59 protein-coding genes and 1 other RNA gene (2 of these 60 running past the window's edge) are annotated in these 56,637 nt (G+C 67.5%); 40 read left to right on the top strand and 20 right to left on the bottom strand.

The features are described 5' to 3' along the window. Positions 1-89: the 5' portion of a hypothetical protein gene (locus U0R18_RS19455; protein WP_526371485.1), read on the bottom strand. 352 nt of this gene lie to the left of the window's left edge; 89 of the gene's 441 nt are visible here — the first part of the coding sequence; the start codon lies at positions 87-89; the stop codon falls past the left edge of the window. 89 nt (positions 90-178) lie between these two features. Here U0R18_RS19455 and U0R18_RS19450 point away from each other — a divergent pair, with 89 nt between their 5' ends. Beyond that, on the top strand, positions 179-370 hold the full coding sequence (locus U0R18_RS19450; RefSeq protein WP_526371483.1) for a hypothetical protein: 192 nt from the start codon (positions 179-181) through the stop codon (positions 368-370). Positions 371-456: 86 nt separating this feature from the next. On the opposite strand, the gene U0R18_RS19445 is transcribed toward U0R18_RS19450, so the two are convergent. Further along, complete coding sequence (locus tag U0R18_RS19445; protein ID WP_526371482.1) at positions 457-1,056, bottom strand: acetyltransferase; 600 nt, start codon at positions 1,054-1,056, stop codon at positions 457-459. Between the two features lie 144 nt (positions 1,057-1,200). Here U0R18_RS19445 and U0R18_RS19440 point away from each other — a divergent pair, with 144 nt between their 5' ends. Then, entirely contained in the window at positions 1,201-3,231 is a 2,031-nt protein-coding gene (locus tag U0R18_RS19440; protein ID WP_526371481.1) for a glucose PTS transporter subunit IIA, read from the top strand. Between the two features lie 6 nt (positions 3,232-3,237). Here the strand turns inward: U0R18_RS19440 and U0R18_RS19435 are convergent, their stop codons facing one another. From U0R18_RS19435 to U0R18_RS19415, 5 genes are all read right to left on the bottom strand, one after another. After that, complete coding sequence (locus tag U0R18_RS19435) at positions 3,238-3,474, bottom strand: hypothetical protein (protein ID WP_526371479.1); 237 nt, start codon at positions 3,472-3,474, stop codon at positions 3,238-3,240. A 26-nt stretch (positions 3,475-3,500) separates the two neighbouring features. After that, a complete protein-coding gene (locus U0R18_RS19430) occupies positions 3,501-6,365 on the bottom strand; it encodes an MMPL/RND family transporter (RefSeq protein WP_526371477.1) in 2,865 nt (954 codons plus the stop codon). Between the two features lie 106 nt (positions 6,366-6,471). Beyond that, positions 6,472-7,233 (bottom strand): L,D-transpeptidase, encoded by a 762-nt coding sequence (locus U0R18_RS19425; protein WP_526371577.1) that lies wholly within the window; start codon positions 7,231-7,233, stop codon positions 6,472-6,474. Between the two features lie 235 nt (positions 7,234-7,468). Beyond that, positions 7,469-8,089 (bottom strand): hypothetical protein, encoded by a 621-nt coding sequence (locus U0R18_RS19420; RefSeq protein ID WP_526371475.1) that lies wholly within the window; start codon positions 8,087-8,089, stop codon positions 7,469-7,471. A gap of 176 nt (positions 8,090-8,265) precedes the next feature. Further along, on the bottom strand, positions 8,266-9,156 hold the full coding sequence (locus U0R18_RS19415; RefSeq protein WP_526371473.1) for an alpha/beta fold hydrolase: 891 nt from the start codon (positions 9,154-9,156) through the stop codon (positions 8,266-8,268). 119 nt (positions 9,157-9,275) lie between these two features. Here U0R18_RS19415 and U0R18_RS19410 point away from each other — a divergent pair, with 119 nt between their 5' ends. Together U0R18_RS19410 and U0R18_RS19405 are read left to right on the top strand one after the other, a co-directional pair. Then, entirely contained in the window at positions 9,276-9,518 is a 243-nt protein-coding gene (locus U0R18_RS19410; RefSeq protein WP_526371471.1) for a type II toxin-antitoxin system Phd/YefM family antitoxin, read from the top strand. Next, entirely contained in the window at positions 9,502-9,885 is a 384-nt protein-coding gene (locus U0R18_RS19405; protein WP_526371469.1) for a type II toxin-antitoxin system VapC family toxin, read from the top strand. The genes U0R18_RS19410 and U0R18_RS19405 overlap by 17 nt, the downstream gene beginning before the upstream one ends. A 25-nt stretch (positions 9,886-9,910) precedes the next feature. On the opposite strand, the gene ssrA is transcribed toward U0R18_RS19405, so the two are convergent. The 9 genes from ssrA to prfB form a co-directional block, all read right to left on the bottom strand. After that, positions 9,911-10,277, bottom strand: a transfer-messenger RNA (tmRNA) gene (gene ssrA, locus U0R18_RS19400). Positions 10,278-10,510: 233 nt separating this feature from the next. Beyond that, the gene (locus U0R18_RS19395; RefSeq protein WP_526371467.1) at positions 10,511-11,359 is read right to left on the bottom strand and encodes a maleylpyruvate isomerase family mycothiol-dependent enzyme; all 849 of its coding nucleotides are present in this window, start codon (positions 11,357-11,359) and stop codon (positions 10,511-10,513) included. A 59-nt stretch (positions 11,360-11,418) separates the two neighbouring features. Further along, the gene (locus U0R18_RS19390; protein WP_526371575.1) at positions 11,419-12,264 is read right to left on the bottom strand and encodes an EamA family transporter; all 846 of its coding nucleotides are present in this window, start codon (positions 12,262-12,264) and stop codon (positions 11,419-11,421) included. Beyond that, positions 12,261-12,773: an SsrA-binding protein SmpB gene (gene smpB, locus U0R18_RS19385; RefSeq protein WP_526371465.1), complete on the bottom strand. Its 513-nt coding sequence runs from the start codon at positions 12,771-12,773 to the stop codon at positions 12,261-12,263. Before smpB ends, U0R18_RS19390 begins: the two co-directional genes overlap by 4 nt. A 13-nt stretch (positions 12,774-12,786) precedes the next feature. After that, positions 12,787-13,680, bottom strand: coding sequence for a permease-like cell division protein FtsX (ftsX, locus tag U0R18_RS19380; RefSeq protein ID WP_526371463.1), 894 nt, complete (start codon positions 13,678-13,680; stop codon positions 12,787-12,789). After that, positions 13,681-14,370, bottom strand: coding sequence for a cell division ATP-binding protein FtsE (ftsE, locus tag U0R18_RS19375; protein ID WP_526371573.1), 690 nt, complete (start codon positions 14,368-14,370; stop codon positions 13,681-13,683). It lies immediately after the preceding gene. A gap of 39 nt (positions 14,371-14,409) precedes the next feature. Next, positions 14,410-14,934: an Rv3103c family proline-rich protein gene (locus tag U0R18_RS19370; protein ID WP_526371461.1), complete on the bottom strand. Its 525-nt coding sequence runs from the start codon at positions 14,932-14,934 to the stop codon at positions 14,410-14,412. Next, a complete protein-coding gene (locus U0R18_RS19365) occupies positions 14,931-15,902 on the bottom strand; it encodes a mechanosensitive ion channel family protein (protein WP_526371459.1) in 972 nt (323 codons plus the stop codon). Before U0R18_RS19365 ends, U0R18_RS19370 begins: the two co-directional genes overlap by 4 nt. Continuing rightward, positions 15,889-16,998: a peptide chain release factor 2 gene (gene prfB, locus U0R18_RS19360; protein WP_526371457.1), complete on the bottom strand. Its 1,110-nt coding sequence runs from the start codon at positions 16,996-16,998 to the stop codon at positions 15,889-15,891. The genes U0R18_RS19365 and prfB overlap by 14 nt, the downstream gene beginning before the upstream one ends. Positions 16,999-17,187: 189 nt before the next feature. Here prfB and U0R18_RS19355 point away from each other — a divergent pair, with 189 nt between their 5' ends. Both U0R18_RS19355 and U0R18_RS19350 read left to right on the top strand, forming a co-directional pair. Then, positions 17,188-18,567, top strand: a complete 1,380-nt coding sequence (locus tag U0R18_RS19355) for an FAD-dependent oxidoreductase (protein WP_526371455.1) — start codon at positions 17,188-17,190, stop codon at positions 18,565-18,567. Between the two features lie 15 nt (positions 18,568-18,582). Continuing rightward, a complete protein-coding gene (locus tag U0R18_RS19350; protein ID WP_526371453.1) occupies positions 18,583-19,101 on the top strand; it encodes a nuclear transport factor 2-like protein in 519 nt (172 codons plus the stop codon). Here U0R18_RS19350 and U0R18_RS19345 read toward each other — a convergent pair. Both U0R18_RS19345 and U0R18_RS19340 read right to left on the bottom strand, forming a co-directional pair. Next, on the bottom strand, positions 19,082-19,483 hold the full coding sequence (locus U0R18_RS19345) for a PPOX class F420-dependent oxidoreductase (protein WP_526371451.1): 402 nt from the start codon (positions 19,481-19,483) through the stop codon (positions 19,082-19,084). The genes U0R18_RS19350 and U0R18_RS19345 overlap by 20 nt on opposite strands. 28 nt (positions 19,484-19,511) lie before the next feature. After that, entirely contained in the window at positions 19,512-19,829 is a 318-nt protein-coding gene (locus U0R18_RS19340; RefSeq protein WP_526371571.1) for a hypothetical protein, read from the bottom strand. 26 nt (positions 19,830-19,855) lie between these two features. Between U0R18_RS19340 and hisN the strand changes: the two genes are divergently transcribed. From hisN to U0R18_RS19325, 3 genes are read left to right on the top strand one after another with little or no spacing between them, the layout of a single operon-like run. After that, positions 19,856-20,617, top strand: a complete 762-nt coding sequence (gene hisN, locus U0R18_RS19335; RefSeq protein ID WP_526371449.1) for a histidinol-phosphatase — start codon at positions 19,856-19,858, stop codon at positions 20,615-20,617. A 53-nt stretch (positions 20,618-20,670) separates the two neighbouring features. Beyond that, positions 20,671-22,023 (top strand): acyl-CoA dehydrogenase family protein, encoded by a 1,353-nt coding sequence (locus U0R18_RS19330; RefSeq protein WP_526371447.1) that lies wholly within the window; start codon positions 20,671-20,673, stop codon positions 22,021-22,023. A gap of 14 nt (positions 22,024-22,037) precedes the next feature. Further along, on the top strand, positions 22,038-23,255 hold the full coding sequence (locus tag U0R18_RS19325; RefSeq protein ID WP_526371445.1) for an acyl-CoA dehydrogenase family protein: 1,218 nt from the start codon (positions 22,038-22,040) through the stop codon (positions 23,253-23,255). Here the strand turns inward: U0R18_RS19325 and U0R18_RS19320 are convergent. Then, on the bottom strand, positions 23,248-24,099 hold the full coding sequence (locus U0R18_RS19320) for an aldo/keto reductase (protein ID WP_526371569.1): 852 nt from the start codon (positions 24,097-24,099) through the stop codon (positions 23,248-23,250). The genes U0R18_RS19325 and U0R18_RS19320 overlap by 8 nt on opposite strands. 66 nt (positions 24,100-24,165) lie before the next feature. On the opposite strand from U0R18_RS19320, the gene U0R18_RS19315 reads away from it, so the two are divergent. The 11 genes from U0R18_RS19315 (at position 24,166) to U0R18_RS19265 (ending at position 36,352) form a co-directional block, all read left to right on the top strand. Then, positions 24,166-25,311, top strand: a complete 1,146-nt coding sequence (locus U0R18_RS19315) for an acyl-CoA dehydrogenase family protein (RefSeq protein ID WP_526371443.1) — start codon at positions 24,166-24,168, stop codon at positions 25,309-25,311. Then, the gene (locus tag U0R18_RS19310; protein WP_526371441.1) at positions 25,311-25,859 is read left to right on the top strand and encodes a TetR/AcrR family transcriptional regulator; all 549 of its coding nucleotides are present in this window, start codon (positions 25,311-25,313) and stop codon (positions 25,857-25,859) included. The genes U0R18_RS19315 and U0R18_RS19310 overlap by 1 nt, the downstream gene beginning before the upstream one ends. Positions 25,860-25,902: 43 nt before the next feature. Next, the gene (locus U0R18_RS19305; RefSeq protein ID WP_526371439.1) at positions 25,903-28,284 is read left to right on the top strand and encodes an arylsulfatase; all 2,382 of its coding nucleotides are present in this window, start codon (positions 25,903-25,905) and stop codon (positions 28,282-28,284) included. A 73-nt stretch (positions 28,285-28,357) separates the two neighbouring features. Beyond that, complete coding sequence (locus U0R18_RS19300; protein ID WP_526371437.1) at positions 28,358-29,473, top strand: homogentisate 1,2-dioxygenase; 1,116 nt, start codon at positions 28,358-28,360, stop codon at positions 29,471-29,473. Further along, positions 29,454-30,644, top strand: a complete 1,191-nt coding sequence (locus U0R18_RS19295) for an alpha/beta hydrolase family protein (RefSeq protein WP_526371435.1) — start codon at positions 29,454-29,456, stop codon at positions 30,642-30,644. The genes U0R18_RS19300 and U0R18_RS19295 overlap by 20 nt, the downstream gene beginning before the upstream one ends. 79 nt (positions 30,645-30,723) lie before the next feature. Then, positions 30,724-31,926 carry a CaiB/BaiF CoA transferase family protein gene (locus U0R18_RS19290; protein ID WP_526371433.1) on the top strand — a complete coding sequence of 401 codons (1,203 nt, stop codon included), beginning with the start codon at positions 30,724-30,726 and terminating at the stop codon, positions 31,924-31,926. Further along, positions 31,927-32,817, top strand: coding sequence for a hydroxymethylglutaryl-CoA lyase (locus U0R18_RS19285; RefSeq protein ID WP_526371431.1), 891 nt, complete (start codon positions 31,927-31,929; stop codon positions 32,815-32,817). Continuing rightward, complete coding sequence (locus U0R18_RS19280) at positions 32,817-33,425, top strand: TetR/AcrR family transcriptional regulator (protein ID WP_526371429.1); 609 nt, start codon at positions 32,817-32,819, stop codon at positions 33,423-33,425. The genes U0R18_RS19285 and U0R18_RS19280 overlap by 1 nt, the downstream gene beginning before the upstream one ends. A 7-nt stretch (positions 33,426-33,432) precedes the next feature. Beyond that, entirely contained in the window at positions 33,433-34,671 is a 1,239-nt protein-coding gene (locus U0R18_RS19275; protein ID WP_526371427.1) for an acyl-CoA dehydrogenase family protein, read from the top strand. Then, a complete protein-coding gene (locus U0R18_RS19270) occupies positions 34,668-35,990 on the top strand; it encodes a phosphotransferase family protein (RefSeq protein ID WP_526371425.1) in 1,323 nt (440 codons plus the stop codon). The genes U0R18_RS19275 and U0R18_RS19270 overlap by 4 nt, the downstream gene beginning before the upstream one ends. A 2-nt stretch (positions 35,991-35,992) precedes the next feature. Continuing rightward, entirely contained in the window at positions 35,993-36,352 is a 360-nt protein-coding gene (locus tag U0R18_RS19265; RefSeq protein WP_526371423.1) for a nuclear transport factor 2 family protein, read from the top strand. Here U0R18_RS19265 and U0R18_RS19260 read toward each other — a convergent pair. Beyond that, positions 36,349-36,990 carry a TetR/AcrR family transcriptional regulator gene (locus U0R18_RS19260; RefSeq protein WP_526371421.1) on the bottom strand — a complete coding sequence of 214 codons (642 nt, stop codon included), beginning with the start codon at positions 36,988-36,990 and terminating at the stop codon, positions 36,349-36,351. The genes U0R18_RS19265 and U0R18_RS19260 overlap by 4 nt on opposite strands. A gap of 70 nt (positions 36,991-37,060) precedes the next feature. Here U0R18_RS19260 and U0R18_RS19255 point away from each other — a divergent pair, with 70 nt between their 5' ends. From U0R18_RS19255 to nuoN, 20 genes are all read left to right on the top strand, one after another. Further along, positions 37,061-37,351, top strand: a complete 291-nt coding sequence (locus U0R18_RS19255; protein WP_526371419.1) for a glycosyltransferase — start codon at positions 37,061-37,063, stop codon at positions 37,349-37,351. 45 nt (positions 37,352-37,396) lie between these two features. Further along, positions 37,397-38,383: a glycosyltransferase gene (locus U0R18_RS19250; RefSeq protein WP_526371417.1), complete on the top strand. Its 987-nt coding sequence runs from the start codon at positions 37,397-37,399 to the stop codon at positions 38,381-38,383. A 17-nt stretch (positions 38,384-38,400) separates the two neighbouring features. Further along, on the top strand, positions 38,401-38,784 hold the full coding sequence (locus U0R18_RS19245; protein WP_526371415.1) for an Rv3143 family two-component system response regulator: 384 nt from the start codon (positions 38,401-38,403) through the stop codon (positions 38,782-38,784). Positions 38,785-38,946: 162 nt separating this feature from the next. Then, positions 38,947-39,306 (top strand): NADH-quinone oxidoreductase subunit A, encoded by a 360-nt coding sequence (locus U0R18_RS19240; RefSeq protein WP_526371413.1) that lies wholly within the window; start codon positions 38,947-38,949, stop codon positions 39,304-39,306. Continuing rightward, entirely contained in the window at positions 39,297-39,851 is a 555-nt protein-coding gene (locus U0R18_RS19235) for an NADH-quinone oxidoreductase subunit B (RefSeq protein WP_526371411.1), read from the top strand. Before U0R18_RS19240 ends, U0R18_RS19235 begins: the two co-directional genes overlap by 10 nt. After that, entirely contained in the window at positions 39,848-40,489 is a 642-nt protein-coding gene (locus tag U0R18_RS19230) for an NADH-quinone oxidoreductase subunit C (RefSeq protein WP_526371409.1), read from the top strand. The genes U0R18_RS19235 and U0R18_RS19230 overlap by 4 nt, the downstream gene beginning before the upstream one ends. Continuing rightward, on the top strand, positions 40,489-41,790 hold the full coding sequence (gene nuoD, locus U0R18_RS19225; protein WP_526371407.1) for an NADH dehydrogenase (quinone) subunit D: 1,302 nt from the start codon (positions 40,489-40,491) through the stop codon (positions 41,788-41,790). The genes U0R18_RS19230 and nuoD overlap by 1 nt, the downstream gene beginning before the upstream one ends. Beyond that, a complete protein-coding gene (gene nuoE / locus U0R18_RS19220) occupies positions 41,787-42,509 on the top strand; it encodes an NADH-quinone oxidoreductase subunit NuoE (RefSeq protein WP_526371405.1) in 723 nt (240 codons plus the stop codon). The genes nuoD and nuoE overlap by 4 nt, the downstream gene beginning before the upstream one ends. Continuing rightward, the gene (gene nuoF / locus U0R18_RS19215) at positions 42,506-43,810 is read left to right on the top strand and encodes an NADH-quinone oxidoreductase subunit NuoF (protein ID WP_526371403.1); all 1,305 of its coding nucleotides are present in this window, start codon (positions 42,506-42,508) and stop codon (positions 43,808-43,810) included. Before nuoE ends, nuoF begins: the two co-directional genes overlap by 4 nt. Before the next feature lie 88 nt (positions 43,811-43,898). Beyond that, positions 43,899-46,250: an NADH-quinone oxidoreductase subunit G gene (locus U0R18_RS19210; protein ID WP_526371401.1), complete on the top strand. Its 2,352-nt coding sequence runs from the start codon at positions 43,899-43,901 to the stop codon at positions 46,248-46,250. Beyond that, complete coding sequence (nuoH, locus tag U0R18_RS19205; RefSeq protein WP_526371399.1) at positions 46,154-47,482, top strand: NADH-quinone oxidoreductase subunit NuoH; 1,329 nt, start codon at positions 46,154-46,156, stop codon at positions 47,480-47,482. The genes U0R18_RS19210 and nuoH overlap by 97 nt, the downstream gene beginning before the upstream one ends. Further along, on the top strand, positions 47,466-47,990 hold the full coding sequence (gene nuoI, locus U0R18_RS19200; protein WP_526371397.1) for an NADH-quinone oxidoreductase subunit NuoI: 525 nt from the start codon (positions 47,466-47,468) through the stop codon (positions 47,988-47,990). The genes nuoH and nuoI overlap by 17 nt, the downstream gene beginning before the upstream one ends. Further along, positions 47,987-48,706, top strand: coding sequence for an NADH-quinone oxidoreductase subunit J (locus tag U0R18_RS19195; protein ID WP_526371395.1), 720 nt, complete (start codon positions 47,987-47,989; stop codon positions 48,704-48,706). The genes nuoI and U0R18_RS19195 overlap by 4 nt, the downstream gene beginning before the upstream one ends. Next, the gene (gene nuoK, locus U0R18_RS19190) at positions 48,703-49,002 is read left to right on the top strand and encodes an NADH-quinone oxidoreductase subunit NuoK (RefSeq protein ID WP_526371393.1); all 300 of its coding nucleotides are present in this window, start codon (positions 48,703-48,705) and stop codon (positions 49,000-49,002) included. Before U0R18_RS19195 ends, nuoK begins: the two co-directional genes overlap by 4 nt. Positions 49,003-49,042: 40 nt before the next feature. Further along, positions 49,043-51,367 carry a nitric-oxide reductase large subunit gene (locus U0R18_RS19185; RefSeq protein ID WP_526371391.1) on the top strand — a complete coding sequence of 775 codons (2,325 nt, stop codon included), beginning with the start codon at positions 49,043-49,045 and terminating at the stop codon, positions 51,365-51,367. After that, entirely contained in the window at positions 51,364-51,993 is a 630-nt protein-coding gene (locus tag U0R18_RS19180; protein WP_526371389.1) for a hypothetical protein, read from the top strand. Before U0R18_RS19185 ends, U0R18_RS19180 begins: the two co-directional genes overlap by 4 nt. After that, positions 51,990-52,751 (top strand): slipin family protein, encoded by a 762-nt coding sequence (locus U0R18_RS19175; RefSeq protein WP_526371387.1) that lies wholly within the window; start codon positions 51,990-51,992, stop codon positions 52,749-52,751. Before U0R18_RS19180 ends, U0R18_RS19175 begins: the two co-directional genes overlap by 4 nt. Next, a complete protein-coding gene (nuoL, locus tag U0R18_RS19170) occupies positions 52,748-54,631 on the top strand; it encodes an NADH-quinone oxidoreductase subunit L (RefSeq protein WP_526371384.1) in 1,884 nt (627 codons plus the stop codon). Before U0R18_RS19175 ends, nuoL begins: the two co-directional genes overlap by 4 nt. Then, on the top strand, positions 54,625-56,190 hold the full coding sequence (locus tag U0R18_RS19165; protein WP_526371382.1) for an NADH-quinone oxidoreductase subunit M: 1,566 nt from the start codon (positions 54,625-54,627) through the stop codon (positions 56,188-56,190). Before nuoL ends, U0R18_RS19165 begins: the two co-directional genes overlap by 7 nt. After that, positions 56,187-56,637, top strand: partial view of an NADH-quinone oxidoreductase subunit NuoN gene (nuoN, locus tag U0R18_RS19160; protein WP_526371380.1) — the start only. It continues 1,175 nt past the right edge of the window; only the first 451 of its 1,626 coding nucleotides appear in the window; its start codon is at positions 56,187-56,189; its stop codon lies beyond the right edge, outside the window. Before U0R18_RS19165 ends, nuoN begins: the two co-directional genes overlap by 4 nt.

The following is a 56,637-nucleotide window of genomic DNA, read 5'->3' as shown; positions in this document are numbered from 1 at the left end:
TTCAGCGGCGCCTCCAGGAACGAGATCGCCAGCACCATGCCCAACCACAGGAACACTGCGGCCACCGCGACCGACCACGACACGTTCATGCGGTCAGTCCAGCATCGGGCCGCGCAGCCGGACAAGGGACTTGGGTCACTTCTCCCAGTGGGATGCATCACGGGCGCAGAATGGTTCGATGACCGATCCCGTGGCGATACTCGAGCGCTGGGCGGACTCCGGCGGACTGTGGCGCGTCCTGACCCGCCGGGCCGACAGTGTGACGGTGGGGTTGTTCCGGTGCGACGGCGGCGAGCAGCTCGACGAGATCCGGTCTGCCGAACCGGGTTTCCTCGAGTTCCTGGCGGGCCGCGACAGCAGCCTGGACTAACCCCCAATTCCCATCTGTTCAGCGCTGGCTGCGACGAAGTGCGAGTGGGTCTCGCACAGGACGCTGAACAGATCCGGGCGTGGAGGTCAGGCGGGCCGGTGCAGCGCGTAGAGCGCCATCCGCCGGTTGGCCATCTCATGCTCGCCGAGGAACTCGCAGCCGGCGAACTCGCACAGCCGCCGCGCCGCATCGTTGCGGTGATCGGGATCGAACATGATCCGCCGGCACTGCGGCTCGAGTTCGAACAGGCTGGCCGTCAGCCGCGGCAGCAGCAACGGGCCGAAACCCCGGTTGACCAATCGCAGATCGGCGATGGCCGCGTGCAGGCCGAGGTCGTACGGGTGGGCGTCGTAGCGCGGGGCGATGGAATCCTTTGCCGCCCGGTACACCTCGACGTAACCGTGGGCTTGCCCGCGCAGGCTGCCCATCAGCGGCCGCGAGTACGCACCCGCCAGCTGGGCGTTCAGATAGCCGTCCCACCATGGCGCCGGGTTGGCGTACTCCCACGCCTCGGCCAGGTGCGGCCGGTTCATCCATTCCGAGATGGTCGCGGCGTCGGTTCGCGGGTCGACCACGCGGATGTCGTACGGGTCGGCCAGGACCGGGATCGGGGGCGCGGGTACGGCCCGGATCTCGTCGGAGATCGTGGTCAGCTGGCGAGGCAGAACCGGCAGTACGTCAGTCATCGTGAGCGCAGAGCCTACCCGAGCGAATGAGGCTAGGTTTACCTTCCCATTGGCGCTCGGGGACTCCCACGAAACCCCCTCAACACCATCCGTCACGCGGATAGCATCAGCAGGTCGGCGACGATCTACTCGAGGGAGAACCCGGTGTCATCGAACACAGCAGCCGAGATCGTCAAGAGCGTCGGCGGCGCAGCGAACATCGAAAGCCTCACCTACTGCGCAACGCGGCTGCGGTTCCAGCTGCATGACGCCTCCGGGGTCCAGCAGTCCACGGTCGAGGCCATCCCGGGCGTGATGGGCGCGGTGCCCCAGGCCGGCGACCGGTACCAGGTGGTGATCGGCGGCGGCGTGCAGAACGTCTACAACGACATCATGAAGCTGCCCGGCCTCGGCGCCGGGGGCAATCCCGACGACGCGGCCGCGATCAAGGCCGCCGCGCGCGCCCGGGGACCGCGCGGCCGATTCGCTTGGCTGGACACCTTCTTCGAGTTCCTGTCCGACTCGTTCCGGCCGATCCTGCCTGCACTGCTGGGTGCCTCGCTGTTCATCACGTTCATGGCGCTGATGAGCACCCTGCACGTCATCCCGAACTGGGCCGACCCCCGCACCGAGCTCTCGCCGTCGTGGCAGTTCGTGAACCTGATGTGGCAGTGCGTGTTCGTCTTCCTGCCGTTGATGGTCGCCTACAACGCGTCGAGGAAGCTCGACGCGGACCCCTGGGTGGGTTTCGCGATCATGGCCGTGGTGATGCTGCCCGGCTTCGCCGGCTTCAAGGAGGTCGCCGAGAAGCTCACGGTGTTCGGCTCCGAGGTCGACGTCGTGCACATCTTCGGGGCGCCGCTGACGGTGTTCAACTACAGCTCCCAGGTGTTCCCGCCGCTGCTGATGGCCGCCGTCCTCGGTCCGCTGTACAAGTACCTCAAGCGGCTCATCCCCGAGAACGTCCAGATGATCTTCGTGCCGTTCCTCGCGATGCTGATCATGATCCCGCTGACCGCGTTCCTCATCGGGCCGATCGGGGTGTACGCCGGCGCCGGTCTGGGACATGTCCTCAAGTCCATCAACGACTTCTCACCGCTGATCTTCGCCATCATCATCCCGTTGGCCTACCCGTTCATGGTGCCGCTGGGTCTGCACTGGCCGATCAACGCGATCATGTTGATCAACATCCAGACGCTGGGCTACGACTTCATCCAGGGCCCGATGGGCGCCTGGAACTTCGCCTGCTTCGGCGCCACCGCCGGCGTGCTGTTCCTGGCCTGGCGGGAGCGGGACGTCCAGATGCGGCAGACCGCGACGGGCGCGCTGGCGGCGGGTCTGCTGGGCGGCATCTCCGAACCGTCGCTCTACGGTATTCACTTGCGGTTCAAGCGAATCTATCCACGAATGCTCGTCGGCTGTCTGGTCGGCGGTCTGATCATCGGCCTCGGCGGCGGTGTGAAGACCAGTGCGTTCGTGTTCACGTCGTTGCTGACCATCCCCGCGTTCAACAGCATCGTGCTGTACGGCATCGCGGTGCTCGCAGCGTTCTTCACCGCGATGATCCTGGTGATCATCTCCGGCTACAAGACACCCGAGCAGAAGGCCGAACTGGAAGCCGCCGAGGTGCCGGTGGCCGACCTGGAGCGGGCCCCCGCGGGTGCCAGCGCCGGCACCATCGCCGCCGCAGCCGCCACCCAGGCCGCCGCCGACGCGGGCGTCATCACCGAGCTCGCCTCGCCGCTGGCCGGCACGCTGGTGCCGCTCGCCGACGTCCCCGATCCGGTGTTCAGCAAGGGCACCATGGGACCCGGTGTGGCAGTGGAACCTTCGGGCGACACGGCGTACTCCCCCGGCAACGGCACGGTCATCGCGGCGCAGCCCACCGGCCACGCGTTCGGTCTGGTGCTCGACGGCGGCATCGAGGTGCTGATCCACGTCGGCATCGACACCGTGCAACTCAAGGGTGAAGGGTTCACCGTCCACGTCAACAAGGGCGACAAGGTGACGACGGGTTCGCCGTTGGTGACCTTCGACCGCAAGATCATCGAGGACGCCGGCTACTCGCTGGTGACTCCGGTAATCGTGTTGAACGGCAAGAAGTTCGCGTCCGTAGACCCCGGCGCCCCGGGCCCGGTGGCGGTGGGCGACCCGATCCTCACGATCCAGACGAAGGCCGCGCCGGCCAACGTCTGATCCCGCTCAGAGGGACTCGATGAACGTGCTCGCAGTGGGCAGGTCGACGCCCGCCTCGTCGCGGTAGGCCTTGACGGCGCCCATCTTGTCCCCGGCCGCCAGGAGTTGACGGACCCGGTCGGACACCTGCGCGCCGGCCAGTGTCCGCAGATCGGGAACCGCGATGCCGGTCTTCTCGTAGAGATGGCGCACCAGTTGTTCGAGCACGCCCAGACGTTCGTAGATGTCGTTGGTGGTGGTCATCGGCACACCCTACGGCGAAATCAGCGCTACGAAGCAGGAGCCGGCGTAGATTGCTCGATCCCCATGGACTCGAGCCGATGCTGGGATCCCTGCGAGCGGATCACCTGGGGCCACCAGAACCACCGGCCCATCAGTGCCGCGATGGCCGGCGTCATGAAGGACCGGATCACCAGGGTGTCGAACAACAGGCCGATCGCGATGGTGCTGCCGACCTGAGCCATGACCTTCAGATCGCTGAACGCGAACGAGGCCATGGTCGCCGCGAACACCAACCCGGCCGACGTGACCACCGAACCGGTGGCCGCCATGGCGCGGATGATTCCGGTCTTCAGGCCACCGGGCAGTTCGTCCTTGAATCGCGAGACCAGCAACAAGTTGTAATCCGAGCCGACCGCGAGCAGGAGGATGACCGCCATCGGTATCACCATCCAGTGCAGCTCGAGCCCGATGATGTGCTGCCACAACAGGACCGACAGACCCAACGACGTTCCCAGCGACAGCAGGACGGTGCCCACGATCACCGCGGCGGCCACCAGGGCGCGGGTGATGAGCAACATGATGACGAAGATCAGCGCCACCGCCGCGATGGCCGCGATCAGCAGGTCGTACTGCGCGCCGTCGTGCATGTCCTTGTAGGTGGCCGCCGTGCCGGCGAGGTAGATCTTGGCGCCCTCGAGCGGCGTGCCCTTCAGGGCCTCCCGAGCCGCGATCTTGATGGGGTCGACCACCGAAATGCCTTCCGGCGTAGCGGGATCGCCCTCATGACTGATGATCAGGCGGACCGACTTGCCGTCCGGCGAGATGAAGCTCTTCATGCCGCGTTTGAAGTCCTCGTTGTGGAAGGCTTCGGGCGGCAGATAGAACGTGTCGTCGTTCTTGGCGGTGTCGAACGCCTCACCCATCGCGGAGGAGTTCTTCGACATCGCCGCCATCTGGTCCTGCTGACCCTTCTGGGTCTGGTACATCGTCAGCATGTAGGTCTTCATGCTGCGCATCTGATCGATCATCGACGGCATCAGGACGACCATCTGCGGCATCAGCGTGTCCAGGCGCTCGAGGTCGGGCATCAGGAGCTGGATGTCGTCGGTCATGGTGTCCATGCCGTCGAGGGTGTCGAACACCGACCGGATCGCCCAGCAGCCCGGGATGTCGAAACAGTGCGGTTCCCAGTAGAAGTAGTTGCGGATCGGCCGCAGGAAATCGTCGAAATTGGCGATGTTGTCCCGCAATTCGACGACGTCGAGCGTCATGTCCTTCATCTTGGTCACCATGTCGTGCGTGGTGGCCGCCATCTGTTCGGTGATGCTCTGCATCTGCGACATGTTGTCGATGGTGGACTGCATCTCGTCGGCCTGGACGAGCATGTCGGCCATCCGGTCCTGCTGATACCCCTCGTTCATGATGTTGGTGGTGCTCTGCTGGCTCACCATGAACGGGATGGTCGTGTGCCGGATCGGGGTGCCGTCGGGTCGGGTGATCGTCTGGACCCGCGAGACGCCGGATACGTTCTTGATCCCCTTCGCCAGCTTGTCGATCACCAGGAAGTCGGCCGGGTTCCGCAGATCGTGGTCGGCCTCGATCATGAGCAGGTCGGGGTTCATCCGGGAGGCGCTGAAGTGGCGTTCGGCGGCGGCGTATCCGATATTGGCGGTGAGGTCGGGCGGCAGGTAGCGCCGCGCGTCGTAATTGGTCTTGTAACCGGGCAGGGTGAGCAGGCCGACGAGGGCCAGCGCGATGCTCGCCACCAGGATCGGCGCCGGCCAGCGCACCACCGCGACGCCGACGCGCCGCCAGCCGCGCGATCGGATGGCCCGCTTGGGTTCGAACCGGCCGAACCGGCTGCCGATGGTGATGACGGCCGGACCCAGCGTGAGCGCGGCGATGACGGCGACGAACGTACCTATGGCACAGGGCACGCCCAGGGTCTGGAAATAGGGCAGCCGGGTGAAGCTCAGGCAGAGCATGGCCCCGGCGATCGTCAGGCCGGACCCCAGCACCACGTGCGAGGTGCCGGCGAACATGGTGTAGTACGCGTCCTCGCGGTCCTCACCGTCGCCGCGCGCCTCCTGATAGCGGCCGATGGCGAAGATCGCATAGTCGGTCCCGGCCGCGATCACCATCAGGGTGAGCAGGTTGACCGCGAACGTGGACAGCCCGATGATTTCGGCGTTGGCCAGGAACGCGACGGCCCCGCGGGCGGCGCCGAGCTCCATGAAGACCATCACCATGACCAGGATCATGGTGACCACGGACCGGTAGACGATCAGGAGCATCAGCGCGATGACGCCGAGGGTGATCGCGGTGACCCGGGCGATGCTCTTGTCGCCGGCGTGGTGCTGATCGGACACCAGCGGCGCGCCGCCGGTGACGTACACGTGCAGGCCCGGCGGCGGGGACGACTGCGCCACGGCGTCGCGGACGGCGGCCACCGAATCGTTGGCCAGTGTCTCGCCCTGGTTTCCGCGCAGGTAGATCTGGACGTAGGCGGCCTTGCCGTCGTTGCTCTGCGAGCCGGCGGCGGTCAGCTTGTCGCCCCAGAAGTCGGCCACATGCTCGACGTGTTCCGTGTCGGCGGTCAGCTTCTTGACCAGGCCGTCGTAGTAGTGGTGCGCGGCGTCGCCGAGCGGCTGATCGCCTTCGAGTACCACCATGGCGGTGCTGTCGGAGTTGAACTCATTGAAGTTCTTGCCGATGCGCTGCATCGCGATCATGGCCGGGCCGTCCTTGGCCGCCAGCCCGACGGTATGGGCCTCGCCCACCTTCTCGAGCGGCGGGACGAAGACGTTGGTGACGACGTTCAGCGCGATCCAGCCGAGCACGATGGGCACACAGAACACCCGGATGAGGTGCGCGATCGTCGATCGTGAATGCCCATTACCGGTCGCATTCACGACAGACACCCTCCATCGACGGCCGGAGATCCCGGAGAAGAACAGTGAACAAGCTCTCCGCAGAATATACGTAGCCTGTCAAACTGTCGCGCGTCTCCCCCGGCGGCTACTCCTGCACGATCACCGGATCGCCGACCTCGACGGTGTTGAAGTACCACTCCGCGGCGGCCGGTATCAGGCTGATGCAGCCGTGGCTGACGTTCTCGACGCCCATGGCGGGCACGGCCCATGGCGCGGAGTGCACGAACAGGCCGCGACCGGTGATGCGCACCGCATAGTCCACATCGAGCAGGTAGCCGTCCGGGGAGTCGACCGGGATGCCGACGCTGCTGGAGTCCATCAGCACGTCGCGTTCCTTGGACAGCACGGTGTAGTTGCCGACGGGTGTCGGATATTCCGGCCGGCCCATGGAGGCCAGCAGCACGCCGTCCTCACCGAAGTGCGGCAGGTGATGCGGCGACGGCAGCGGAATCGGCGATCCCGCCCCCATGCCGTCGACGGTGACGGTGAAGGTGTGGTCGGAAATGTCGGCGACCCCCACCACGGCCGGGCCCGTCTTGAATTCCGCGAACCGCCCGCCCACCGACAGCGCGATGGTGCTGTGCGCGGGCCAGTAGTGGTCGGGAACCCACTGCACCACGTTGCTCGCGGGCCACTCGTAGTGGCCGGTCATCGCCGGCAGGGACGTCACCGCCACGCTGCGTTCGGCGCCGGCCCGGTTTGCGGGGTTGATCGGGCCGTTGAAGGTCACCACGACCGGGTGCGCCACGCCCACCTGCGTGCCCTCCGCCGGCAGGATCGACTTCACCCCGGAATTCAGCGGCGAGGTGGCCACCGCGTACTGGATGAGGGGTGCCCGCCCCGTCATCGCCGTGGCGAACAGGCAGAGCGCTAGTACGACGTGGAGAACCGTTCGCATCGAATCGACCCTTTGTGTGAAGAGACACCTGCTGACCCCTTTGCCCAGGGTACGGGCATTGGCTGCAGCCAAACTGCAACGGCGCGTTCATAATTCATCACGGAATTACTACAAATTGCTGTGCGACAACTGGATTCAGAGACGTCGTAATTCCCTGCACCGCAGGGGAAGTCATGCTCCCGTATCAGCCCTGCGGGCCGGCCGGGGCCGGCACGCCGTTCATGAATCCGTTTTCCACCGGAGCCATCGGGGCGCCCTTGCCCGACCCCGCCATCGGCACGATCGGCGCTGCCACCGGCGCCGGGGCGGCTCCGGCCATCGGCACCACCGGCGCCACCACCGGAACCGGCGGAACCACCGGACCCGGGGGCACCACCGGGATCGGCGGAACCACGGGAATGGGCGGGAGAACCGGGGCGATGGGAACCACCGGCACGGGACCCGGCGCGACCAGCGGCACCGGTGCGGCGGCCGGTGCGACGACGCCCGTCTCGACGCACGGTCCACCGGGAGTCGACCCGGCCTCGGGCGTCACCGGGGCCGACGGACCGGCGCCGGGCACCGGCGGAATCGCCCCGCCACCACCGCCGATGGGTCCGGCCGCAGCGCCGGCACCACCGGCCATGGGCGTCACCACGGCGCCATCGGCGGCCGGGGCGGCGGCGCCGGCCGAGGTCTCCAGGCAGTGGGTGCCACCTGTCTTCAGCGGCGTGGCCGCGGCCTGCGGGCACAGCACCAGGGCCGCCGCGCATGTACCGACGCCGGCAACAACCTTGATGGCCACGCGATCCCCGATGGTCGTCACGGTCGGCTCCTAAGTTCTTGGATTGGAATTACAGCTACGAGATTTCTTGGAATCGGACCGTACGGCAGCTCCCGAAAGGGTGTCCATAGGAATTTGACGTGGTTGCAAGACCGAAGCGAAATAGCGCCCAGACGTGTGAGAACCGTTGCCGAACAGTGACCTTCGGCGGTGTCGGGTTACTCGGCTGCGCTGCCGACGAAGTCGATGCCGGCATCGATTGCCGGGCGGTGCCGCAGGATTCGGTAGTGCGCCAGGCGGCCCAGTCCGCGCGTCGTCAGCAGTGCCGAACCCGGCCACGCGCCGACGAGTTCCTGGCTCATGTCGTACGGGCTGTCCGGATCGTCCGGGTCGTGGATGACCAACAGCGGCGGCGCCGCCACGAGGGTGGCGGCCACCCGGACGATGTCGGTGTCCACCAGCGGCATCTTCAGGCGCCGGTCGAGGCGGCGCTGCAGCCCGCCGAGAATGCGCGGTCCGAAGCCATGACGATCGGCGAAAATGTCCAGGTACCAAGAGAAGTCGCCCATCGGCGCCAGGAAGACCAGCCGTTCGATGTCGGCGCCCCGCGCCACGGCCAGCGCGGAGGCCTTGGCACCGAGCGAGTGCGCGACGACCGCGCGCGCGGGTCCGTGTTCGCCGACGAAGGCGCGCACCGCCTCGGCGCACTCGACGATCGTGGTGCGGCCCGGGGCGAGGGCGCCCGGGTCGGAGTCGTTGTGGCTCGGCAGATCGAAGGCGATCACCCGGTGTCCGGCGGCGACGAGCGGCTTGACGAACACCCCGAGGTGCGCCCGGCACCCGCCCCAGCCGTGTACCAAATACACCGGAGGTCCCTCACCCCAGGCCTCCCCCGCGATCCGGTGGCCGGCCCAGTGCGCCTCGACCGGCTCGCTCGGCGGGACACCCGGCGGCATGCGCAGGCTGGCGTCCACCGAGGGCGGCGTGCACCACAACTCGGTGGCCCACCTCGCGCCGATCGCGGGGGCGAACCGCTCGAGCAGCCCGAGGGCTCGACGCACCCGCGGCTCGACGGGCGGTTCGATGCCGGATCCGGCTTGCTCGGCCATCAGGGCTCCCTTCCGACGGGCCGATCGTACTTGGGGTTTCTTCACCCGAATCCAGCCCGGCCAAACATCGGCCACAGATGGACTAGACCAGACTAAGTCCATTGGATTACTTTGGCTCGGTGACCGTGAACGTCAACATCCATGAGGCGAAGACGCATCTATCCCGGCTGCTCGAACGGGTCGCGGGAGGCGAGCGGGTGGTCATCTCCAAGGCCGGGAAGCCGATCGCCGATCTGGTGCCCCACCGGGCGATCGATGTCGCCTTCGGTGGCCTGCGGGGCCAGCTCACGTATGACGACGCCGCCTTCGACATCGACCCGGACATCCAGGAGATGTTCTACGGCGATGCTGCTCCTCGATAGCCAGGCCCTGCTCTGGCTGCTCGACGACAACCCCCGGCTGGGCCCCGGGGCACGAGCAATTATCGGTTCGGCACCCGCCGTGCACGTCTCGGTGGCCACCGTCTGGGAGCTGACCATCAAGACGATGCTCGGCAAGCTCACCGTGCCGGCCGGGCTGGCCGCGATCCTGACCGAGCAGGGGCTGCAACTGCTGCCCGTCACGTCCGAGGATGCCGAAGCGATCCGGGACTTCCCCGAGTTACTGAGTCACGATCCATTCGATCGGCTCCTCGTCGCGCAGGCCGATCGTGGCGGCTTACGACTCCTCACCGCCGACAGAGTCCTACTCGGGCTTGGCAGGGACTTCATCCTCGACGCCACGAAATAAGGGGCCGCATTTCTGCGGCCCCTTCTGGTGGAGCTGCCGGGAATCGAACCCGGGTCCAACGGCATTCCCTCAAGACTTCTCCGTGCGCAGTTCGCTATGTCTCTACTCGGATCTCCCGGTCACGCGAACCAGCCGAGATGACGATCCCAGTCGCTGTGAATGTCCCGATGAGCCCCGCGACCGAACTCATCGGTGGATCCCTCTAGATGACGCCAGGGTCCGGGTCGAGGGCGGTCCCGGTCTGACGGACTAGCTCTGCTTAGGCAGCGAGAGCGAAGTCGCGCTGATTGGAATCGGCGCTTAATTGGTTGCAACGACGCTTACGGTGGTCTCTTGCCTGCACCGGCACGCTTCCCTTGATTCGATGCGCGATGTCGAAACCGTTCAGCCCCTCGATCGTGCATCCCCACCGAGGTTCGGCAGGACAACTCATCATACCGGGCGCTGCGCCGCGGTCCAGCGAATAACCGCCGGGTTCGGCGAGCGGCGTAGTTCCGCGAGCGCGAGGCCCGGCGGTAACAAGGAAGTCCCGGTCACGTCTCGACTTCTGCGTGGTGGTCGTCCCCGGTGCTGTTTTACGACCCTGGTGCAGAATTCGGCCCGTGGCATGCGCCGCGTGCACGGGTCAGATCACGTAGTTGAGCTTCTCGACGATCCGGCGCCCCACCTCGGCGTCGCCGTCGTACTCCACCGGCGCCGACGGGATGCGTCCGCCGGCCAGCCGCGCGAAGTCCAGGGCATCGAGCCGGATCACCGCCGTCGGGTCCGTGCCCCCGAAATCGTCGACCACTGATGCCCTACCGGCCGACCCGTCCACCGCGACGCGGATGGTGCGGGCCAGCGGGCCGGTGAGTTCGAGCGCCACCCGCGAACCGGCCGGTGCGCCGCCGAGCTTGCCCACCACGAACCCCATCGAGGCGGCCATCTCATCGAGAGCCACGCGTCCGGCCGGGCCGGCCAACTCCGCGTCCGAGGCGGGTAGGTCCAGTGCCTGGCGGATGTCCTGTTCGTGCAACCAGCAGTCGAATGTCCGAATCCGCATGAACCGGCCGTAGCTGTCCGGGCCGGCGGGCGTGAACCCGACGGCCACCCACTGGTCGTCGGGCATGGCGCTCAGTGCGGCGCGGCGCTCGCCCGTCACGGTCCGGAACAGTTGCACCAGATCGGCCCCGGACTCCCCCGATAGATGGCGCACCCACGCCTCGTTCATCGCGCCGATTTCGTTGCGGACGTGCGCCTGCTCCGAAAGATCCACGCCGGCATCAGGATTCGGCTTGCCCAGCAGCATCGACTCCGTCCCGACCATGTGGGCGACCAGGCTGTGCACCGTCCAGCCGGGCAGGGCCGACGGCGTGCGCCATTGATCCTCGGAGATCGGCGCCACCAGGCGGTCGATGTCATCCCAGGACGCGAAGAGGGCCGACAACACCTCGGGCTTGGGCAGTACGGTAACGGGACGGGCTGGGCTGTTCACGACGCGATGTTAGACGCCCGCGCTCGCCCGACCGTTCAATTGTCGAGATTGCCTGCGCGTCAGTCGGCCGCGATCATGGCGACCGCCGCCAGCGCCAGCACCATGCCCAGCACCTGCCAGCGCGTCACGCGCTCCTTCAGGACGACGATCGCCAGCAGCACCGTTCCGGCCGGGTACAGCGAGATGAGCACACCGGCCAGCGACAGCAGCGAGGCCTGCAGGGCGTAGAGCGTGGCCACGCCGGCGATGCAGTCGAGCACGGCGGCCAGCAGGGCCAACCGCCGGGCCGGCCCGGTCGGCAGGCGCAGATTGCCCGAGCCCGCCGCGATGAGCAGGATCAGGACGCTCGCCGAGATCCGGCCGAACACCAGCGGCCACAGCTGCGCTTCGTGAGGCACCTGATCGAGCAGCACGAAATTCAGCCCGAACGCCAGGCCCGACCCGACCGTCAGCCACGCCACCGCCGGAGTGAACCGGTGCGGGGTGACGTCCTCGTCGCTGGCATCCCGGCTGACCAGGAACACCGCCAGCAGCGCGATGACGATGCCGGCCAGCGCTATCGACCCCGGCTGCTCTCCCTGCGCGATCCCGAATGCCACCGGCACGCCCGCCACCAGGATCGCCGTCAACGGCGACACCACCGAGATCGGTCCCTTGGCGAGCGCGGCGTAGAACCACCACACCCCGAACGCCTGGGCCACCCCGCACAGCAGACCCCAGTAGACCGCCGGCGGCGTGATCTGGCCGCCGATGATCACGGCCGGCACCGTCAACAGCACCAGCGCCACCGGATAGGACAGGGCCACCACCCGCAACGCCGCCACCCGCCGAGAGGCGATACCGCCGACGAAATCGCTGACGCCGTAGCCGGCCGCGGCCAGGAGCGCGAGCGCGACAGGTATCAGGACATGCCCTTGGCGCGACGGCCCATTTCGCGGCTGACCTCACGCTGCGCGTCACGCTTGGCCATGTCCTGACGCTTGTCGTGCGCCTGCTTGCCGCGCGCCAGCGCCAGCTCGACCTTGACCTTGCCGTCGGCGAAGTAGAGCGCCAGCGGCACCAGGGTCAGGTTCCCGTCGCGGATCTTGCCGACCAGGGCGTCGATCTGCTTGCGGTGCAACAGGAGTTTGCGGTTGCGCCGCGGTGCGTGGTTGGTCCAGGTGCCGTGGTGGTATTCGGGAATATGCAGGTTGCGCAGCCAGATCTCGCCGTCATCGACGGTGGCGAACGCGTCGGCCAGCGACGCCGTGCCCTCCCGGAGGCTCTTGACCTCGGTGCCCTGCAGCACCACCCCGGCCTCGTAGGTGTCCAGGATCGAATAGTTGTGCCGCGCTTTGCGATTGGTGGCCACCACCCGGCGGCCACCCTCGCCGTTGGCCGCCTTCTTGGCCTCGGCGGCAGACTTCTTCGCCATCATGACTCCGGCGCTACCGTCTTACGTACCAGCGCAGCGTCACGTACCCGGTGGCCGCGGCCATCACGACGCCCACCCCGAACAGGATCGGTGAGATGTAGAGGATGTCGGCGTAGTCGATCTTGGCGATCAGGTTGGCTTGGTAGAACTGGCTCAGCGCCCGGTCCAGGAACATTGCCCGCACCACGATCAGGCCGATGATCGCGAGGATCACGCCGATGGTCGCGGCCACCACGGCCTCGAGCAGGAACGGCAACTGGGTGTACCAGCGGCTGGCGCCCACCAGCCGCATGATGCCGATCTCGGTACGTCTGGTGTAGGCCGCCACCTGAACCATGTTGGCGATCAACAGGACTGCGCCGATCGCCTGCACCAGCGCCACCGCGAACGCGGCGTTCGACAGTCCGTCGAGGATCGCGAACAGCCGGTCGATCAGATCCTTCTCGTTGAGCACCTTGACCACACCCGGCTGGGTGCTCATCGCTTGATCGAAGTCGCGGTGCTGCTCGGGATCCTTGAGCTTGACGATGAACGACGCCGGGAACGAATCGCGGCTCGCCACATCCTTGAATTCGGGAAACTTGGCGGTCGCGTCGTTGTAGGCGTCGTCGCGGTTGACGAACCGGACCGACACCACGTCGTCGCGGCTGTCGATCTGGGCGCGCAGCGCCTTGCACGGGTCGGAATCGCAACTGAGGTCGTTGGCCGAGATGTCGTTGGTCACGAAGACCTGCGACTCCACCCGATCGAGATAGATCTTCTTGGAGTGATCGGCCAGCCGCAGCACCAGCAGGCCGCCGCCGAGCAGGCCGAGGGAGATCGCGGTGGTCAGGATCATCGCGACCGTCATGGTGATGTTGCGGCGAAGCCCGGTGAGGACCTCGTTCAACAGGAAGCCAAAGCGCACTTATCGATCCATTCCGTAGACGCCGCGCTGCTCGTCGCGCACCAGCCGGCCCAGTGAGAGTTCGACCACGCGCTGCCGCATCGAGTCGACGATGTGGTGGTCGTGGGTGGCCATCACGACCGTGGTCCCGGTGCGGTTGATGCGCTCCAGCAGATCCATGATGTCCTTGCTGGTGTCGGGGTCGAGGTTGCCGGTGGGCTCGTCGGCCAGCAGCACCAGCGGCCGGTTGACGAACGCCCGTGCGATCGCCACCCGCTGCTGCTCACCGCCGGACAGTTCCCCCGGCAGGCGGTTGGCCTTGCCGGACAGTCCGACCATCTCCAGCACGTCGGGAACCACGCGGTTGATGGTGTCGGGCCGCTTGCCGATGACCTCGAGGGCGAAGGCGACGTTCTCGAACACCGTCTTCTGCTGCAGCAGCCGGAAGTCCTGGAAGACGCAGCCGATGACCTGCCGCAGGCTCGGGACGTGCCGGTTGGGCAGCTTGTCGACCCGGAACTTCGACACCTGGATCTCACCGGCGGTGGGGTGATCCTCGGCGAGCAACAGACGCATGAAGGTCGATTTGCCGGATCCCGACGGCCCGATCAGGAAGACGAACTCACCCTTGTCGATCTTGACGCTGACATTGTCCAGCGCGGGTCGCGCCGACTGTTTGTACTGCTTGGTGACATGGTCGAGGGTGATCATCACGGCACGCCAGTGTAGCCGGGTCGGGAGCGGGAACCGTTATCCCGGACCGCGCGGCGCCGCCGGTGTTGGCGCGGGTCCGGCCGCCGGGGTGGTTCCCGGGACCGTGGGCGTCCCCGACCGGTTCCCCGCGGTGGTCTGCGGCGTCTGGCCCGGAGCCAGGGTGGTCGGCGTCGGGACGGGCGTGGCGGGCGTCGGTCCGGTGGTCTGCTCGGGCGCGGTGGTCGTGGGCGTCTCGCCGGGCGTAGTGGTCTCGGTCGGCTCGGTGGTCTCCGTCGGCGTCGTCGTCTCCGTCGGCGTCGTCCTCTCGGGCCGGGTGGTCGTCGGCGTCGTCGTCCAGACCTTGGTCCGCGGCACCCACGTGTACGCCGGATCGGGCACGAACCCCGGCGGGACCACCTGGGTGGACTGTTCGGCGGGCTCCGGCGGCTTGTAGGTCTCATACAGCCAGGCGGTGCCGAAGAACGCGATCAGCAGCACCACGGTCGAGGTGCGCACCCGGCCCCAGAACAGGTGACCCGGCCAGCCGCGGTTCTCGTCGTCGGAACGCAGGGTCAGTTTCATCGCTGCCCCTCCGGCCCCTGGGTCTCCTGCTCGGCGCCGGCCGAGGTGGCCGGATGCACGATCGCCCCCACGTGGGGGACGTTCTCCACGGGCGACACGATCCCGGCACGCGCCAGGGCCGCCACCACCAGCAGCCGCAGCCGGCGGCCGACCTCGAACTGCTTGCCCGGCAACGTGCGGGCCACCATCCGCAGGTTCACCGCGTCCACTTCGATGCTCTCGACACCCATCAGCTGCGGTTGGTCCAACAGCAGGTGCTCGAGTTCGGGATCCTCGACCGCGGACTCGGTGACGCGGTGCAGGACGTCGTTGACCAGGTTGAGATCCGCCGCCGTCGGAACCGGGATGTCGATGACCGCCCGCGCCCAGTCCTTGGACAGGTTGAGCGACTTCATGATCTGGCCGTTGGGGATCGTGTACAGCTCGCCGTCGGCGGTCCGCAGCTTGGTCACCCGCAGCGTGACGTCGACGACGGTGCCCATGGCCTCGTTGGAGGAGCCCAGCGTGAGCTCGACGAGATCACCGAAGCCGTACTGCTTCTCGGTGATGATGAAGAAACCGGAAAGCAGATCCTGCACGATGCGCTGCGCGCCGAAACCCAGGGCCGCGCCCAGGACCGCGGCCGGCGCCACCAACGAGCTGATCGGGATCGCCAGGATGTCGGTGATCTCGACCAGCACGATGACGCAGATCATCGCGATGGTGACCCAGGAGATCACCGACGCGACGGCCTGCCGGTGTTTGGCCGTCTCCGAGCGCACCAGCGCGTCGCTCTCCCGGAAGTCGGCGTCGATGCGGCGGGTGATGCGCTGCGCGGCCCAGTTGACGAACCGGGCGAACAGCACGGCGGCCAGCACCAGCATCAGGATCCGCAGACCGCGGGTGATGATCCATTCGCCGATCTGTCCGGCCCAGAAGTTGTGCCACTTCTGCGCCCAGATCGAACTCGCGAGGTTACTGGTCGTCATCTTTGCGGTTACGCCAACGGATTCCGGCCTCCAGGAATCCGTCGATGTCTCCATCGAGGACGGCGGTGGGGTTGCCCACCTCGTAGTCGGTCCGCAGATCCTTGACCATCTGATAGGGCTGCAGCACATAGGACCGCATCTGGGTGCCCCAGGAGCTGCCGCCGTCGCCCTTGAGGGCATCCATCTCGGCGCGCTCCTCGAGGCGTTTGCGTTCGAGCAGTTTGGCCTGCAGCACCCGCATGGCCGACACCTTGTTCTGCAACTGGGATTTCTCGTTCTGGCAGGTGACCACGACGCCGGTGGGGATATGCGTCAGACGCACGGCGGAGTCGGTGGTGTTGACCGACTGTCCGCCCGGGCCGCTGGAGCGGTAGACGTCCACCCGGATGTCACCCTCGGGAATGTCGATGTGGTCGGCGGTCTCGACCACCGGCAGCACCTCGACGTCGGCGAACGACGTCTGGCGGCGGCTCTGGTTGTCGAACGGGCTGATCCGCACCAGGCGGTGGGTGCCCTGCTCCACCGACAGGGTGCCGTACGCGAACGGCGCGTGGACGGCGAAGGTGGCGCTCTTGATGCCGGCTTCTTCGGCATAGGACGTGTCGAAGACCTCGACGGGGTAGTCGTGCTGTTCGGCCCAGCGGATGTACATCCGCATCAGCATCTCGGCCCAGTCGGCGGCGTCCACGCCACCGGCCCCGGAGCGGATGGTGACGACGGCCTCGCGTTCGTCGTACTCACCGGAGAGCAGGGTGCGCACCTCCACCGCGGCGATGTCCTCGCGCAGTTTGGCCAACTCGGCGTCGGCCTCGGCGACCTCCTCGGGACCGCCTTCCTCGGCGGCGAGTTCGAACAGCACGGGCAGGTCCTCGACCCGCTGGCGCAACTCCGCCACCCGCCGCAGCTCGCCCTGGGCATGCGAGAGCTCGCTGGTGACCTTCTGGGCGCGCGTCTGGTCGTCCCACAGCCGGGGATCGGAGGCTTCGGCCTCGAGTTTTTCGATGCGGCCGCGCAGCGCATCGACGTCGATCACCCGTTCCACGGTGGTCAGGGTGGTGTCGAGTGCACTGATGTCGGCTTGCCGGTCGAGATCCACGGGAATTCAGATTACCGGCGCGCGGGATGAGGCCTACTCCCGGCGGGTGGCCAACGTGACGTTTAACATCGGGTCCGTAACTACTTCGAGCAGCGCGCGCCCGTCTCGACCCCGCCGGTACAGCCCGTATACCGGCCATTCGGGCTTGCGCAATGCCGCCCCTGCCCAGAAAGCCCCATCGCTATGCCAATGGCTGAGCTACGCCCGTACCACGTGGCCATCGTCGGAGCCGGTCCGTCGGGCTACTTCGCCGCCGCCGCGCTGCTGAGAGCGTCCGACGGGGAGCCCGTTGGACCGACCGTGCACGTGGACATGCTGGAGATGCTGCCCACCCCGTGGGGTCTGGTGCGTTCCGGGGTCGCTCCCGATCACCCGAAGATCAAGACCATCAGCGCGCAGTTCGAGAAGACCGCCAATCACGAACGATTCCGGTTCTTCGGCAACATCAACGTCGGCGAGCATGTCTCGCCGGCCGAGCTGGCCGAGCGTTACGACGCCGTCGTCTACGCCACCGGCGCGCAGTCCGACCGGCCCCTGAACATCCCCGGGGAGGATCTGCCGGGCAGCGTGCCGGCGGTCGACTTCGTCGGCTGGTACAACGCCCACCCGCACTTCGCCGACATGTCACCCGACCTGACGGGTGCGCGCGCGGTGGTGGTGGGCAACGGCAACGTCGCCCTGGATGTGGCGCGGGTGCTGGTGTCGGATCCAAAGCTGTTGAGCGAGACCGACATTGCCGACCACGCGCTGGACTCGCTGCACGGCCAGGGTGTCGAGGAGGTGCTGGTGATCGGCCGCCGCGGGCCGTTGCAGGCGACATTCACCACGCTGGAACTGCGCGAGTTGCACGACCTCGAGGCGATGACGGACGTCGACGTCATTGTCGACCCGGCCGACTTCGCCGGGATCACCGACGAGGATCTGGAGGCGGCCGGCAAGGCGACCAAACAGAACATCAAGGTGATGCGTGGCTACGCCGACGTACACCCGGCGAATGCCAAGCGCCGCATCATCTTCCGATTCCAGACCTCGCCCATCGAGATCACCGGCACCGACCGGGTCGAGGGAATTGTGCTGGGCCGCAACGAACTGGTCACCGACGCCGACGGACGGGTGGTGGCCCGCGACACCGGCGAACGCGAGGAACTGCCCGCCCAGCTGGTGATCCGCGCGGTCGGTTACCGCGGCGTCGCGCTGCCGGGCCTGCCGTTCGACGACCGCGCGGGCACCATTCCGCACACCGACGGCCGGATCCAGGGCAGCCGCAACGAGTATGTCGTCGGCTGGATCAAGCGCGGGCCGTCCGGGGTGATCGGCAGCAACAAGAAGGACTCCGCCGACACCGTCGACACCCTGCTGACCGACCTCGCCGCCGCCGATCCGGCGCCGGCCGCCCCGGACCGCGGCGACGACCTGTACCAGTGGTTGCTGTCGCGGCAGCCGGAACTGGTGACCAGCGCGCACTGGCAACTGATCGACACGTTCGAGCGCGCCGCCGGCGAACCGCACGGGCGGCCCCGCGTCAAGATCACCGATGTGGCCGAGATGCTGCGGGTGGGCCACGCTTAGAGGTACAACCGATCGATGGGTCATTGGTCGCGCTCCGAACTCGCGGACGCATTCGAACAGCAGCAGTCCGTGGTCGCCGAGATCGGCCGGTCCTGGGAGTGGTCGCGCTATGCCGACCTGTTCACCGCGGACGCCGAGTACGTCGAGCACGCCATGGGCAATCACCATGGGCGCGAGGCGATCCGGGACTGGATCGTCCCGACCATGAACGCCTTTCCCGGTAGCGAGATGCCGCTGTACCCGGTGTCGTGGTCGTCGATCGACACCGAAAAGGGTTGGGTGATCGCCGAAATCATGAACCGGATGCGCGATCCGGGCGACGGCAGCGTGCACCAGCGTCCGTGCATCACCATCCTGAAGTACGCCGGCGACGGGCTGTGGAGCTACGAGGAGGACGCCTACAACCCGATGAACTTCCTGGTGATGGTCCAGGGCTACACGCAGGCCTGCGCCCGGTTGGGAACGTTGTCCGACGACGCCCGCGCGTTCGCGCAGAACATGAACTGGGAACTGGTCAGCGCAACGGAGGCGTGATCGCGTCGGCCTCGATGGTGACCACCAGCCGGGTTTCCGGCACCCCCCGGAAGTTCGGGTACGGGATCCCCAGGTACTTCTGCGAGATCTCGTCGATACTCTCCCGGCCGCCCTCGGCGGTGACGTTGGTGGCCCGGCCGCGCACCGCATAGAAGCGCGACGGATCCTCGGGATCGGTCACGTTCACCGCGACGCGGGGGTCCCTGGCGATGTTCTTCGCCTTCTGCAGCCCGTCGACGATGTTGATGACGACGTGCTTCCCATCGGTGTGCACCCAGGTCTCGGTGAGCTGGGGCGAGCCGTCGGGCATCAGGGTGGCGACGAAGCACAGCGCGGGCTTGCGCAGGAAGTCGAGCAGCTCGTCGGGCAGCGGTTTGGCCATGCCGTCCATCATGCGGCACCGAAACCGGTCAAGCGGGCGGGGCGAAACTCCACTTGTCGGGATTCTTCGCCGAGTAGACCACCGGATAGAGCTGACCCATCGTCGGCCAGGAATTCACGTCGACCGCCATCTGCTGATAGACCACATGCTCGTTGACGGTCGGGCCGTTGATGACGCCGGTGATGGTGACCCACTGCTGCCCGTCGGCGTCGGGCCGGGGGCTCACGCCGGTGATCAACAGGGTTCCCCGTGCCGAATCGGCGCCCGGGCTGCGGCGCATGAAGCGGGGCCCGATCACCACCGCCAGCGCGCCGAGCAGCATGAGCAATATCCCGATCTCCCACAGCATGTCCCCATGGTAGGACTCCCTGTATGGACGACCTCGCGTTTGCACTGGAGCTGGCCGATCGCGCCGACACGGCGACCATGGAGCGGTTCGGCGCGCTCGATCTGCGGATCGACACCAAACCCGACCTGACGCCGGTGACCGACGCCGACGAGGGCGCCGAACGGGTGCTGCGCGAGATGCTCGCCCAGCAGCGACCCGGCGACAGTGTGTTCGGGGAAGAGTTCGGAGGTGCGCCCGACCCGGGCCGACTCTGGGTGATCGACCCGATCGACGGCACCAAGAACTTCGTCCGCGGCGTGCCGGTGTGGTGCACCCTGATCGCATTGCTCGAGGACGGCGTGCCCACGGTCGGCGTGGTCAGCGCACCCGCGTTGAGCCGACGGTGGTGGGCCGGCCTGGGCCGGGGGGCGCACACGTCGTTCGCCGGCACCCAGCGCCAGATCGCCGTGTCGGGCGTGCGCGAATTGAGCGCCGCGAGCCTGTCCTACTCGGATCTGACCACCGGATGGGACGACCGCCGCGAGCGTTTCGTGGCTCTTACCGACGAGGTCTGGCGGGTCCGCGCGTATGGCGACTTCTGGTCCTACTGCCTGGTTGCCGAGGGGGCCGTGGACATTGCCGCCGAGCCCGAGGTCAAGCTCTGGGACATCGCGCCGCTGGACATCCTGATCAGGGAGGCCGGCGGCACCTTCACCAGTATCGACGGGCAACCCGGCCCGCACCACGGCAGTGCGCTGGCCACCAACGGGTTGCTGCACGACCAGGTGACGCGCCTGCTGATGTGAAGTTGCTAACAAAATGCTCATACCTTACTCCAGAGTAAGATACGGTGTCCGGCATGACCAGCCCACGTGAGAGCGCTGTCGGACTGCAGCGCCACAAGCGCACCGTCATCGACGTTGCCATGGCAGCACTGAGCCCGATCATCGGGCAGGAGTTCCTCGACCGGCACAACCTGCGCGATCCGTTCAACCGCACCCTCAAACAAGGGGTTCGGGTCGGCTTCTCCGCGATCGGCGCCGGCACCCGGCAGTTCAAGAGGGTGCAGGGCGTTGGCACGTCGCCGACCCGGCTGAAGTCCAGCGGCGCCGACTACTTCGACCTGACCCCCGACGACGACCAGAAGATGATCGTCGAGACCGTCCGCGAGTTCTCCGAGGAGATCCTGCGACCGGCGGCCCACGACGCCGACGCCGAGGCGCGCTATCCGGGCGATCTGATCGCCAAGGCGGCCGAACTCGGGATCACCGCGATCAACGTCCCCGAGGATTTCGACGGTATCGCCGAGCACCGGGCCACCATCACCAACGCGCTGGTGGCCGAGGCCCTGGCCTACGGCGACATGGGCCTGGCGCTGCCGATCCTGGCCCCCGGCGGTGTCGCGGCGGCACTGACCCACTGGGGCAGCGCCGACCAGCAGGCCACCTACCTCAATGAGTTCGCCGGCGAGAACGTGCCACAGGCCTGCGTCGCCATCACCGAACCGCACGCGCTGTTCGACCCGACCGCTCTGAAGACCACGGCGGTGCGCACCCCCAGTGGATACCGCCTGGACGGAGTGAAGTCACTGGTCCCCGCGGCGGCCGACGCCGAGGTGTTCATCATCGCCGCACAGCTGAACGGCAAGCCGGCGTTGTTCATCGTCGAGTCCTCGGTGGCCGGACTCTCCGCCAAGGCCGACCCGAGCATGGGCATCCGCGCCGCGGCCCTCGGTCAGGTCGAGCTGAACAACGTGATCGTCCCGCTGTCTGCGCGTCTTGGCGAGGACGGCGCCACCGATCAGGACTACTCGGATGCCATCGCGCTGTCCCGGCTCGGCTGGGCGGCACTGGCGGTCGGCACGTCGCACGCCGTGCTCGACTACGCCATCCCCTACGTCAAGGAACGCGAGGCGTTCGGCGAGCCGATCGCCCGTCGGCAGTCCGTCGCGTTCATGTGCGCCAACATCGCCATCGAGCTCGACGGCCTGCGGTTGGTGACGTGGCGTGGCGCGGCCCGCGCCGAGCAGGGCCTGCCGTTCGCGCGCGAAGCGGCACTGGCCCGGAAGTTGGCTTCGGACAAGGGAATGCAGATCGGCCTCGACGGCGTGCAGCTGCTCGGTGGTCACGGCTACACCAAGGAACACCCGGTCGAACGCTGGTACCGCGATCTGCGGGCAATCGGCGTCGCCGAGGGTGTCGTGGTGCTCTAGGAAGGTTTTGAACAATGGCAATCAATCTGGAACTGCCCAAGAAGATGCTGACGGTGGCCGAGAAGGGCCATCAGGGCGCGCTGAACATCGTCCGGCCGATCTCCCGCAAGTACGACCTGGCCGAGCACGCCTACCCGGTGGAGCTCGACACCATCGCCGCGCTGTTCGAAGGGATCCAGGAGTCCAACGCCTCCTTCGCGGGCGCCACGGATGCCTTCCGCGGCGATGCACCCAAGTCCGGTGAGAAGACAAACATCAACGGCGGCAACATGTCCGCGCTCCTGAATGCCCTCGAGATGTCGTGGGGCGACGTCGCGATGCTGCTGTCGGTCCCTTATCAGGGCCTGGGCAACGCCGCGATCTCCAGCGTGGCCACCGACGAGCAGCTGGCCCGCCTCGGCAAGGTCTGGGCCGCCATGGCCATCACCGAACCCAGTTTCGGCTCGGATTCGTCGGCGGTCTCCACCACGGCCACCCTCGACGGAGACGAGTACGTCATCAACGGCGAGAAGATCTTCGTCACCGCCGGTTCCCGCGCCACTCACATCGTCGTGTGGGCCACGCTGGACAAGTCGAAGGGCCGGGCGGCCATCAAGTCGTTCATCGTGCCCCGCGAGCATCCCGGTGTGACCGTCGAGCGGCTCGAGCACAAGCTGGGCATCAAGGCCTCTGACACCGCGGTCATCCGGTTCGACAATGCCCGCATCCCCAAGGACAACCTGCTGGGCAGCCCCGATATCGACGTCGAGAAGGGCTTCGGCGGGGTGATGGAGACCTTCGACAACACCCGCCCGATGGTGGCGGCCATGGCCGTGGGGGTGGCACGCGCTGCGCTCGAGGAGCTGCGGGAGATCCTGACCGACGCCGGTATCGAGATTTCCTACGACAAGCCCGCGCATGCCCAGAGCGCGGCGGCCGCGGAGTTCCTGCGGATGGAGGCCGACTGGGAGTCCGGTTACCTGCTGACGCTGCGCTCGGCGTGGCAGGCCGACAACCGGATCCCCAACTCCAAGGAAGCCTCGATGGGCAAGGCCAAGGCCGCCCGGGTGGGCACCGACGTCACCCTCAAGGCTGTCGAAATGGCCGGTACCACAGGCTATTCCGAGCAGACCCTGTTGGAGAAGTGGGCTCGCGATTCCAAGATCCTCGATATCTTCGAGGGCACTCAGCAGATCCAGCAACTCGTCATCGCGCGCCGGTTGTTGGGCCTGTCGTCGGCCGAACTCAAATAGCGTCCAGTTCCGCGCGGAGAGCCTCGCCCAGGTCGATACCGTCCACCGCGAGGTTTTCTTCGAGGTGGGCCACTGACGAGGTGCCCGGGATCAACAGGACGTTGGGCGCCACACCCAGCGTCCACGCCAGCACGATCTGGGCCGGAGTGCGTCCGAGTTCCCGCGCTGCACCCCGTACCACTGGATTGCCCAGCACCGGGTTGTCCTGCGCGAAGCCGGATCCCAGCGGGAAGAACGGGACGAAGGCGATCCCGCGGGCCGCGCACTCGTCGAGGACCGGCTGCGACGAGCGGTCCACCAGGTTGTAGGGGTTCTGTACGCACGCGATGTCGGTGCGCTCGAGCGCGTGCAAAAGATGCTCGCGTCCGATGTTGGACAATCCGATGCCGTCGATCAATCCGTCGTCGCGGGCCGCGATCATCACGTCGAGTTGGCGGTCGAACCGGTCACCGACCTCTTCGCCGTCCCACAACCGCAGGTTCACCGCTGTCAGCCGGTCGACGCCCAGGGTGCGCAGGTTCGCCTCGATGTCGGCCCGGAGTTCAGCGGGATCGTCCACCAGCAACCATTCCCCGGTCTCGCTGCGTTTTCCGCCCACCTTGCTCACCAGGGCGAGGTTCTCGGGGTAGGGATGCAGCGCCTCCCAGATCAGCTCGTTGGCCACCATCGGTCCGTAGTACTGCGCGGTGTCGACGTGATCGACCCCGAGTTCTACCGCCCGGCGGAGCACCCGGACCGCCTCGTCGTGGTCGCGCGGCGGCCCGAACACTCCCGGCCCGGGCAGTTGCATGGCGCCGAAGCCGACGCGGTGAACGGTGCGCGACGCGAGCCGGAAAGTCGTCATGGCGTAGGCAACCGGTTCTCGTTCCACATCCTTCCCATACCAAACAGTATGGTATGGTCCTCCGCCATGAGCATCATCAGCGATGAGTTCGTCGCCCTCCTGGCCGCCAACGCCCGGGAAGCCGAGACACATCGCCGACTCCCCCCACAGACCGTCGCCGAACTGGGCGAATCCGGATTCACCGAACTACTCGTCCCGGCCCGTTTCGGCGGGCGGCAGGCCCCGTTCCCGGAGATCCTCGACCCGGTCCGGCGGATGGCGCACGGCTGCGTCTCGAGTGCCTGGACCATCGGCTTCTACGCGCTGCACAACTGGATGCTGGCGCTGTTCCCCGAGGAGGCCCAGGCCGAAGGGTTCGCCACCCGGCCGTTCCTGGCCCCGGCACCGCTGGCGCCCACCGGTCGTGGACTACCTGCCGCCGGTGGCGTCCGACTGTCCGGGCGCTGGTCGTGGGCCACCGGCGTGATGGACGCCAACTGGATCATGGTGGGTGCGCTGTGCGGACCGGACGACGCCATCTACCCCGCGTTGGCACTGCTGCCCGCCTCGGACATCGAGGTCGACGACGTCTGGCACACCGACGGCATGTGCGCGACGGGATCCAACGACGTCGTCATCACGGACGCGTTCGTGCCGGAACACCGGCTGGTGAAGGTGACCGACATCTACGGTGGCACCGCGCCGGGCGCGGCACTGCACGACGCCACCACCTACCGATGGCCGATGGTGCCCGCGCTGGCCCTGCTGGCCGCCATGCCCGCGCTGGGTGCCGCCGAACGGGTCACCGATATCTACGCGCAACGCCTGCAGGAACGGGTGCTGGCATACGAATTCGTCAAGCAGAAGGAAAAGCCCATCGCGCAGGCGCATCTGGGCGAAGCGCAGGTTCGACTCCGTGCACTGCACGGGCTGCTGGCCCACACCGTCGCCGAGATCGACGCCACCGTCAGCGCCGGCGATCGGGTCTCCCGCGAGATGCGGGCCCGGGGCCGATTGTCGGCAGCGCATATCGTCCGCGAGTCCAAGGACGTCATTGCGTTGCTGCTCAACGCATCCGGCGCCAGCGCCCATTTCCTGGACAATCCGCTGCAGCGCGCCAAACGCGATGTCGACGTGCTCTCCGGGCACGTCATCTTCGACTACGACACCAGCCGTGAACTCGCGGGCGCGCTGCGCATCGGGGTGAAGATCCCGCCGACGGCCATGATCTGATGAGCGCGCCGCGACTGTCGGTGGACGACTGGATCACGGCCGGCTATGCACTGCTGGGTGACGAAGGCCTCGGCGCACTCAAGATCGACCGGTTGTGCACCCGCCTCGGCGTCACCAAGGGCAGCTTCTACTGGCACTTCGCCGATATCGCGGCATACCGCACCGCGCTGATCGATGCCTGGGCACAGCAGCGCGGTGAGGAGCACCAGACCTATCGGCACATCGCCGAAATGGCGCCCCGGGAACGGTTGTCGAAGATGATCGCCACCCTGGTCACCCCCCAGCACTGGAAACTGGAACGGGTGATGCGGGAGTGGGCCCGCACCGACGACAACGTCGCACGCAGTGTCGAGGCGGCCGACCGCCGTGTGGTGCACATGGTGCAGCAGGCCTTCACCGATCTCGGATTCGCCACTGCGGACGCCGAGTTGCGGGCGCGCACCACCTTCGCCGCGGGCATCGGATTCCTCCAGATCGCCGGCGCCCGGCCGCACCCGTTGACCGCCGCGCAGCGCGAACGATTCCTCGATCTCATGGTGCGGCCCTGAGTACGATGCGAACCGTCCGCGCGTACGTGAGGAGTCGAACGTCATGGCCAAGAAGTCCGCGCCGAAGCCGGTGCCGAACCGACCACATCTGGCCCGCGAACATCTGCCGATCCCCGATCCCAAGCACGTCGGACTGACCACCTACGACGCCAAGGATCCCAACACCAGCTACCCGCCGATCACCGAACTACGGCCGCCGGCAGGTGCGCCGAACGTGGTGATCGTGCTGATCGACGACGTCGGATTCGGCGCAACATCGGCGTTCGGCGGTCCGTGCAACACACCGGTGGCCGAGCGACTGGCGGCAAACGGCTTGAAGCTCAATCGATTTCACACCACCGCGCTGTGCTCACCGACCCGTCAGGCCATGCTGACCGGGCGCAATCACCATTCGGTCGGGATGGGTGCCATCACCGAGATGGCGACATCGGCGCCCGGCAACAACAGCATCCGGCCCAAGGACAAGGCACCGGTGGCCGAGACCCTGCGGCTCAACGGATACTCCACAGCCCAGTTCGGCAAGTGTCATGAGGTGCCGCTGTGGGAGGTCTCCCCGGTTGGCCCGTTCCACCAGTGGCCGACGGGTTCGGGGTTCGAGCACTTCTACGGTTTCGTCGGGGGCGAGGCCAGCCAGTACTACCCCGGCCTCTACGAGGGCACCACCGCGGTGGAGCCACCGAAGACCCCGGAAGAGGGCTACACCCTGACCGAGGACCTGGCCGACCGGGCGATCACCTGGGTGCGCCAGCAGAAGGCGCTGATGCCGGACAAGCCGTTCTTCATGTACTTCGCGCCGGGCGCGACGCATGCGCCACACCAGGTGCCCAAGGCGTGGTCGGACAAGTACGCCGGGAAGTTCGACGATGGCTGGGATGCCCTGCGGGAGAAGACCCTGGCGCGCCAGAAGAAGCTCGGCGTGGTGCCCGAGAACGCGGAATTGACCACGCGCCACGACGAGATCCCGTCCTGGGATGACATGCCCGATGATCTCAAACCGGTGCTGCGCAAGCAGATGGAGATCTACGCCGGATTCATGGAACAGGCCGACCATGAGGTCGGCCGGGTGCTCGACGCCATCGACGACCTCGGCGTGCTGGACGACACCTTGGTCTTCTACATCATCGGCGACAACGGCGCGTCGGCCGAGGGCACCGTCAACGGCTGCTTCAACGAGATGACCACACTCAACGGCCTGCCCGGGATCGAGACCACCGAGTTCCTGCTGTCCAAGATCGACGACTTCGGCACGCCTGCGGCCTACAACCATTACGCAGTCGGCTGGGCGCATGCGTTGTGCGCGCCCTACCAATGGACCAAACAGGTGGCGTCGCACTGGGGCGGCACCCGCAACGGCACAATCGTGCACTGGCCCAACGGAATTGCGGACACGGGTGCTGTCCGCAATCAGTTCCACCACGTCATCGACGTGGTGCCGACGATTCTCGAGGCCGCCGGCATCCCGGCACCGCATTCGGTCAACGGCATCACCCAGGCGCCGCTGGAAGGTGTCAGCATGCTCACCAGCCTGCAGGACGCCAAGGCGCCGGAGACGCATCAGGTGCAGTACTTCGAGATGATGGGCAACCGGGGCATCTACTTCCAGGGCTGGACCGCGGTGACCAAACACCGCACCCCCTGGAAGGCCGACACTCCCCCACCGTTCGATGACGACGTCTGGGAGCTCTACGGCCCCGACGACTGGACCCAGGCCCATGATCTGGCCGCCGAGAACCCCGCCAAACTGGCTGAGCTGCAACGCCTCTGGCTGATCGAGGCAACCAAGTACAACGTCGTCCCGCTGGACGACCGCGGTTTCGAGCGGGTGAACCCCGATATCGCGGGACGGCCCCAGCTGGTCAAGGGAAATACCCAGTTGCTGTTCGCCGGCATGCGGGTCGCCGAAGGATGCATCATCAACACCCGCAACAAATCGCATCAGGTGACCGCCAACGTCGACGTGCCCAAGAGCGGCGCCGACGGCGTGATCGTGACCCAGGGCGGCATTGCCGGCGGATGGACGCTGTACGCACACGAGGGCAAGCTGAAGTACTGCTACAACTTCCTCGGCATCGACCACTTCATCGTCTCGGCCACCAAGAAGATCCCCGCGGGCAAGCATCAGGTGCGGATGGAATTCGACTACGACGGGGGCGGGTTGGCCAAGGGCGCGGGCATCACGCTCTACATCGACGGCAAGAAGGTCGGCAGCGGTCGCGCCGAGCGCACCCAGCCGATGGGCTTCTCGGCCGATGAGGCCTGCGACGTCGGGCGCGATACCGGCTCACCGGCGTCTCCCGACTACGGACCGACCGACAACGCCTTCACCGGGACCATCGACTGGGTCCAGATCGACGTCGGGGACGACGGTCACGACCACCTGATCACTCCCGAGGACCGGTTCAACATCGCGATGGCCAAGCAGTAGCCGCACAGGGGTTGACGCCCGTCCAGTGATAAAAGTAATGTCAGTTTTACTTTTTCACGCTCAGGAGTCAGCCATGGAATCCTTCGTCCACCTGCGCAAGGGCAAGACGCCCAAGCGCGTCCACGCCGACCTGGACGGCCTCAAGGACGACGAACTGGGGCGCGGCGGATTCGTCGGTCGTACGGCGAACATGTACCGCCGCAACGACCCCACCGCCTACCGCACCGTCGGCCCCCTGCGCCCCACCGACGTGCTGGGCTCGGAGCTGAAACCCAGTGATCAGACCGACCCGCAGGGCACCCCGCTGCTGATGTTCTCCAACGCCGACTGCCTGGTGCTGCTGTCGCGGCGCAGCGAGGAGATGCCGTTCTTCGTGCGCTACGTCGACGGCGATCTGCTGTTCTTCGTGCATCAGGGGGCGGGCCGGTTGGAGACGGAGTTCGGGCCGCTGGACTACCGCACCGGCGACTGGGTGTACATCCCGAAGGCCTGCACGTGGCGGCAGATCCCGTCCGCCGGTCAGAACGAAGCATCCACCCTGTTGATGATCCAGGCCACCGAAGAGTTCCGGGTGCCCCCGGCCGGGACGCTGGGCCGGCACTTCCCGTTCGACCCGGCGCAGGTCACCATCCCCGAGCCGGAGCCCATCGACGACGATGGCAGGTCCGAATATGAAGTTCGGCTGATCCACTCAGAAATCGACGGGGTGGGCTCCACATCTTTGTTCTACCAACACAATCCACTGGATGTGGAGGGCTGGCGCGGGGACAACTTCCCGTTCACCTTCAATATCGAGGACTACACCGTCGTCACCTCCGAGAGCGTGCACCTGCCCCCGACGGTGCACCTGTTCATGCAGGCCACCGGGGTGTACATCATGAACTTCCTGCCCAAGCCGGCCGAATCGGTTCCCGGCACCGAACGGACCCCGTGGTACCACCGCAATGTCGACTACGACGAGATCGCGTTCTTCCACGGCGGCTCGCTGTACGGCATCCCGATGCCCCCCGGCCTGATTTCCCATGCGCCGCAAGGAGTTCACCACGGTGCGCCGGAGAAGGCCCGGGAACGCGCACGGCGCAAATTCGACGATTACGACCGGGTGGACTGGTCGGTGATCGCCATCGACACCCGCCGCCGCCTCATCCCCTCGGAGGAGATTCTCGCCAATGACCTCGGCCAGCACTGACGTGAAACACGAGTACGACCGCATCCCCTATCTGGTTGCCTATCAGAACAACTCAGCGGTCCGCGACGTCTACGGCGGTGTGGCCGAACTGGTGGTGCTGGAGAGCTACCTCCTGCGGCCGAAGCACCGGCCCAGCGACACCGTGCTGGTGTTCATGCACCCGATCGGCGGTGGCGCCTACCTGCCGATGATCAACGCACTGGCCCGCGCTGGTCACCACGTCATCTACTGCAACAGCCGCTTCCGCGGCACCGATTCGGCGCTGCTGATGGAGAAGGTGGTCGAGGACCTGGGCGAATGCATCAAGGACGCCAAGAACCGGCTGGGCTACGACAAGGTGGTGCTGGCCGGCTGGAGCGGCGGCGGCTCGCTGTCGGTGTTCTACCAGCAGCAGGCGCAGAAGCCCACCGTGACGGCCAGTCCGTCCGGCGACGGGCCCGATCTGACCACCCTCGACCTGATTCCCGCCGACGGCATCATGCTGCTGGCCGCCCACATCAGCCGGCACGGCACCATGACCGAATGGATGGACGCCTCGATCCTCGACGAGAACGACCCGTCGAAGCGTGATCCGGAGCTGGACCTCTACAACCCGGACAATCCGAACCAGCCGCCCTACACGCCGGAGTTCCTGGAGCGCTACCAGGCGGCGCAGATCGCCCGGAACCGGCGAATCACCAAGTGGGTCAAGGAGAAACTGGCGCAACTGAAGGCCAGCGGGCGCCCGGATGACGAGTTCGCGTTCGTCGTGCACGGCACCATGGCCGACCCCCGTTGGCTGGATCCGACCGTCGACCCCAACGAGCGCCGGCCCGGCACCTGCTACCTGGGCGACCCGCAGGTGGTCAACATGAGTCCGGTCGGGCTGGCCCGGTTCTGCACGCTGCGCAGCTGGCTCTCGCAGTGGAGCTACGACGACGCCAACGGCGACGCCGTCAAGGCCGGACCGGACATCGCGGTGCCGGCATTGGTGATCGGCAATCTGGCCGACGACGCCTGCACCCCGAGCCACACCCGCCGGCTGTTCGAGGCCATCGGGCATCCGGACAAGGAGATGCACGAGATCCACGGCGCCAACCACTACTACTCCGGCCCGGACCAGCGTGGCACGCTGCGCGAGGCGGTCGGGATCTGCACCGACTGGCTGCACCGGCACGGGTTCAGCCTGTGACGCTCTATGCGCGAGCAGACGCGAAGGCCCCCTTTTCGGCGCCATTTCAGGGGCCTTTGCGTCTGCTCGCGGGGGAAAAGTGACCAGCGGGCCCTTGGACGGGATCCGGGTGATCGAGGTCGGCACGCTGATCTCCGGCCCGTTCGCCGGCCGGCTACTCGGCGACATGGGCGCCGACGTCATCAAGATCGAACCGCCCGGTCAGCCCGACCCGCTGCGCACCTGGGGGCAGGCCGAACTCGACGGTGAGCATTTCTTCTGGACGGTGCACGCCCGCAACAAGAAGGCCGTCACGCTGAACCTGCGCGAACCCCGGGGACGTGAACTGTTCCTGGAGCTGGTCGAGCACTCCGACATCATCGTGGAGAACTTCCGGCCCGGCACGCTGGAGAAGTGGAACCTGGGTTACGACGTTCTGCGGGAACGCAATCGGGGCATCATCCTGGTCCGGGTGTCCGGCTACGGACAGACCGGACCGGAGGCCGGAAAGGCCGGCTACGCCTCGGTGGCCGAGGCTGCCAGCGGACTGCGGCACATGAACGGCTTCCCCGGTGGACCGCCGCCGCGGCTGGCACTGTCCCTGGGCGACAGTCTGGCCGGCATGTTCGCCGCCCAGGGCGCACTGGCCGCCCTCTACCGCCGCACCGTCACCGGCGAGGGCCAGGTGGTCGACGCCGCCCTCACCGAATCGTGTCTGGCCATCCAGGAATCCACCATCCCCGACTACGACGTCGGCGGCGTGGTGCGCGGCCCGTCGGGCACCCGGCTGGAGGGCATCGCCCCGTCGAACATCTACCAGTCACGCGACGGCAGCTGGGTGGTGATCGCCGCCAACCAGGACACGGTGTTCCGCCGGTTGTGCGCCGCGATGGGCCAGCCGGAACTCGCGGCCGACGAGCGGTTCGTCAATCACGTTGCGCGCGGCCGCAATCAGGACGAGCTGGACAAGATCATCGGCGACTGGGCAGCCGCCCGCGTACCGTCGGAGATCATCGACACGTTGTCGGCCGCCGGAGTCATTTCCGGCCCGATCAACACCGTCGCCGAGGTGGTCACCGATCCGCAGCTGCTGTCGCGCGGCATGATCGCCGACCACTGGGACGAGCGGGTGCAGCGAAACATCAAGGGCCCCGGCGTCGTTCCGGTGCTCTCGGAGTCGCCCGGCACCATCCGCTGCGCGGGATCCGCCCGACCCGGCCAGCACAACGCGGAGGTATACAGCGGGCTGCTCGGTCATACCGCGGCGGAGATCTCGAACCTCGAAGCCAAGGGGGTGCTGTAGATGACCCATGTCACCATCCGCGAGGTGTGCCTGCGCGACGGGCTGCAGATCGAGGAGCCCATTTCGCTGGCCGCCAAGATCGAGCTGCTCGAGGCCGTCGTCGCCACCGGGGTGCGCGAGGTGGAGGCCACCGCATTCGTCTCACCGTCGAAGGTACCGGCGTTGGCCGACGCCGAAGATCTGGCCGTCGAGCTGAAACGTTTTGACGGCGTGGAGTTCTCGGCCCTGGTGGCCAGCCCCAATGGCGCCCTGCGCGCGATCTCCGCGGGTCTGAACTCCATCGAGTACGTGGTGTCGGCCGCCGATGCGCACAGCCGCGCCAACGTCGGCCGCGGCACCGCGGAGGCTACCGCCGCCATCGCCGACGTCACCCGGATCGCGCACGACGCCGGCGCCACCGTCGAGGTCATCATCGCCACCGCGTGGGACTGCCCCTTCGACGGGCCGACCCCGGCCCCCCGCGTGCTCGACGTCGCCGCCGCAGCCACCGACCTGGGCGTGGACCGCATCGCGATCGCCGACACCATCGGCACCGCCACACCGGGTCGCGTCACGTCCCTGGTCGCGCAGGTACAGCCGATCGTCGGCGGCGTACCGCTGGGAGCGCACTTCCACAACACCCGCGGTGCGGGCCTGGCCAGCGCCTACGCCGCGGTGCAGGCCGGAGTGACCCGGTTGGACTCATCGGTCGGCGGACTCGGCGGATGCCCGTTCGCCCCGGGCGCCAGTGGCAACATCGCGACCGAGGATCTGGTGTATCTCCTGCGCGACAGCGGCATCGACGTGGACGTCGACCTGACGGCCGCGATCGATGCGGCCGGGGTGGCCCAGCGGCTCGTCGGCCATGAGCTGCCCAGCGCGCTGCTGCGGGCGGGCGACCGGAAGCTCTGATGACCCGCGGACTGTCCAGCAAGGGTCTGCAGACCCGGGCGGCCATCGAACAGGCCGCCCGGAAGCTGTTCGCCGAGCGCGGCTTTCACGGCACTACCCTGGGTGACATCACGTCGGCGGCAGGCAAGTCGCCGGCGTCGTTCTACCGCTACTTCGATGACAAGGAAGATCTACTCGCGGTGCTGGCCGAGTCGTTCCTGCACGACGTGCTCGCCGGGCTGCCGGTCCGACTGCCCCAGTCGCCCGACGACACCGGCTTCTTCACCGCCGCGGCGACGGGCTACTGGAACATCTTCAAGCAGAACCTCGGGATCATGGTGGCCGTCGCGCAGCTCGGGGCGACGCAACCGCGATTCGCCGACGTGCAGAACGAGTTCCGCCGATTCGGAATGGACATCGTGCGCGCCTCGGTGCTGCGCGCCCAGGAGCAGGGCTATGCCGCTGACCTGGATCCGGACCATATCGCCCTGGCCATCTCGCTGCTGTTCGAGAACTTCACCACGGTGTACCTGCGGCCCGACGCCGCCGCGCTCGGCGTGTCGAGCACGGATGCCGACGCCGTGCGCACCCTGGCGACCATTTGGAAGAAAACCGTCTACGGAAGCTAGGACGCACATGGATTTTGCACTGCCCGAACACCTTCCGGGTCTGCTGGCCGAGATGGACGCGTTCATCGAGGCCGAGATCAAACCGCTCGAACGCGAGCACATGCAGTACTTCGACCGGCGTCGGGAGTTCGCCCGGACCGATCTGGACAATGGCGGCATCCCACGGCGCGAGTGGGAGGATCTGCTCGACGAGATGCGCCGCCGAGCCGATGCGGCGGGCTGGCTGCGCTACGGGCTGCCGAAGGAGTTCGGTGGCCGCGGCGGCACCAACCTCGACATGGCCGTCATCCGGGAACACTTGGCGCACAAGGGCCTCGGCCTGCACAACGACCTGCAGGACGAGTCCTCGATCGTCGGCAACTTCCCACAGGTCATCATGATGAGCCGGTTCGGCACTGACGCACAGAAGGCCGAGTGGATCGAGGCGATGCTCACCGGGACACGCTCGATGGCATTCGGGCTGACCGAACCCGACCACGGCAGCGACGCCACCTGGATGGAGACCACCGCGGTCCGCGACGGCGACAGCTGGGTGATCAACGGCGCCAAACGCTGGAACACCGGGGTGCACCGCGCCACCCACGACCTGGTGTTCGCCCGCACCTCCGGTCAGGACGGCTCAGCGGTGGGTATCACCGCATTCCTGGTGCCCACCGACACACCGGGTTTCGAGGTGCCCTTCTACTGGTGGACGTTCAACATGCCGTCCGACCACGGCGAGGTCACGCTGACCGATGTCCGGGTACCCGCCGATGCGGTGCTCGGCGAGGTCGACCACGGCCTGGAAGTCGGGCAGACGTTCCTGCACGAGAACCGGATCCGCCAAGCGGCGTCCAGCCTGGGCGCTGCCCAGTACTGTATCGACCGGGCGGCCGAATACGCCGGGCAGCGAGTCGTTTTCGGCAAACCGCTCTCGGTGAACCAGGCCGTGCAGTGGCCACTGGCCGAACTGCAGACCGAGGCCCAGATGGTGCGATTACTGGTGTACTACGCGGCCTGGCACCTGGACCGCGATCACCACATGGAGGTGTCCGACAAGGTGTCGATGGCCAACTACCGGGCCAACCGATTGGTGTGCGAGGCCGCCGACCGGGCGATGCAGATCCACGGCGGCATCGGCTACAGCCGGCACGAACCGTTCGAGCACATCTACCGGCACCACCGGCGCTACCGGATCACCGAGGGTGCCGAGGAGATCCAGATCCGCCGGGTGGCCCAGCGAATGCTGAAGTTCGGCCGGAAATGAGTCTGGAGAAACAACTTTCCGACCTGATCGGGTCCGAGGTCACCGATCTGCGCCGGCTCACCGGCGGCGCCAGTCGCACCACCTACGCGTTCGGCGCGGACGGTCGCCGGTTGATCCTGCGCACCGGGCCTCCCGACGAGGTGCATGCCGGCATGGAACTCGAAGCGGCGGTGCAACGGCTGGCCGCCGACCGGGGCGCCCCGGTGCCCGAGATCCTGATGGCGTCGAATTCGGTTGAACCCCTGGGTAATCCGTATCTCATCTGCTCCGAGATCGCGGGTGAGACGATTGTCCGGAAGATCAACCGGGGCCTGGACGGCGACGGTCGGGCGGCTCTGCTGACCCAGTGCGCCGCCGCGCTGGCCGCCGTGCACCGGGCCGACCCGGCCGGTGCCGGCCTGACACCAGAGGATTCGCTGGCGCAGTGGCGCGCCGAACTGGACGTCATGGGCGACACCACCGCGACGTTCGAGTGGGCGTTCCGCTGGCTCGACCGCAACCGGCCGCCGTCGCTGCCGCCGACCCTGGTGCACGGCGACTTCCGGATGGGCAATCTCATCGTCGACGGTTCGCGCCTGGCCGCCGTGCTGGATTGGGAACTGGTGCACGCCGGCGACCCGCGGGAGGACCTGGCGTGGTTCTGCATCCGGGCCTGGCGGTTCGGCGCGCCCAAGGCACTGGATGCCGGCGGGCTGGGCGGTATTCCGGACTTCCTGAAGGCCTATGAGCGCGCCGGTGGCGCACACGTCGACCCCGGCGAGTTCCGCTGGTGGCTCGCGCTGGCCACCCTGCGCTGGGGCGTCATCTGCCGCTACCAGGCCGAACGGCATCTGTCCGGCCAGACCCCGTCGGTGGAACTGGCCACCATCGGCCGGCGGGTGTGCGAGACGGAATGGGATCTGCTGAACCTGTTGAGCGATTTCGGTGCAGAAACCGTCGCTGAGCGACGGGAATTGCACCGAATTCACGACGAAGACCTCTGGGGCCTGCATGGGCGCCCCACCGCGGCCGAACTGGTCGCCGCCGTCGCCGACTTCCTCGACGGCGACGTCCGCGCCAACACCGAGGGACAGGTCAACTTCCACGCCCGCGTCGCCGCCAACGCGCTGCGGATGGTGCAGCGCGAACTCGAGTCCACCGGCGCAGCCGACGTCGCCGCCGCACTGAATGAGCTCGGAGCTCGCAATGAGGAGGAGTTGGCCGGCGCGATCCGTCGCGGTGAATTCGACGACCGCGCCGACGATCTCGTCGTGGGTCTGCGGGTGTTGGTGGGTCATCGGTTGGCGGCCGCGCACCCCGGCTACGAATCGGAGGAGTGAGCATGGAAGTCGCAGACGAATTGTTCGCCGCCATGGAGCAGGGCGATGCCGGCAGGGTCGAGGAGCTCTGGAACAACGACATCGCCGTGTGGCATTCCGGCGACCGGACCGACAACGATCACGACCGGGCCCTTCGGGTGATCCGCTGGTTCCTGGACCGCACCACGCAGCGCCGCTATGAGGTGCTCGACCGCCGCGACTTCGAGGGCGGCTTCGTCCAGCAGCACATCCTGCACGCCACCGGAACCGACGGGGCCGTGATCGCGATGCGGGTGTGCATCGTGATCCAGGTCGCGGCCAATGGCTTGATCAGCCGGATCGACGAGTACTTCGATCCCCGGGAGATCGAGCCACTGTTCTAATCATCCTGCGCCGCAACATAAACTGTCTCGGCAAGCATCCGGCGCAGCCAACCGCGGTACCGCTCGACCGACCATCCGTCGCGATGAGTGATCCGCAGGTAGACGTCCACACTGCTGAGCGCAGCGGTGGTCTCGACGAGTTCGTCGAACGGTAGATCGGTCCTGAGCCAGCCGCGTCCGCGGTAGACCTCCAGGATGCGGCGGGACTGCCCGGTGACGCTCACGGTCAGATCGGCGAGGTATCGATCGAGCTCGGAGTCGACGGCGGCGGCCCCGATCAGCGCCTGGGCCAGGCGCGCCGATCGTTCGTGCGCCGCGGTCTGCTCGTCGACCACGATGTCGAGCGCCGTGCCAACGGTGGGAGCGGCGAGCAATTGGCGGCCGAGGTCGAGATTGAGCACACTCTCCTCGCCCGCCACCCCCACCGACACGTACTCGACAGCGGCGATCATGAGCGCGGCCTTTGCCCCCTGACCCTGCACGGTTTCCGTCGACACTCCCGCCGCGGCGGCGATCTTCGCGAGAGTGGTGCGCGCGTACCCGTCCGCGGCGAAGAGTTCGGCGGCGGCCGCGATGATTCGCGTCCGGGTCTGTTCTGCCTGCCGGGCACGAAGGTTAGACCGATAGGGCCGCCTCAACGCTATTGATTCCCGTGCCATAGTAATGAATACTACGGGAACAGGGTCAAATGATCCGAGGGGGCGCCAGATGTCATCGATACTCATCGCCAGCGTGCCGGCCCACGGCCACGTCACACCGCTCCTGACCGTTGCGGAGAGATTCGTCGACCGCGGCGACGACGTCCGTTTCCTGACCGGCTCCCGATTCGCCGACCGCGTTCGAGCAACCGGTGCCGCGTTCGTCCCACTTCCCTCCGAGGCCGACTTCGACGACCGGAACTTCTTGCAGGCTTTTCCGGAGCGCGCCCGGCTCAAGGGCATCAACGCGGTCGCGTTCGACGTCGAGCACGTCTTTGCCCGGCCCGCCACGGCCCAGTAAGACGCGCTGACGGCCGCGCTCACCACCAAGTCCGCCGACGTCGTATTGGCCGAACCCGTCTTCCTCGGCGCTGCCTTCCTGCTCGCCCATCCCCGCTCCGAACGGCCGGGTGTCGCGATGTGCGCCGTACTGCCACTGCCCATCGAGAGCCGCGACGCCGCCCCCTTCGGCCTGGGGCTGCCACCCGCGCGGGTGTTCAATCGGCCGCGAAATGCCGTGCTCAACCGGGTGAATGGTCGCGTCCTACGGCACGCCTACCGGTCGATCGATGATCAGCACCGAGCGCTGCACGGTACGGATCTGCCGGGCGGGATGATGGACTGGGGACGCCGGGCCGACGCGCTGATCCAGTTCACGGTGCCCGAGTTCGAGTACCCGATCTCCGACGCGCCGCCGAACCGGCACTTCGTCGGGCCGTTGGCGTCGTCCGGATCGGCCGGCACGCTCCCGGAATGGTGGGCGGATCTGGACAGCGGCCGGCCGATCGTCCACGTCACCCAGGGCACCGTCGCGAACACCGATTACAGCCAGGCCATCGCGCCCACCCTCGAGGCTCTGGCCGAGGACGACGTGCTCATCGTGGTCTCCACCGGCGGCCGGCCCGTGGACACCCTGCCACCGCTACCCGCCAACGCCCGCGCCGCCACCTACCTCCCGTACGACGAACTGCTCCCGCGGACGGCGGTGTATGTCACCAACGGCGGGTACGGCGGCGTGCAGTACGCATTGCGCCACGGCGTCCCGATCGTCGCTACCGGCGGTAAGGAGGACAAGCCCGAAGTCGGTGCCCGGGTCGCGTGGTCCAGGGTCGGCCGGCGGATCCGCAGCGAACAGCCGTCGTCGCGGACGATGCGGCGAGTCATCCACGACGTCCTCTCCCGGCCGCACTACCGGGCCGCGAGCCAGCGGATCGCCACCGCCATCGCAGCGGCACCCGGCTTCGCGGGACTTGCGCAGATCGTCGATCGATTGACGCAATCACCTTGCCCGCCAACGGCGAAAACCCCGAACCGAGACACGCCAACGTCCTAGCGCCGTAGCCTGAGCGCGTGCCCCTGCATGTCCTGGTGTATTCCGACAACGCGCGCACCCGCGCACAGGTAATGCTGGCGCTCGGCAAACGCGTACACCCGAAGCTGCCGGACCTGACCTACACCGAGGTCGCCACCGCGCCGGTGGTCATCAAGACGGTCGACGCGGGTGGCATCGATTTGGCGATCCTGGATGGCGAGGCCACCCCGGCCGGCGGAATGGGCATCGCCAAACAGCTCAAGGACGAGGTCAACGACTGTCCGCCCATCGTGGTGCTGACCGGTCGCCCGGACGATGCGTGGCTCGCCAACTGGTCGCGCGCCGAGGCCGCCGTCCCACACCCACTCGACCCGATCCGGCTCGCGGACGCGGTGGTGGACGTGCTGCTGGGGCAGCAGTAAACCGATTGGTCAGCGCAGCGAATCACGCTGTGGCCCTTGACTCTTCGCGCATCAGAACGCGGCGGGTGACACTGATACCGATCCTAACGAAAATACGACAAGCTAACGGACAAGATCGCTAGGCTGTGGTGTAGCTCACATCGACAGCCCAAGCGAGGGAGCATGGATCTCTACCTGCCCATCCTGATCCTCGGCGTGATCGCAGCGGCGTTCGCGTTCGGATCGGTCGGCATTGCGCTCGTGATCGGTCCGCGCCGGTACAACCGCGCCAAACTCGAGGCCTATGAGTGCGGCATCGAACCCGCACCGCAACCGCCCGGTGCCGCCCGATTCCCCATCAAGTTCTATCTGACCGCCATGTTGTTCATCGTTTTCGACATCGAGATCGTCTTCCTCTATCCGTGGGCGGTCACCTTCGGCCATCTCGGCACGTTCGCGCTCGTCGAGATGGCCCTGTTCATGGCCACGGTGTTCGTGGCCTACGCATACGTCTGGCGCAGGGGTGGACTCGATTGGGACTAGAAGAGCAACTGCCGGGCGGAATCCTGCTGACCACGGTCGAGAAGGTCGCGGGGTTCGTCCGTAAGGGGTCGCTGTGGCCGGCCACGTTCGGGCTGGCCTGCTGCGCCATCGAGATGATGGCCACCGCGGGACCGCGCTTCGACATCGCCCGGTTCGGCATGGAACGGTTCTCGGCCACGCCGCGACAGGCCGACCTGATGATCGTCGCCGGCCGGGTCAGCCAGAAGATGGCCCCGGTGCTGCGGCAGGTCTACGACCAGATGGTCGAACCGAAGTGGGTGCTCGCCATGGGCGTCTGCGCGTCCTCGGGCGGCATGTTCAACAACTACGCGATCGTGCAGGGCGTCGACCACATCGTGCCCGTCGACATCTACCTGCCCGGGTGTCCCCCGCGCCCCGAAATGCTGCTCAACGCCATCCTGACGCTGCACGCCAAGATCGCCGAGATGCCGCTGGGCGTGCACCGCGACGAGGTGATTGCCGCCACCGAGAAGGCCGCGCTGGCGGCGACGCCGACGATCGAGCTCGAGGGGCTGTTGCGATGACGACGCCGCGGGGCATGTTCGGTGTCGCCGGGTCCGGCGACACCTCCGGGTACGGCCGGCTGGTCCGCACGGTGCCCGTGCCCGAGAGCAGCCCGCGGCCCTACGGCGGCTACTTCGACGACGTGGTGGACCGACTCGCGGCCGTGCTCGGCGGCGAGTTCGAGGACGCCGTGTTGCGGGTGACCGTGCACCGCGACCAGCTGACCCTGGAGATCGACCGTGCGCACCTGCCGGCGGTTGCCCGCGCATTGCGCGACGACTCCGCGCTGCGGTTCGAGTTGTGCTCGGGTGTGTCCGGGGTGCACTACCCCGCCGACGCCGGCGCCGAACTGCACGCCTTCTACCCGTTGATGTCGATCACGCACAACCGGCGGATCCACCTCGAGGTCGCCTGCCCGGACTCCGATCCCCATGTGCCATCGCTGTTCTCGGTGTACCCGACCACCGACTGGCACGAGCGGGAGACCTACGACTTCTTCGGCATCGTCTTCGACGGCCACCCCGCGCTCACCCGCATCGAGATGCCCGACGACTGGGTGGGCCACCCGCAGCGCAAGGACTATCCGCTCGGCGGTGTGCCGGTCGAGTACCACGGCGCGCAGATCCCACCGCCGGACCAGCGGAGGTCCTACAGCTGATGACCCAGGAAGCGATTACCCTCGGCGGCCAGGACTGGGACGAAATCGTCTCGCTGGCATCCGAGGCGGCACAGGCATCCGGCAGTGAGCGGATCGTGGTCAACATGGGTCCGCAGCACCCGTCCACCCACGGGGTGTTGCGGCTGATCCTCGAGATCGAGGGTGAGACCGTCACCGAGGCCCGGTGCGGGATCGGCTATCTGCACACCGGCATCGAGAAGAATCTGGAGTACCGCAACTGGACCCAGGGCGTCACGTTCGTCACCCGGATGGACTACCTGTCGCCGTTCTTCAACGAGACCGCGTACTGCCTCGGTGTGGAGCAGCTGCTGGGCATCACCGACCAGATCCCGGAGCGCGCCAGCGTCATTCGCGTGATGCTGATGGAGCTCAACCGGATCTCGAGCCATCTGGTCGCCCTGGCCACCGGCGGCATGGAGCTGGGCGCGATGAGCGCGATGTTCTTCGGGTTCCGTGAGCGTGAAGAGATCCTCACCGTGTTCGAGGCCATCACCGGTCTGCGGATGAACCACGCGTACATCCGGCCGGGCGGCCTGGCGGCCGATCTGCCCGACGACGGCGAGGCCAAGGTCCGCCGGCTGCTCGGGCTGCTGCCCGGCCGGCTGGCCGAACTGGAAGACCTGTTGCGCGAGAACGCGATCTGGAAAGCCCGCACCCGCGGCATCGGGTACCTGGACCTCACCGGCTGCATGGCGCTCGGGATCACCGGACCGGTATTGCGCTCCACCGGACTGCCACACGATCTGCGCAAGACCCAACCCTATTGCGGTTACCAGGATTACGACTTCAACGTGATCACCGGCGAGAACAGCGACTGCTACGACCGGTACGTCATCCGGGTCGAGGAGATGAACCAGTCGCTGCGCATCGTGCGACAGTGCCTGGAACGGCTGGAACCGGGCCCGGTGATGATCGAGGACAAGAAGCTGGCCTGGCCGGCGGATCTCCAACTGGGTCCCGACGGTCTGGGCAACAGCCCCGCGCACATCGCCAAGATCATGGGCACGTCGATGGAGGGCCTGATCCACCACTTCAAGATCGTCACCGAGGGCATCCGGGTACCGGCCGGCCAGTGTTATGTGGCGGTCGAATCACCACGCGGCGAACTGGGCGTGCACATGGTCTCCGACGGTGGGACCCGGCCCTACCGGGTGCACTACCGCGACCCGTCGTTCACCAATCTGCAAGCGGTGGCGGCCATGTGCGAGGGCGGGATGGTGGCCGATGTCATCTCGGCGGTCGCGTCGATCGATCCGGTCATGGGAGGTGTCGACAGATGACGAGCATCGACCTGACCCTGGGGCCGCGGCCCGACGAGCCGGGACCGCCGGTCGGTGGCCCGCTGACCTACGAGCCCGACGTAGAAGCGGCCCTGGCCGTCGACGCGGCGGTGATCATCGCGCGCTATCCCAGTTCGCGGTCGGCGCTGCTGCCACTGCTGCACCTGGTCCAGGCCCAGGACGGCTACCTGACAGCGGCCGGAATCTCTTTCTGCGCAAGGCAACTCGGCCTCACCGACGCCGAGGTCACCGCCGTCGCCACCTTCTACTCGATGTACCGCCGCACCCCGACCGGCCGCTATCTCGTCGGGGTGTGCACCAACACGCTCTGCGCGATCATGGGCGGCGACGCCATCCTCGAGGCGCTGGAGAATCATCTCGGCATCCACCCCGGTGAGACCACCGCCGACGACCAGATCACCCTCGAGCACATCGAATGCAACGCGGCGTGCGACTACGCGCCCGTGGTGATGGTGAACTGGGAGTTCTTCGACAACCAAACCCCCTCGGGCAGCTGCGATCTGGTGGACCGGCTGCGCTCCGGCGAGGCTGTGAACGCAAGCCGCGGCGGCGTGGTGCCGGGCTTCACCCAGACGGCCCGCACCCTGGCCGGCGTCGGCACGTCGGACGGCGACGACGGCGCTCCCGGGGCGGCCACCCTGGCCGGGCTGCGGGTGGCCCGCGCGTTGGGCATGAGCGCACCAGAGGTCCGCGAATGACGGGACTGACGCCGGTGTTCAGCCGGTACTGGGACGAACCCGAACCGTGGACGCTGGACACCTACCGACGCCACGACGGCTACCGGGCCCTGACCAAGGCGCTGGCGATGAGCCCCGACGACGTCATCGCGCTGGTGAAGGAGTCCGGGCTGCGCGGCCGCGGTGGCGCGGGGTTCCCGACGGGCACCAAGTGGTCGTTCATCCCCCAAGGGGATGCGAAACCGCACTACCTGGTGGTCAATGCCGATGAGTCGGAACCCGGTACGTGCAAGGACATTCCGCTGCTGCTCACCACGCCGCACTTCCTGGTCGAGGGCATCATCATCGCGTCCTACGCCATCCGGGCGCGCCACGCGTTCGTGTACGTGCGCGGCGAGGTCGTGCCGGTATTGCGCCGGTTGCAGGCCGCCGTCGCCGAGGCGTATGCCGCCGGATATCTCGGCACCGATATCGGCGGGTCGGGATTCGACCTCGACCTGATCGTGCACGCCGGGGCGGGCGCCTACATCTGCGGTGAGGAGACCGCGCTGCTGGACTCCCTCGAGGGCCGGCGCGGGCAGCCGCGGCTGCGTCCCCCGTTCCCCGCCGTCGCCGGGCTGTACGCGTGCCCCACCGTGGTCAACAACGTCGAGTCCATCGCGTCGGTGCCGCCGGTGGTGCTCGGCGGGGTCGACTGGTTCACCTCGATGGGCACGGAGAAGTCGCCGGGCTTCACGCTGTACTCGCTGTCGGGACACGTCACCCGGCCCGGCCAGTACGAGGCGCCACTCGGCATCACGCTGCGCGAGCTGTTGGACCACGCCGGCGGGGTCCGGGCCGGCCACGAACTGAAGTTCTGGACGCCGGGCGGCTCGTCGACGCCGATGCTGACGGCCGAACATCTCGATGTGCCACTGGATTACGAGGGCATGGCCGGCGTCGGGTCGATGCTGGGCACCAAGGCGCTGCAGATCTTCGACGAGACGACGTGCGTGGTGCGCGCGGTGCGCCGCTGGACCCAGTTCTACGCGCACGAGTCCTGCGGCAAGTGCACCCCGTGCCGGGAGGGCACCTATTGGTTGGCCCAGATCTACGAGCGGCTCGAGACGGGTCGCGGCACGGCGGCCGATCTCGACAAGCTGCTCGACATCGCCGATGCGATCTTCGGGAAGTCGTTCTGCGCGTTGGGCGACGGCGCGGCCAGCCCGATCATCAGTTCGCTGAAGTGGTTCCGCGACGAGTACGAGCAGCATGTCGGCGCCGGTTGCCCGTTCGACCCGTACGCCTCGATGCTGGCGGCACCGGAAGGGGTCCGCGCATGACATTTCCCGGCGAGCAGACGCAAAGGGCCCGTTCCGCGGCCGCAAATGGGGCCCTTTGCGTCTGCTCGCGGGGAAAGGCGGGGGTGCGATGACGCTCGCGGAGCAGGGCCGGGACGCGCCACCGGTCGACATGGTCACCCTCACCATCGACGACCAACAGGTGTCGGTTCCCAAGGGCACCTTGGTGATTCGCGCGGCCGAGTTGATCGGCGTGCAGATCCCCCGGTTCTGCGACCACCCGCTGCTGGACCCCGTCGGCGCGTGCCGGCAGTGCCTGGTGGAGGTCGAGGGCCAGCGCAAGCCGCTGGCGTCGTGCACCACCACCGTCACCCCTGACATGGTGGTCCGCACCCAGCACACCAGCGCGGCGGCCGACAAGGCCCAGCACGGCGTGATGGAACTGCTGCTGATCAACCATCCGCTGGACTGCCCGGTCTGCGACAAGGGCGGCGAATGCCCGTTGCAGAACCAGGCCATGTCCAACGGCCGGGTCGAGACCCGCTTCGAGGACGTCAAGCGCACCTTCCCGAAACCGATCAACCTGTCGTCGCAGGTGCTGCTGGACCGCGAGCGGTGTGTGCTGTGCGCGCGCTGCACCCGGTTCTCCAACCAGGTGGCCGGCGACCCGTTCATCGAATTGCTGGAACGCGGTGCGCTGCAACAGGTCGGCATCGCTCCCGGCGAGGCGTTCGACTCCTACTTCTCCGGCAACACCGTCCAGATCTGCCCGGTGGGCGCGCTGACGGGGGCCGCCTACCGGTTCCGGGCCCGGCCCTTCGACCTGGTGTCCTCACCCAGTGTCTGCGAGCACTGCGCGTCGGGGTGCGCGCAGCGCACCGACCACCGGCGCGGGAAAGTGTTGCGCCGCTTGGCCGGTGACGATCCCGAGGTCAACGAGGAGTGGAACTGCGACAAGGGTCGCTGGGCCTTCACCTACGCCACCCAGGGCGACCGGATCACCACGCCACTGCTGCGCGAGGACGGGGTGCTGCGGCCGGCGGCGTGGTCGGAGGCGATCAGCGTCGCGCTCAGCGGCCTGCTGGGGGCCGCCGGTCGCGCCGGCGTCCTGGTCGGCGGGCGGGGCACCGTGCAGGACGCCCGCTCCTACAGCCGGTTCGCACGACTCGTGTTGAACACCAACGATATCGACTTCCGGGCCCGGCCACACAGCGACGAGGAGGCCCGCTTCCTGGCGGCCCGCGTGGCCGGCCAGCCCATGACCGTGCGGTACGCGGATCTGGAATCCGCGCCCATGGTGGTGTTGGTCGGGCTCGAACCCGAAGAGGAATCGCCGATCGTGTTCCTGCGGCTGCGCAAGGCGGTCCGCAAACGCGGGCTGCGCGTCGTCGCGGTCGCACCGTTCGCCACCCGCGGCCTGACCAAACTGACGGCACACCTGGTGCCGACCGCGCCCGGCGGCGAGGCCGCGGCGCTGGCCGGGCTGCGCGACGAGCTCCCCCCGGGGTCGATCATCCTGACCGGTGAGCGACTGGCCACCAGCCCGGGCGCGTTCTCGGCGGTCGCAGCGCTCGCCGACGCGACCGGCGCCCGGATCGCCTGGATCCCGCGTCGGGCCGGGGAACGCGCCGCACTGGAAGCCGGCTGCCTGCCCACCCTGTTCGCCGGCGGCCGGCCGGTCGCCGACGACACCGCGCGGGCGCAGGCCGCCCGAGCGTGGAATGTGGACGCCCTGCCGGCCGGCGAGGGCCTCGACACCGCCGGCATCCTGGCCGCCGCGGCCGACGGCAGGCTCGGCGCCCTGCTGATCGGCGGCGTCGAGCCGGCCGATCTGCCCGACCCCGTGGCCGCGTTGTCCGCCCTGGACGCAACACCTTTCGTGGTCAGCCTGGAGCTGCGGCCCAGCGCCGTCACCGAACGCGCTGACGTCGTCTTCCCGGTGGCGCCGGTCGTCGAGAAGTCCGGCACCTTCCTGGACTGGGAGGGCCGGACGCGGCCGTTCGCCGCGGCACTGGCCACCAACGCCACCTCCGACGCCCGGGTGCTGCAGATCCTGGCCGACGAGTTGGGGATCGACCTGGGCCCCGACGACGATGCGGGCAGCTGGGACGGCCTCGCGCCGCCCGCCCCGACGATCGCGCCCGCGCCTGCCGTGGCCGGACCCGGCCAGGCGGTGCTGTCCACCTGGCGAATGCTGTTGGACGACGGCCGGTTACAGGACGGTGAGCCGCACCTGGCCGGCACCGCACGGCCACCGGTGGCCCGCCTCTCGGCCGCCACCACCGCGGAGATCGGCGCCGAGGGCGCCGAGGCCGTCACGGTGCGTACCGCTCGCGGGGCGATCACGCTGCCGCTGGTGGTCACGGACATGCCCGACCGGGTGGTGTGGCTGCCGATGAACTCGCCGGGCAGCGCGGTGCTCACCGAACTGGGCGTGGCGTCGGGCGCCGTGGTGGACATCGAACCGGGAGGCCGCCCGTGAACTATCCCGGCCTGGAGGCATTCGGGCACGATCCGTGGTGGCTGATCGTGATCAAGGCCGTCGCCGTGTTCGCCTTCCTGTTGCTCACCGTCCTGGTCGCCATCCTGGTGGAACGAAAGGTGCTGGGCCGCATGCAGATGCGGTACGGACCGAACCGGGTGGGCCCGTTCGGGCTGCTGCAATCGCTGGCCGACGGGGTGAAACTCGCCCTCAAGGAAGGTCTGACGCCGGTCGGGGCGGACAAGCCGATCTACCTGCTGGCACCCGTCATCTCCGTCATCCCGGCGATCCTGGCGTTCGCGGTGATCCCGATGGGTCCGGTGGTGTCGATCTTCGGGCACCACACCCCGCTGCAACTGACCGACCTGCCCGTAGCGGTCCTGTACGTGCTGGCCGTCACCTCGATCGGCGTCTACGGAATCGTGTTGGCGGGCTGGGCATCCGGGTCCACCTATCCCCTGCTGGGCGGGCTGCGCTCCAGCGCACAGGTGGTCTCCTACGAGATCGCGATGGCCCTGTCGTTCGCCGCGGTCTTCCTGTACTCGGGCACCATGTCGACGTCGATGATCGTCGGATCGCAGACCCACACCTGGTACGTGTTCCTGCTGCTGCCGTCGTTCGTGGTGTACGTGACGGCCATGGTGGGCGAGACCAACCGGGCGCCGTTCGACCTGCCCGAGGCCGAGGGCGAACTGGTCGGCGGATTCCACACCGAGTACTCCAGCCTGAAGTTCGCGATGTTCATGCTCGCCGAGTACGTGAACATGACCACGGTGTCGGCGCTGGCCACCACGATGTTCCTGGGCGGCTGGCACGCGCCGTGGCCACTGAGCCTGTGGGATGGCGCCAATACCGGTTGGTGGCCGTTGATCTGGTTCGTCGCCAAGGTGTGGAGCTTCCTGTTCTTCTACATCTGGTTGCGCGCCACCCTGCCGCGCCTGCGCTACGACCAGTTCATGGCGCTGGGCTGGAAGGTGCTCATCCCGGTGTCGCTGGCCTGGATCATGACGGTGGCCATCACCAAGTGGCTGCGGATGCACGGTTCCGGACCGTGGACCACAGCGGCCATCAACATCGGCTTCCTGGTGCTGGTGGGTGTCGTTGCCGCCACCTGGAACATCCGCCGTCGCAACCGCAGTCGCGCGGTCCGGCCCGCACCGCCCCCGGATCAGGGCGCATTCCCGGTACCACCCATACCGAGCAAGGAGAAGGCGCATGTCCACACTGCGTGACGGTCTGGCCGGATTCGGTGTGACGTTCTCGACGATGTTCAAGAAACCGATCACCGAGCAGTACCCCGACGACAAGGAACCCACCCAGCCCCGCTACCACGGCCGGCACCAGCTGAACCGCTACCCGGACGGTTTGGAGAAGTGCATCGGCTGCGAGCTGTGCGCCTGGGCCTGCCCGGCCGACGCGATCTTCGTCGAGGGCGCGGACAACACCGAGGCGCAACGTTTTTCGCCCGGCGAACGCTACGGACGGGTGTACCAGATCAACTACCTGCGCTGTATCGGCTGCGGCTTGTGCATCGAGGCCTGCCCCACCCGCGCGCTGACGATGACCAACGAGTACGAGCTGGCCGACGACAATCGCTCCGATCTGATCTACGGCAAGGACAAACTGCTTGCCCCTCTGCAGCCGGGGATGACCGCGCCGCCGCACGCGATGGCCGAGGGCAGCACCGACGACGACTACTATCTGGGCCGAATCACGGGAAGTCCTGGGGAACCGCAATGACCGCCGAGTCCGTGGCGTTCTGGGTCCTGGCCGCAGTCTCGGTGGCCGGGGCGCTCGGCGTCGTCGTCGCGCCGAAGGCGGTGTACTCCGCGCTGTTCCTGGCCGCCACCATGATCGGCCTGGCCATCCTCTACGTCACCCAGGACGCCCTGTTCCTCGGCGTGGTGCAGGTGGTGGTCTACACCGGCGCGGTCATGATGCTGTTCCTGTTCGTGCTGATGCTGATCGGGGTGGACTCCTCGGAGTCGCTGGTGGAAACCATTCGGGGCCAACGGATTGCGGCCGTCGTCGCCGGTCTGGGGTTCGGGGTGCTGCTGATCGCCGGCATCGGGACCCTGTCGAGCACGGGCTTCACGGGTCTGGCCGACGCCAATGCGGGCGGCAATGTACAGGGCCTGGCGGCACTCATCTTCACCAAGTATCTGTGGGCGTTCGAATTGACCAGCGCCCTGCTGATCACCGCCGCGCTGGGGGCGATGGTGCTGGCGCACCGGGAACGGTTCGAGCGCCGCAAATCCCAGCGCGAACTGGCCGAGGAACGCTTCCGGGGCATCGGCGCCGCGGCCGCCTACCCATCCACCAGGCCCAGCTCCGGTGTCTACGCTCGCCACAACGCCGTCGACATCCCGGCGCGACTGCCCGACGGCTCCGATTCCGACATGTCCGTCAGCGCGATCCTGCCCCGGCGCCGCGGAGATGAGGGAGACCCCCGGTGAGTCCCCAGCATTACCTGTACCTGTCGGCCCTGCTGTTCACCATCGGAGCCACCGGAGTTCTGCTGCGGCGCAGCGCGATCGTGATGTTCATGTGCGTCGAACTCATGCTCAACGCCTGCAACCTGGCGTTCGTCACCTTCTCCCGGCTGCACGGCCAACTCGACGGACAGGTGGTCGCGTTCTTCACCATGGTGGTGGCGGCCTGCGAGGTGGTGGTCGGCCTGGCGATCATCATGACGATCTACCGGACGCGCCGATCGGCCAACGTCGACGACGCGCACCTGCTGAGGCACTGAGCGATGGCAGCAGAACAACTGATCGGGGAGGTTGATCGTCATGGCATTCACCACATCTGACCGCACCACACCGGCATCCGGGGACGCCGACTCGCCCATCGGCAAGGGGTGGGTGCAGGGCGTCGCCCTGGTGATGATCTTCGGATTCTTCGTGATGGGCATCCTGGCCTACCGGACCTACACCGCGTCGATGCCGTTGCCGGACAAGGTGACCACCGCCTCCGGTGACGTGGTGTTCACCGGCGACCAGGTCACCCGCGGGCAGGAGCTGTTCCAGGCCCGCGGCCTCATGGAGTACGGCTCGATCCACGGCCACGGCGCCTACCTGGGTCCCGACTTCACCGCCGATTACCTGCGCCGCGCCGCCGACAACGTCACCGCCCAATTGGAGCGCGCCGGCGGCAGCCAGGTGCACGACAGCGTGGTGGCCGAATTCCGCACCAACCGCTATGACGCGGCCACCAAGACGCTGGTCTACACCGACCATCAGGCCCGCGCGTTCGCCGACCTGGTCGAGCACTACGCGACGTACTTCGGGCCCGACGCCAAGAGCAACGGGCTGCGCGCCAACTACATCACCGACCCCAGCGAGATCCACGATCTCACCGCGTTCTTCTCCTGGAGCGCGTGGGCCGCGGCCGCCGAGCGGCCCGGACACAACTACACCTATACCAACAACTGGCCGTCCGAACCGCGGGTGGACAACGGCCCGACCGCCGATCTCGTTGTCTGGTCCGCACTTTCACTGGTTGCGCTGCTCGGCGGGACCGGCATCATGTTCGCCGTCTACGGGCGGTGGAGCCAGAAGATCGGCTGGCACGCCAGCGAGGCACCGCTGATCTCCTACCACCAGCCCGGCGAGGTCACGCTGACCAAATCGCAAAGGGCCACCGTCTGGTTCTTCGCCGTCATCTCGGTGCTGTTCCTCGCCCAGGCGCTGCTGGGCGCACTCAGCGAACACTACCGCGCCGACCTGTCCAGCTTCTTCGGCCTCGACCTGGCCCAGCTGCTGCCCTACAACCTGGCCCGCACCTGGCATCTGCAGCTGGCCCTGTTCTGGACCGCCGCGGCGTTCCTGGCCGGTGGCATCTTCCTGACCCCGTTCATCACCCGGCGCGAACCGAAGAAGCAGCACGTGCTGGTCTACATACTGCTGGGCGCGGTGGCCGTGGTGGTGTTCGGATCGCTGATCACCGAGGGACTTTCGGTGTACGGGGTGATCGGCGAGGGCTCCCTGTTCTCCCAGCAGTGGGAGTATCTCGACCTGCCGCGACTGTGGCAGATCCTGTTGGTGGCCGGGCTGTTCATCTGGATCGCGATCATCTGGCGGGGTCTGCGCTCCACCCTGAAGACCCAGGCGAAGACCAGCATGCCGTGGCTGTTCTTCTTCTCCGGACTGGCGATTCCGGCGTTCTACGCGGTCGGCCTGCTGGCCGGCAGCGACACCCACTTCTCGGTGGCCGATTTCTGGCGATTCTGGGTGGTGCACCTGTGGGTGGAGGACTTCCTCGAGCTGTTCACCACCGTCATGGTGGCCTACATCTTCGTGCTGCTCGGTGTGGTGCGACAGCGGATCGCGATCGGCATCATCTTCTTGGACATCATCCTGTACTCGGCCGGCGGCATCATCGGCACCATGCACCACCTGTACTTCTCCGGAACACCGGTGGAGCACATGGCATTGGGCGCGTTCTTCTCCGCCGCCGAGGTCATCCCGCTGACCCTGCTGACCGTGGAGGCCTGGACGTTCCTGCATCTGGGCTCGCGTTCGCAGACCGCCGACACCAAGCCGTTCCCGCACCGCTGGGCGGTGATGTTCCTGGTGGCCGTCGGGTTCTGGAACTTCCTGGGCGCCGGCGTTTTCGGCTTCCTGATCAACCTGCCGATCGTGTCCTACTACCAGATCGGCACCGCGTTGACCGCCAACCACGGGCACGCCGCCATGATGGGTGTGTACGGCATGCTGGCCGTCGGACTGGCGATGTTCGCGCTCCGGTATGCCATTCCGGCCGACAAGTGGCCGGAGAAGGCGGCCCGGTGCAGTTTCTGGTGCCTGAACATCGGCCTGGCGTGGATGGTGTTCGCCACCCTGCTGCCGCTGGGCGTGCTGCAGCTGTACCACTCGGTGAATTCGGGCTATTTCGAGGCCCGTTCGCTGGGTTACATCACCAATCCGAACAACGTGTTGCTGGAGTGGCTGCGGATGCCCGGAGACCTGGTGTTCATCATCGGCGGCATCCTGCCGTTCATGTACATCGCGTGGATTGCGGTGCGCAACTTCTGGTCCGGCTCGAGCACCGAGGAGCTGCCGGCCAGCCCGCTCTACACCGAGTTGACCGTCGGCGGCGAGGACGGTCCGGCGTGAACCCACCCGATGTCTCGGCCTGGCTGGTAGCGGGGTACGCCCTGCTCCTGCTGGCTGCGGCATGGGGTTTCGACCTGCTGGCCCGACGGACGTCGAACCGGGCCGCGGACTGGCAGACCGGTGGGTTCACCTATCACGCCGACCACGACGCGTGGCAGTGCCCGAAGGACGAGTGGTTGTGGCCGACGTCGTTCGATCCGGCCAACCGGGTGATGCGTTACCGCGCGCGCCCGGCGGTGTGCAACACCTGCCCGGTGAAGGCCGACTGCACCAGCTCGCCGCACGGCCGTGAGATCAGCCGCCACGTCGACCCCTGGCCGCACTCCGAAGCGGGCCGGTTCCACCGCGGGATCGCCTGTGTCATCGCGGCTCTGGCGTTCGTGATGCTGATGGGTGAGGCGCTGCTGAAGCACACCGTCAGCGATCTGTTGGTGGTGGGCACCGCTCTGCTGATCACGGCCGCCCTAGCCGCTCCGCTGTTCCGGCATCTGGTCAACACACCGGTGGACGTGCCGGGCCATCTGCCCGAGCGCTCGGCGCAGGAGGACTCGGTGGCGGCTGCGATCGACAAGTATTCGACCAGATGGGGCAGCGAGGCCCGGGACAAGGAGCGTGATCGCCGGTGACGTGGCTGCTGCCGGTCGCCGCCGGAATCGTTGTGCTGGCGGCCGCTGCGTGGTTCGGGATCACCGTGCTGCGGGAGTACGAGCGCGGGGTGGTGTTCCGGGCCGGCCGGCTGCGTCCGGTGTACGGGCCGGGGATCCGGTTCCTGCTGCCCGCCGTGGATCGCCTGGAACGGGTCGACCTGCGGGTGGTGACCCTGACCATCCCGCCGCAGGAGGTGATCACCCGCGACAACGTCCCGGCCCGGGTCAACGCGGTCGTGATGTTCCGGGTGGTGGATCCCGCGAAAGCCATTATGGCCGTGGAGAATTACGCGATCGCCACCTCCCAGATCGCGCAGACCACCCTGCGCTCCCTGCTGGGCCGCGTCGAGCTGGACACCCTGCTGGCCCACCGGGAGGATCTCAACTCCGATCTGCGGACCGTCATCGAGAAGCAGACCGAGGAGTGGGGCGTGCGGGTGCAGGTGGTGGAGATCAAGGACGTCGAGATCCCGGAGTCCATGCAGCGCGCGATGGCGCGGGAGGCCGAGGCCGAGCGGGAACGCCGCGCCAAGGTGATCAACGCGCGTGGCGAACTCCAGGCCTCCGAGGAACTGCGGCAGGCGTCCGAAACCCTGTCGAAGAGCCCGGCGTCGCTGCAATTGCGTTACCTGCAGACGCTTCTGGAACTGGGGGCCGACCAGAACTCGACGGTCGTGTTCCCGCTGCCCGTCGACATTCTCACACCGTTCCTCAACGCCGCCCGGGACAACCGATGAGCACCGCGGTGTGGCCCCTGATCGCACTGCCACTGGCGGGGGCGGTCGTGCTGTTGCTCGGTGGCCGGCGCACCAACGCCTGGGGTCATCTGCTGGGCTGCGCGACCGTGCTCGCGTCGTTCTGTTGGGGCGCCCTGCTTTTCGTGGATCTGCTGGGCCGCGAGCCCGGGCAACGCGTCGACGCGGAGCGGCTGTTCTCCTGGGTGCCGGTGGCCGGTCTGCAGGTGGACTTCGGGCTGCATTTGGACCCGCTGTCGGTATGCTTCGTGCTGCTGATCACCGGCGTCGGATTCCTGATCCACCTGTACTCGGTGGGCTACATGGCCCACGATCCCGGGCGGCGACGGTTTTTCGGGTACCTGAACCTGTTCGTGGCGGCCATGCTGCTGCTGGTGCTGGCCGACAACTACCTGGGTCTCTACGTGGGCTGGGAGGGTGTGGGCCTGGCCAGCTACCTGTTGATCGGATTCTGGTCCTACAAGCCGAGCGCGGCCACCGCGGCCAAGAAGGCATTCGTGGTGAACCGGGTCGGCGACATCGGTCTGGCCATCGCGTTGATGATCATGTTCGCCTGCTTCGGAACCGTCTCCTACGGCGGGGTTTTCGGCGCCGTGCCGGCCGCCTCGTCCACCACGGTCAACGCGATCGGGTTCATGCTGCTGCTGGCCGCATGCGGCAAGAGTGCCCAGGTGCCGCTGCAGTCCTGGCTCGGTGACGCGATGGAGGGCCCCACGCCCGTCAGCGCGCTCATCCACGCCGCCACCATGGTCACCGCCGGCGTGTACCTCATCGTGCGGTCGGGCCCGGTGTTCGACCTGGCACCCGTCGCGCAGACCGCGGTCACCGTCGTCGGCGCGGTCACGCTGCTGTTCGGCGCGGTGATCGGCTGCGCCAAGGACGACATCAAGAAGGCCCTGGCCGCATCGACGATGTCGCAGATCGGCTACATGGTGCTGGCCGCCGGCCTGGGCCCCGCCGGCTACGCGGTGGCCATCATGCACCTGCTGACGCACGGCTTCTTCAAGGCCGGACTGTTCCTGGGCGCCGGGTCGGTGATGCACGGCATGGACGACGAGACCGACATGCGCCGCTACGGCGGGCTGCGTTCGCTGATGCCCGTCACGTTCGTCACCTTCGGGCTCGGTTATCTCGCGATCGTCGGCATTCCGCCGTTCGCCGGCTTCTTCTCCAAGGACGCCATCATCGAAACCGCTTTCGCCGCAGGCGGTTTGCGGGGCTGGCTGCTGGGCGGGGCGGCGCTGCTGGGCGCCGGCATCACCGCGTTCTACATGACCCGGGTGATGCTGATGACGTTCTTCGGCCAGAGACGCTGGAAACCCGATACGCATCCGCACGAGTCGCCGGCGATCATGACGGCGCCGATGGTGGTGCTCGCGGTCGGATCGGTCGGGGCGGGCGCGCTGCTGGCGCTGGGCGGCGGGCTGGCCGACTGGCTCGAGCCCGTCACCGGAGCGCACGTGGAGCATCACGAGGCTCCCGTCTGGATACTGACGGCGATCACGCTGGGCGTCGTCGTGGTCGGGGTGCTGATCGCCTGGCGGATGTACGCCACCCGGCCCATCCCCGAGGTCGCCCCCGACGACGTCTCGGCGCTGACGGTGGCCGCACGGGCCGATCTGTACGGCGACGCGTTCAACGAGAACGTGTTGATGCGGCCCGGGCACGCCGCCACGCAGGAGCTGGTCCTGATCGACGACGTCGCGGTCGACGGGGTGGGCCGCGGACTCGCGAGCCTGGTGGCCGGCACCTCGTCGGTGCTGCGCCGGGCACAGACCGGCTTCGCCCGCTCCTACGCATTGTCGATGCTGGCCGGTGCCGCCCTGGTGGTGGCCATGATCGTGGCGGTGAACCTATGGTGAATCTCCCGCTCCTGACCCTGCTGTGGGCCGTCCCGATGCTGGGCGCGGTCCTGATCATCGTGTTGCCCGCGGGAGCAAGGGAATTGGCCAAGTACCTCGGGGTCGCGGTGTCAGTGGTGGTGCTCGCCGTCGCGGTCACGCTGGCGGTCCGCTTCGACCCCGGCGGGCCGGCCTACCAGTTCGTCGAGGACCACGACTGGATCCCGTCGTTCGGCACCGGCTACATCCTGGGCATCGACGGGATCGCCCTGGCGCTGGTGGTGCTGACCGCCGTGCTGGTGCCGCTGCTGCTGATCGCGGGCTGGCACGATGCACCCAACGATAACCGGCTGGCCGGGCGCGGCCCGCACGCCTACGTGGCGCTGATCCTGGCCGTCGAGGGCATGGTGCTGATCTCGCTGGTCGCCCTGGACATCCTGCTGTTCTACGTGTTCTTCGAGGCGATGCTGATCCCGATGTACTTCCTGATCGGCGGGTTCGGCGGCGCCGGCCGGTCCCGGGCGGCGGTGAAGTTCCTGCTGTACAACCTGTTCGGCGGGCTGATCATGCTGGCCGCGGTGATCGGGGTGTACGTCGTCACCGCGCACAGCGCCGTGTTCGCCTCGGGCACCTTCGATTTCCGCGCCGTCGTCGAGGCCGCCACCACCGGCCAACTGCAGAGCAGCCCGGCCGTGCTGCACGCGCTCTTCGCCGGGTTCATGTTCGCGTTCGCGGTCAAGGCCCCGCTGTGGCCGTTCCACCGCTGGCTGCCCGACGCCGCCGTGGAGGCGACCCCGGCGACCGCGGTGCTGATGATGGCCGTCGTCGACAAGGTGGGCACGTTCGGCATGTTGCGCTACTGCCTGCAGCTGTTCCCGGACTCCGCGGCGTTCTTCCGCTCGCTGATCATCACGCTGGCCGTCATCGGGATCGTCTACGGCGCCGTCGCCGCGATCGGCCAGCGCGACGTGATGCGGCTGATCGCCTACACCTCGATCAGCCACTTCGGCTTCATCATCCTGGGCATCTTCGTGATGACCAGCCAGGGGCAGTCCGGCGCCACACTGTACATGGTCAATCACGGCATCTCGACCGCGGCGCTGTTCCTGATCGCCGGATTCCTGGTGTCGCGCAAGGGAACCCGTTTCATCGCCGACTACGGTGGTGTGCAGCAGGTGGCTCCGGTGCTGGCAGGCACCTTCCTGGTCGCCGGCCTGGCCACCCTGTCGCTGCCCGGCCTGGCGCCGTTCATCAGCGAATTCCTGGTCCTGATCGGAACATTCACCCGGTACCCCGTGCTGGCCGTCGTGGCCTCCTCGGCCCTGGTGCTCTCGGCGATCTACGTGCTGTGGCTCTACCAGCGGATGATGACCGGTCCGGCCCGCTTCGCCGACCGCAATCTGCGCGACCTCGTGCCGCGTGAGCTGATCGTCGTCGCCCCGCTCATCGCGCTGCTGCTGGTGCTCGGCGTATATCCCAAACCCGCACTGACCGTGATCAATCCGGCGGTGACGCACACCCTGGACACCATCGGCCAAGCCGATCCCGCACTGCGGGTGGCAGAAAGGCCCCCGCGATGATCCCCACGCCGACCGTCGAGTACGGCCTGCTGTCCCCGATGCTGATCGTGTTCGGCGTCGCCGTCGCCGGGGTGCTGGTAGAGGCGTTCATACCACGCGCCCACCGGTTCGGCGCGCAATTGACACTGGCCCTGGGCGGCCTGGTCGCCGCGTTCGTCGCCGTGGTGTGCGTGGCGCGTGGACTGCCCGCGCAGGGCCGGATCGCCGCGATGGGCGCGGTGGCCGTCGACCGTCCCGCACTGCTGCTGCAGGGCACCGTGGCACTGATCGGCATCCTCGGGATCCTGTTGATCGCCGAGCGGCGCACCGCCGGTCCCGAATCCGACGGCGGCGCAGGCGGTGTAGTTGCCGCCGGGCCTCTTGCTCGCGGAACTACACCGCTCGCCGAACCCGGCGGTCTGGACGCGTTCACCCCGCAGGCCGCCGCGGTGGCCGGCAGTGTCGCCG

It is taken from the genome of Mycobacterium sp. (assembly GCF_046330795.1).
GTDB lineage: Bacteria > Actinomycetota > Actinomycetes > Mycobacteriales > Mycobacteriaceae > Mycobacterium.
This window is presented reverse-complemented; position numbering and strand designations above follow the sequence as displayed.

Excerpts from the sequence above, each read along its gene's own strand:
- U0R18_RS19450 (WP_526371483.1), top strand. The coding sequence starts at position 179 with ATGACCGATCCCGTGGCGATACTCGAGCGCTGGGCGGACTCCGGCGGA.
- U0R18_RS19445 (WP_526371482.1), bottom strand. The coding sequence starts at position 1,056 with ATGACTGACGTACTGCCGGTTCTGCCTCGCCAGCTGACCACGATCTCC.
- U0R18_RS19435 (WP_526371479.1), bottom strand. The coding sequence starts at position 3,474 with ATGACCACCACCAACGACATCTACGAACGTCTGGGCGTGCTCGAACAA.
- U0R18_RS19425 (WP_526371577.1), bottom strand. The coding sequence starts at position 7,233 with ATGACGGGGCGGGCACCCCTCATCCAGTACGCGGTGGCCACCTCGCCG.
- U0R18_RS19415 (WP_526371473.1), bottom strand. The coding sequence starts at position 9,156 with ATGGCCGAGCAAGCCGGATCCGGCATCGAACCGCCCGTCGAGCCGCGG.
- U0R18_RS19405 (WP_526371469.1), top strand. The coding sequence starts at position 9,502 with ATGCTGCTCCTCGATAGCCAGGCCCTGCTCTGGCTGCTCGACGACAAC.
- smpB (WP_526371465.1), bottom strand. The coding sequence starts at position 12,773 with ATGGCGAAGAAGTCTGCCGCCGAGGCCAAGAAGGCGGCCAACGGCGAG.
- ftsE (WP_526371573.1), bottom strand. The coding sequence starts at position 14,370 with ATGATCACCCTCGACCATGTCACCAAGCAGTACAAACAGTCGGCGCGA.
- U0R18_RS19370 (WP_526371461.1), bottom strand. The coding sequence starts at position 14,934 with ATGAAACTGACCCTGCGTTCCGACGACGAGAACCGCGGCTGGCCGGGT.
- U0R18_RS19365 (WP_526371459.1), bottom strand. The coding sequence starts at position 15,902 with ATGACGACCAGTAACCTCGCGAGTTCGATCTGGGCGCAGAAGTGGCAC.
- U0R18_RS19355 (WP_526371455.1), top strand. The coding sequence starts at position 17,188 with ATGGCTGAGCTACGCCCGTACCACGTGGCCATCGTCGGAGCCGGTCCG.
- U0R18_RS19350 (WP_526371453.1), top strand. The coding sequence starts at position 18,583 with ATGGGTCATTGGTCGCGCTCCGAACTCGCGGACGCATTCGAACAGCAG.
- U0R18_RS19345 (WP_526371451.1), bottom strand. The coding sequence starts at position 19,483 with ATGGCCAAACCGCTGCCCGACGAGCTGCTCGACTTCCTGCGCAAGCCC.
- hisN (WP_526371449.1), top strand. The coding sequence starts at position 19,856 with ATGGACGACCTCGCGTTTGCACTGGAGCTGGCCGATCGCGCCGACACG.
- U0R18_RS19330 (WP_526371447.1), top strand. The coding sequence starts at position 20,671 with ATGACCAGCCCACGTGAGAGCGCTGTCGGACTGCAGCGCCACAAGCGC.
- U0R18_RS19325 (WP_526371445.1), top strand. The coding sequence starts at position 22,038 with ATGGCAATCAATCTGGAACTGCCCAAGAAGATGCTGACGGTGGCCGAG.
- U0R18_RS19320 (WP_526371569.1), bottom strand. The coding sequence starts at position 24,099 with ATGACGACTTTCCGGCTCGCGTCGCGCACCGTTCACCGCGTCGGCTTC.
- U0R18_RS19315 (WP_526371443.1), top strand. The coding sequence starts at position 24,166 with ATGAGCATCATCAGCGATGAGTTCGTCGCCCTCCTGGCCGCCAACGCC.
- U0R18_RS19310 (WP_526371441.1), top strand. The coding sequence starts at position 25,311 with ATGAGCGCGCCGCGACTGTCGGTGGACGACTGGATCACGGCCGGCTAT.
- U0R18_RS19305 (WP_526371439.1), top strand. The coding sequence starts at position 25,903 with ATGGCCAAGAAGTCCGCGCCGAAGCCGGTGCCGAACCGACCACATCTG.
- U0R18_RS19300 (WP_526371437.1), top strand. The coding sequence starts at position 28,358 with ATGGAATCCTTCGTCCACCTGCGCAAGGGCAAGACGCCCAAGCGCGTC.
- U0R18_RS19295 (WP_526371435.1), top strand. The coding sequence starts at position 29,454 with ATGACCTCGGCCAGCACTGACGTGAAACACGAGTACGACCGCATCCCC.
- U0R18_RS19285 (WP_526371431.1), top strand. The coding sequence starts at position 31,927 with ATGACCCATGTCACCATCCGCGAGGTGTGCCTGCGCGACGGGCTGCAG.
- U0R18_RS19280 (WP_526371429.1), top strand. The coding sequence starts at position 32,817 with ATGACCCGCGGACTGTCCAGCAAGGGTCTGCAGACCCGGGCGGCCATC.
- U0R18_RS19275 (WP_526371427.1), top strand. The coding sequence starts at position 33,433 with ATGGATTTTGCACTGCCCGAACACCTTCCGGGTCTGCTGGCCGAGATG.
- U0R18_RS19270 (WP_526371425.1), top strand. The coding sequence starts at position 34,668 with ATGAGTCTGGAGAAACAACTTTCCGACCTGATCGGGTCCGAGGTCACC.
- U0R18_RS19265 (WP_526371423.1), top strand. The coding sequence starts at position 35,993 with ATGGAAGTCGCAGACGAATTGTTCGCCGCCATGGAGCAGGGCGATGCC.
- U0R18_RS19255 (WP_526371419.1), top strand. The coding sequence starts at position 37,061 with ATGTCATCGATACTCATCGCCAGCGTGCCGGCCCACGGCCACGTCACA.
- U0R18_RS19240 (WP_526371413.1), top strand. The coding sequence starts at position 38,947 with ATGGATCTCTACCTGCCCATCCTGATCCTCGGCGTGATCGCAGCGGCG.
- U0R18_RS19230 (WP_526371409.1), top strand. The coding sequence starts at position 39,848 with ATGACGACGCCGCGGGGCATGTTCGGTGTCGCCGGGTCCGGCGACACC.
- nuoD (WP_526371407.1), top strand. The coding sequence starts at position 40,489 with ATGACCCAGGAAGCGATTACCCTCGGCGGCCAGGACTGGGACGAAATC.
- nuoE (WP_526371405.1), top strand. The coding sequence starts at position 41,787 with ATGACGAGCATCGACCTGACCCTGGGGCCGCGGCCCGACGAGCCGGGA.
- nuoF (WP_526371403.1), top strand. The coding sequence starts at position 42,506 with ATGACGGGACTGACGCCGGTGTTCAGCCGGTACTGGGACGAACCCGAA.
- U0R18_RS19210 (WP_526371401.1), top strand. The coding sequence starts at position 43,899 with ATGACGCTCGCGGAGCAGGGCCGGGACGCGCCACCGGTCGACATGGTC.
- nuoI (WP_526371397.1), top strand. The coding sequence starts at position 47,466 with ATGTCCACACTGCGTGACGGTCTGGCCGGATTCGGTGTGACGTTCTCG.
- U0R18_RS19195 (WP_526371395.1), top strand. The coding sequence starts at position 47,987 with ATGACCGCCGAGTCCGTGGCGTTCTGGGTCCTGGCCGCAGTCTCGGTG.
- U0R18_RS19185 (WP_526371391.1), top strand. The coding sequence starts at position 49,043 with ATGGCATTCACCACATCTGACCGCACCACACCGGCATCCGGGGACGCC.
- nuoL (WP_526371384.1), top strand. The coding sequence starts at position 52,748 with ATGAGCACCGCGGTGTGGCCCCTGATCGCACTGCCACTGGCGGGGGCG.
- U0R18_RS19165 (WP_526371382.1), top strand. The coding sequence starts at position 54,625 with ATGGTGAATCTCCCGCTCCTGACCCTGCTGTGGGCCGTCCCGATGCTG.